Raw genomic sequence first — 55892 nt, forward strand, 5'->3', positions numbered from 1 at the left:
GGCCTGCGCCGCGCGCGGGGCCCGACGCCGGACGGTCTGCGCGGGCCGCCGGGCCGGCGGGCCGGCGGGCCGGCGGGCCGGCGGGCTGGCGGGCCGGCGGTCGCCCCCGGCGGGTCTGCCTACGATGGGTCCATGTCTGAGCGCGTAGATCCCCCGGCCGCGTCCCGTCCGCACGGGCGGACCCCCGGAGCGCTCGAACTCTCGGCGGCGGCGGAGGTGTTCGGGCTGCTCTCCGACCCGACCCGGCTCCAGCTGGTGTGGCTGCTGACCCGGGGCGAGGCCGATGTGAGCGCCCTGACGGAGGCGTGCGGCGCGGCGCGCCCGGCGGTCAGCCAGCATCTGGCCAAGCTGCGCCTCGCCGGGCTCGTCCAGTCCCGCAAGGACGGCCGCCGGGTCGTGTACGCGATGCCGGACGGGCACCTGAAGCGGCTGGTGGTCGAGGCGATCAGCCGGGCCGACCACCAGGTCAGCGGGGAGCCCTGGCACGACTGAACCCGGCACCCGGCACGCCCGCAAATCGTCATGTGCGCACCCATGCACATGTCCGCTAGGGTGAGGACGTCCGCAGTCCACCGGGCCGACCGGGGGCGTCCTCATGCTGTCCGTACTGCGCAACCCCACCTACCGCCGCCTGTTCGGCGCGCAGGTCGTCGCCCTCACCGGCACAGGCCTGGCGACCGTGGCGCTGAGCCTCCTCGCGTACGACCTGGCGGGGGCGGACGCCGCCGCCGTGCTCGGCACCGCCCTCGCGATCAAGATGGCCGCGTACGTCCTGATCGCCCCGCTCGTCGGCGCCCTCGCCGGCCGGATACCCCGGCGGGCCCTGCTCGTCTCCATGGACCTGGCGCGGGCGACGGTCGTCCTCGCCCTGCCCTTCGTCAGCCGGATCTGGCAGGTCTACGTGCTGATCCTGCTGCTCCAGGCCGCGTCGGCCGCCTTCACCCCGGCCTTCCAGGCGACCGTCCCCCAGGTCCTGCCCGAGGAACGCGACTACACGGAGGCCCTCTCCCTCGCCCGCCTCGCCTACGACCTGGAGAGTCTGGCGAGCCCGCTGCTCGCCGCCGCGCTGCTGACCGTCGTCCCGTACAGCTGGCTCTTCGCCGCCACCGCCGCCGGCTTCCTCGGCTCCGGCCTCCTCGTCCGCTCGACCACCCTGCCGGACGCGGACCCGGACGACGACGTGGGGAGGGCCGGGCGCGGTCCCGGGGCGCGTACGTACGCCAAGGCGGCCGCCGGGATCCGGCTCGTGCTCGCAGCCCCGCGCCTGCGGGCGCTCCTCGCCCTGGACCTGGCCGTCGCGGCGGCCGGGGCCGTGGTCCTGGTCGAGACCGTGCTCCTGGTCCGCGGCACCCTCGGCCGCCCCGCCGGAGACGTACCGCTCGCCCTCGGCGCGTACGGGGCCGGCTCGATGGCGGTGGCCCTGCTGCTCCCGCGCCTCCTGGAGCGGGGCGGCGACCGGGCGGTCATGCTGTGGGCCGTCCGGGTGCTCCCCGTGGCCCTGGGCCTGCTCGCCCTCGGACTCGCCGTCCCGCCGGGCCCCTGGTCCTGGCCCGCCCTGCTCGCGGTCTGGCTGGTCACCGGCGCCGCCGGCTCGGCGGTCCTCACCCCGGGCGGCCGGGTGGTGCGCGGCTCGGTCCGGAGCGGGGACCTGCCCGCCGCCTTCGCGGCCCGCTTCTCCCTCTCGCACGCCTGCTGGCTGCTCGCCTATCCGCTCGCCGGCTGGCTCGCCGCGACGGCGGGCCCGGCCGCATCGGCGGCCGTACTCACCGTCGTGGCCCTCGTCGGAGCCGCGACCGCGGCACGCCTGTGGCCCGCGAAGGACCACGAACCGGAGAGGGACCACGAACCGGGGAGGGACCGGGAGCCGAAGAAGACGGACCAGGAGCCGAAGACGGACCGGGACCGGGGAACGGACCCCGCACCCCTCCCCGAGCGGTCGCCGCGCTCCGGCGTGCGCCGGAGCGCCGGGCCGTCCAGGAGCGCGTCACGGCCGTGACGGACCTTTGTCACTCACCCGGCGCCGGGGCGAGCGCGTCCATGAACGAGCTGACCGAGAACACCGCGCGCCCCGGCCCCGCGGGCCCGTACCCGGGCGGCGCCGCGAGCCCGTACTCCTCCAGCGTCGCCGTGTACGCCTCAAGGAGCCGCAGGTGGTACTCCAGCGGCGCCCCGTCCGGGTTCTCACGGCCGAGCGGGGTCGTCGGCTCAGGGCACCACGTGGTGAAACGGGGGGTGATCCCGCGCGACATGAAGAACCGCAGGCCCTCCCGGGTGGAGGCGATCGCCTCGTCCACGGTCAGGAAGCCGGAGGGGCGGGCCATCTCGACGCCGGCGACGAAGTTGGGGATGACGTTGCGCGGCCCGAAGACCTCCGCCGAGTCGAGGATGCGGCGGTGCCACTCGTCCCGGCCGATGTACCGCTCCTTGCCGGGGCAGTACAGCTCGAAGAGCCGGCGGTCCCACACCTCGTAGTTCGGGTGGTAGATCCGGATGCCGTAGTCGTGGAAGCGCTGGACGTCCTCCTTCGGCAGGGCCTGCGCGACGACCTTGCCGATCCAGCGGCCGGGGAAGCGCTCCTCGATCGCCCGCGCGTACTGCCCGTAGAAGTCGGCTTCGTCCTTCCCGCCGACCTGGGACGTGACCGCCCCGCCCGTGAGGGTGTACGCGGTCGAGGTGCGGGCCGTGTCGTGGCGGTCGATGATCTCCAGGGCCTCCAGGACCTCGTCGACCGGCTTCACCCCGGTGTACGGGCGGCCCGCCGCCTTGTGCTGGCGCCAGTTGTGGTTGATGTCGCAGTACTGGCACTCCTCCTTGGCGCCGAAGTACTGGCAGACCCGGAACACCGTGAGGTAGATCAGATAACCCCACTGGATCGTCGGCGCGACCTCCATCACGGACTTGCCGTTCGCCAGCGGGTGCCGGTAGTACTCCGGCATCGGCGGCAGTCCGACGTCGGCGATCCGGACGCCGTCGAGGAACAGCGCGAGCGTCCCGTCGGCGTCGGGCGCCACCCGGTACGGGGACAAGGGGTTGACCCGTACCGACACCACCGTGCGACGCAGTCCGTACGGCCCGCCGGTGAGCACGATCTCCTCCGGCGGGCGGTTCAGCGCCGCCTCACCGAGCTCCGGCAGGGTGCGGTGGTCGAACGAGAAGATGAAGTACGACTTCGGCTTCACCTCGCCCCCCTCGTTCTCGCTCAGCGCCGAGGGGTCGAAGGCGAGCCCGCCGCGCAGCAGGTCCTCCTTGAACACGGCCTCCGGAGGGATCCCGGGGAAGCGTTCCATGAGGGATTCCACGACAGCGGTACGGGTCGGGGCAGCGCTGGACACAGGCGGATCTCCAGTGTGAGAGACGACGGAGCCGACGCCTTCACGCTACGCGCGCGTGCCTCCGGCGCGGCGACCGGGACCCCGGTGCGCCCGGGCGCGGCGCGTCCCGCCGTCAAGGGCGCGGGAGGGATCCTGATGCTTCCACGGAACCCGTCCCACTCACCTCACCGGAGAGCACACATGAGGATCAACCTGGCCAGCCTCCTCGTCGACGACCAGGAAAGGGCGCTGCGCTTCTACACCGACGTACTGGGCTTCCTGAAGAAGACGGAGGTGCCCCTCGGCGAGTACCGCTGGCTGACGGTGGTCTCGCCGGAGCACCCCGACGGCGTCGAGCTGGTCCTGGAGCCCGACACCGCCCTCCCCGCCGCCAGGACGTACAAGAAGGCGCTGGTCGAGGCCGGCATCCCGCTCACGTCCTTCGCCGTGGACGACGTGCGCGCGGAGTACGAGCGGCTGCGGGGACTCGGGGTCCGCTTCACCCAGGAGCCGGTGGAGATGGGCCCGGTCACCGTCGCGATCCTGGACGACACCTGCGGCAACCTCATCCAGATCGCCCAGTACGCGGAGTGACCGTCGGCCGGCCCGGCGGGGGCCGGGCCCGGTCCCACGCCGCGGCGTGAGTCCGGGCCCGAGCTGGCCGCGGACCGCACGCCCCGCGGTCCCCCGCGTCCGGGAGCGGCGTCAGGCGCCCACCGGCACCGGGGCCCGGCCCGGGATCCCGGCGCCGGGCTCGCGGACGTGCCGGAGCCCGAGCCGCAGGTACGCGGCGAGGTCCGCGCGCGGGGCCTTGCGGACGAGGTGACGGATCGCCTGCATGGCCTCCCAGGCGGAGGCATGCGCCAGGGACGTGCCCCAGCTCTCACCGAGACCGTCCCAGAGATACGCGCTGAAGCCGAGCTGGAGCGCCTCCGCCCGGCGTCGTTCCTCCTCGTGCGCGTCGAGGGCTCGTACGAAGAATCGTTCCGCCTCCCTGGGCGGCAGTGCCGAACGGATGATGCGCAGGTACGGCGCGACGAGCGACGCGACCTCGGGGCACTCCCCACCGGGGACGACGGGGTCGCCGGGAACAGGTGCCGTGATGGGCTCGCACATGTGAGTCATGAACCCATCGATACGTCATCTGATCGCAGGATCGGCCGTGGCGCGCCCACGCGCGGCGCCGGTTCGCCCCACGGAGTCAGACCCCGGGCCCTCAGGAGCTCCTGAGCACGACGAGCCGGCGGGTCGCGCGGGTCATGGCGACATAGCGGTCGACCGCTCCTTCGATCCCCTCGCCGAACGACTCCGGATCGACGAGGACGACCAGGTCGAACTCGAGGCCCTTCGACAGCGAAGGCGTCAGCGACCGGACGCGGTCACCCGGCCGGAACCACGGGGCGCCGATCACACAGGCCGTGCCCTCGGCGTGGGTGGCGAGCCAGTCGTCGAGGAGCGGGTCGAGTTCGTCGACGGATCCGTGGACGACCGGGACGCCGCTGCTGCGGACGGACGTCGGCACGTTGGCGTCCGGGAGCGCGGCCCGGATGGCCGGCTCGGCCTCCGCCATGACCTCTTCCGGCGTGCGGTAGTTGATACTCAGGGACGCCACCGTGATCCGGTCGAGACCGACCCGTTCGAGCCGCTCCTGCCAGGACTCCGTGAACCCCTGCCGGGCCTGGGCACGGTCCCCGACGATGGTGAAGCTCCGGGACGGGCAGCGCAGCAGCAGCATCTGCCACTCGGCGTCCGTCAGTTCCTGCGCCTCGTCCACGACGATGTGCGCGAACGGTCCGGCGAGCAGGTCGGGCTCGGTACCCGGCAGCGCGGCCTCGTCGACCAGACTGTCCTTGAGGTCCTGCCCGCGCAGCATCGTCACCGCGCCCTCACCGTCGTCGTCGGCCGCCAGCACGTTGTCGATGACGTCGGCCATGCGCGCCCGTTCGGCGGCGACGGTCGCCTGCTGCCGCCGCTTGCGCCGCGCCGCCTCGGGGTCGCCGAGCCGCTGCCGCGCCGCGTCCAGGAGCGGCAGGTCGGACACCGTCCAGGCCTGGGCGTCCTCGCGCTGGAGCTTCCGCACGTCCTCGCGGCTCAGCCAGGGAGCGCACTTCCGCAGGTAGGCGGGGACCGACCACAGGTCGCCGACGAGATCGGCCGCGTCGAGCAGCGGCCAGGCGCCGTGCAGGGCGTCGGACAGTTCCTCGTCCTGCCGCAGGGCCCTGCGGAACTGGTCCTCGGGGACCTCGCCGTCGAGCTTGGCCAGCAGGAGGGTGGCCAGCTCCTCCCAGATCTGCTCCCGCGCCTCGTTGTGCGGAGTGCCGGCCTCCGGCGCCTCGAAGGCCTCGGCCCAGTCGTCGGCGGTCAGCCGGACGTCGGCCCAGTCGGTCGAGACGGTCATTCCCTTGGCGGGCGGCTCCTCGTAGAACCTGACGGCCGCCTCGATCGCCCGCACCATGTCGGCGGACGACTTCAGGAGGGCCACCTCCGGGTCGCGCTCGGCGGCCGCCTTCGCGCCCTCCGCGACGAGGTCCCGCACGGTGCAGGTCCGCACCCCCTCCTCGCCGAGGCTGGGCAGGACGTCGGCGACGTACGCCAGATAGGGCTGGTGCGGACCGACGAACAGCACGCCGCCCCGGCGGTGACCGAGGCGCGGGTCCGCGTAGAGGAGGTGCGCGGAGCGGTGCAGTGCGACGACGGTCTTTCCCGTACCCGGGCCGCCGTCCACGACGAGGGTGCCGCGCGAGCCCGCCCGGATGATGGCGTCCTGGTCGGCCTGGATGGTGGAGAGCACATCGCGCATCCGGGCCGACCGGCTGCCGCCGAGGCTGGCGATGAACGCGGACTGGTCGTCGAGGGCCGCGTGCTCCTCAAGCCCCTCGGCGGTGAACACCTCGTCCCAGTAGTCACTGATCCGGCCGCCGCTCCAGCGGTACCTGCGGCGGCTCGCCAGGCCCATCGGGTTGGCGTGGGTGGCCGCGAAGAACGGTTCGGCGGCCGGGGAGCGCCAGTCGATGAGCAGCCGGCGTCCCGTGCTGTCGGTGAGGCCGAGGCGCCCGACGTAGACGGGTTCCGAGCCGTCCTCGCCGACGACGCGTCCGAGGCACAGATCCAGGCCGAAGCGGCGCAGGGTGCGGAGCCGGCCGGTCAGCCGGTGGATCTCCGCGTCCCGGTCCATCGCCTCCCGGCCGGCGCCGCCGGGCGCCTTCCGTGCGGCGTCGAGACGTTCCGAGAGGTCGGCGATCGCCTCCCGGAGGCTCTCCGCGATCGCCGCGAAGTGCCGCTCGTCACCGGCGATGAGCGCCGGGTCGGCCTTGGGGGAGAGGCGGTCGGGAAGGTCGAACGCGCTGGTGTCGTACGACTGGTCCACCGACGAAAGCACACGCACGGAGAAGGACTCCCATTTCTGCAGGGGCTGGCTGAGACCAGTGATTCTGCGGGACGACCGGGGCCTTGCCGCAAGCCCCCCTGTGCGCTATAAGTTGAGAGTGGCAAGAGGTGAGTGTTCCCCTTGCCACTTTTTCGTACGGGGCCTCACCGGATCTCGCGGTGCCTTCTCCGCGCGTCGATCCGGGGTCAGCGCGGCATGACCGCGCCGGCGTAGACGTGGTCCGGGGTGGCGACCGCGGTGACCGCCCGGGCGAGGAGCGTGGACGGTTCCTGACCGCCGCTGTCGACATCCGTGTTGATCATGATGACGAGGGTGGCCTTCCGCTCGGGCAGATGGACGGTCACGGTCTCGTATCCCGGGATCGAGCCGTTGTGCCCGATCCATCCGTTGGTCTCGAAGATCCCCAGGCCGTAACGCGTACCGGGGAAGCCGGTCGGCAGCGTCTTGAGCCGCTGCGCCTGGGTCTCCGGGCTGAGGAGCTCTCCGGTCGCGAGGATCTCGGCCCAGCGACGCAGATCGTGCAGGTTCGAGATCATCGCCCCGGCCGCCCAGGCCCAGCTGGGGTTCCAGTCCGTGACGTCCTCGACCGCGCCGCTGAGCGTCTGGTCGGTGTATCCGCGCGCGTGCGGCTCGGGGAACTCGGCGCCCTTCGGGAAGAGCGTGTCGTGCAGGCGGGCGGGGCGGAGCACCCGCTCGTGGATGAACCCGGCGAGCCGCTTGCCGCTGACCTTCTCGATGACCAGGCCGAGCAGGATGAGGTTGGAGTTGGAGTACTGGAACTGCGTGCCCGGCGCGAAGGTGTTCGGGTGCCGGTAGCCGTACGAGAGCACCTCCCACGGGTTGAAGGCGCGCTCCGGCTGGGTCTGCAGGTCGCGGATGAACTCGGGGTCGGACGTGTACGGGAAGAGGCCGCTGCGCATCTCCGCGAGATGGCGCAGGGTGATCCGGTCGCCGTCGGGGACCCCGCGGATGTAGTCGGAGATCGGGTCGTCGAGCCGGATCTTTCCCTCGTCGACGAGTTCGAGCAGCGCGGTGACCGTGAAGGTCTTGGTCTCGCTGCCGATCCTGACGAAGGTGTCGACGGGCATCGGCTTCCGGGTGACGGTGTCGGCGACACCGGTCGCGCGGACGTAGCACCCCTTGCCGGGCATCCACAGGCCGACCACGACACCCGGGATGGCCGCCTGCTCGCGGACGTCCTCGATCGTCTTGTCCAGCTTCGCCGTGAGCCCGGGACCGAGACCGTCCGGTCGGCAGTCGCCCTCGCCGTGCGGGCCGGCACTGGCGGCGTGTACGGGAGCGCCGGGGACGAACGCGGTCGGCGCGAGCACGGACGCCACGAGCAGCGTCGCGGCGAGCAGTCTTCGGCAGGGGGTACGTCGCATGGGGGTGACGCCTCTTCCAGGTCAGGGATCGGACGGCCACATCACCACCGGCGCACCGCGGCGGAGGTCCCCGGCACGGCACTCCGTCCGGCGAGTCCACTCGTTCGGCGCCACCGGGTCACCGGGGCGGCCCCGGACCGCGGCGTCTCACGGGTCAGGAAAGCGGCGCCGTCTCAAGGGTCGGGAAAGGGAAGAGCGGAACCGGGCCGGACGGTGCCGTGGCTGCGACCACCGTCCGGCCCGGAGTGCGTCGGGCCCGCTGTCAGGCCGCCGGTTCGTGCGCGCAGGCCTCCTCGATGCCGTACGTCTCCCACGCGGGGAAGTCGTCGTCGGCGGGTACGGCTTCGCCCGGCACGAGCAGGCAGGCGTCGAGGGCCGCGCGCAGGGCGTCGGCGCGGAGCCCGGTGCCGATGAAGACCAGTTCCTGGCCCTGCGCGGTGTCCGGGCCGTGGGCGCCGGACGGCTCGAACCGGGCGACGGCGCCGGCCTGCGACCACAGCCCGGTCACCCGGGGCCGGCTGGCCAGCCGGAAGAAGCCCTTGGAGCGCAGCACCCGTCCGAAGGTCCCGCTGTCCATCCCCTTGGTGACGAAGTTCCAGAGCCGCCCGGGGTGGAACGGCAGGTCGGAGCGGAACACCAGGGAGGAGATGCCGTACTCCTCGGTCTCCGGTACGTGGTCGCCGTTGAGCTCCTTGACCCACCCGGGGGCCTGCTGGGCCCGCTCGACGTCGAACAGGCCGGTTCCCAGGACGAGTTCGAGCGGCACCTGCCCGCGGACGGCCGGGACGACGCGCGCCTCCGGGTTGAGCCGGGAGAGGGTGGCCCGCAGCCGGCGGGCCTCCTCGGGCCCGACCAGGTCGAGCTTGTTGAGGACGATGACGTCCGCGAACTCCACCTGGTCGACGAGGAGGTCGCTGACCGTACGCTCGTCGTCCTCGTACGGGGCGAGGCCGCGCTCGGCGAGTTCGTCGCCGCCGTCGAGTTCCGGCAGGAAGTTCGCGGCGTCGACGACGGTCACCATCGTGTCCAGGCGGGCGAGGTCGCCGAGGGTGGCCCCGTCGTCCCGGGGGAAGGAGAACGTCGCGGCTACCGGCAGGGGTTCGGAGATGCCGCTGGACTCGATGAGCAGGTGGTCGAACCGGCCTTCGCGCGCGAGCCGGTCGACCTCCTCCAGGAGGTCGTCGCGGAGGGTGCAGCAGATGCACCCGTTGGTCATCTCGACCAGCCGTTCCTCGGTGCGGGACAGGGCCGCCTCGCCGCCGCGCACGAGCGCGGCGTCGATGTTGACCTCGCTCATGTCGTTGACGATGACCGCGACCCGCAGTCCCCGGCGATTGCCGAGGACGTGGTTGAGGAGGGTGGTCTTCCCGGCGCCCAGGAACCCGGACAGGACGGTCACGGGCAGCCGGTCGGTGGGCGTCATGAGGGCTCAGCCCTCCGGGCGGAGCAGGCCGCGCTCGTACGCCTTCACCAGGCGCTGCGGCACCAGGTACGCCGAGCCGTCCACGGTGAGGGGGACGAGCTGCGGGGTGCTCGCCTTCCACTGCGCGCGGCGGTGACGGGTGTTGCTGCGGGACATCTTCCGCTTGGGAACGGCCATCAGGGGTCTCCTCGGTGGGGTGGGTGGGCGCGCCAGAGGCTATATGAAAATGGATCCCATTATCAATCCAGCCCCCTGGCAATCGTTAATGAAAACCATTGCCATATAGTGGGGCTCCCGGGTCCGGCTCCGGGCTCCCGTGACGACCGGAGTGCTGCCCGAGCCCGCCCTCGCGCCCTTTCCCTCGTCCCCGCCCCGCGCCCGACCACGCCCGACCACCGAAAGGCCCTGCCATGAAGCCCGGAATCCACCCCGCCTACGGGCCCGTCGTCTTCCGCGACTCCGCCTCCGGCACCGCGTTCCTCACCCGCTCCACGATGACCAGCGACAAGACCGTCGAGTGGGAGGACGGCAACACCTACCCGCTCGTCGACGTGGAGATCTCCTCCGCGAGCCACCCCTTCTACACGGGCACCGCCCGCGTGCTCGACACCGCGGGCCGCGTCGAACGCTTCGAGCGCCGCTACGGAGCCCGCTGATGGACCGCGACCGCGAACTCCCCGTCGTGATCGTCGCCGGCCTCCACGCCGACGCCAGGAGACAGGTCGTCGAGCGCCTGCTGCAGACGGTGCCGGGGAGCGTGGCCCTCCACCACGACCTCGCCGGAGCCCCCGAAGGCACCGTGGTCCGGCTGATCCACGACGCCTCCGGCACCCTCTCCCGCGGCGAGACGCCCCTGGTCAACGACTGCGCGTGCTGCGCCCTCCGCGAGGACCTCGTCCCGGAACTGTGGCGCCTCGCGGACAGCGGCCTGACCCGGCTCGCCGTGGTCGAGCTGTGGGACTCGGTGGAACCGAAGGCCATGGCGGAGGTGGTGGCCGGGCACGGCGGCGACCGCCTCGCCCTGACGGGCGTGATCACCGCCGTGGACCCCGCGCTCGTCCTGCCCTACCTCGCCAACGGCGACGACCTGGCCGAGGCCGGACTCGCGGCGGCGCCCACCGACCGCCGGACCGTCGGTGACACCTGGGCACGCCAGCTGGAGTACGCGCCCGTCCTCGCCGTCGTCGACAACGAGGAGGCCGACGACGAGGACCGCGCGCTCCTCGCGCAGCTCCACCCCACCGCGCGCCGCGTACCGGTCGATTCCGAGGAACTCGCCCTGGCCGCGTTCGCCGGCGTCGACGTCGAGGCCGCCGCGGCGGCGCAGCACCCCGCGTGCGCGCTCCTGCCGCAGGAGGCCGACGAGGCCGGCGTCTCCACGTTCGTCTGGCACCGCCGCCGGCCGTTCCACCCCGAGCGGCTCTACCAGGCGCTCGAGGACCTGTGCTGCGCCGCAGCCCGCAGCCGCGGCCGTTTCTGGCTCGCCGACCGCCCCGACACCCTGCTCGCGTGGGACGCGGCGGGCGGAGCGCTGTGCGTGGAGAGTGTCGGCCCGTGGCTGGTGTCGTTGCCGGACGCGGCCTGGGAGATGGTCCCTCCCGTACGCCGGGCGGCGGCCGCGCTCGACTGGCATCCCGACCACGGCGACTGCTGCCAGCACCTCGTCTTCACCTCGCCCGGCCTGGACCGGGACGGTCTGGAACAGCTCCTGGACTCCTGCCTGTTGACGGACGCGGAGTACGGATCGGGCCGCGAGGCGTGGAAGCACCTGCCCGCCGTCTTCGACTCCCTCCTCGACGCCGCCTGACCCGCACCGCCCGACGCGTACCGCACGAACCACGCCGACCGAAGAGCCCGTACAAGGAGACACGACCATGGCCCGACGCACCGACCCCCACAAGCCCGCCAAGCCCCGCCCCAACCCGCTCGACGCGGCCGGCATCACCTACGTCGACTACAAGGACACCGACCTGCTCCGGAAGTTCATCTCCGACCGGGGCAAGATCCGCAGCCGGCGCGTCACCCGCGTGACCGTCCAGCAGCAGCGGGCGCTCGCCGCCGCGATCAAGAACGCCCGGGAGATGGCCCTCCTGCCGTACGCGTCCCGCTGACGCACCACCGCGGAAGGGCCGGGAACGGGCCGGAGGCCGGACGGCCAGCGACGAGACCCGGCCGTCCGGCCCCGGCGCGCGGCTCACTCCGGGAGGAAGACGTCCTCACGCGCGTCGGCCAGGACGAACCCGTTGTCGAGGCGGACGCGGACCGTCGCCCGCGGCTGCTCCCGCCCGTACGCGGTCCACGCGGGTTCGAGCGACGCCACCTGCTCCACGAGTCGCTGCCTGCTCGCCGGTGGCATCTGGTGACCGAAGTCGGCGAGGAGCGACGTGAGCCGTTCGTACTCCCGTACCTCCGGGGTGGGGATCCTCTCCGGGCGGTCGACCCGCTCGACGGTGCCTCCGGTCCCCGCCGCCAGGAACAGCGTCCCGGCGGAGACGTCCGCCTCGGCCGGGGAGCCCTCGGCCGGAGTGACGGCACCGCCCACCCTGAGGTCCGCCGCCAGCGTCACCCGCCGGCCCTCTTTCCACGTCATCGGCCCTTCATAGCACGAGGGGCGATCACCGGGGGCCGCCGGACGGCCGGCAGCTCAGCTGTCGGCGTCCTGCGGGTACCAGCGCAGTTCCACCGTGTTGCCGTCCGGGTCCCTGACGTAGACGGACTGCGCCGAGCCGCGCGCACCCCAGCGGGGGACGGGTCCCTCGATGACGTCGAACGTCCCGGAGCCGATGACCTCCTGCCAGTCGAGGGGGTCGACGACCAGACAGATGTGGTCGACGTTGGACTCCCCGCGCGGGCGGGAGAAGAGGTCGATCACGGTGCTGTCGTCGATGCGCACGGACGGGAACGGCACCGTGCCGGCCCGCCACTCGTCGACCCGCTCGGGCGCGAGGCCCAGGGGGCCGGTGTAGAACTCGAGCGCCTTGTCGACATCGGTGACGTTGAGCACCAGGTGGTCGAAGGCTTTGACACGCATGGTCGGTTCTCCGGTCTTCTCGGGGACGTGGCCCGGCGCGCGGCGCGCACCGGTGATCATGGCTGGAACCCTACGCCCGCCCGTACGGGCGCCCAGAAGGAAATTCGCATCTTCGTGGCTTCCGTCAGTACGAAGGCCCGCCGGGACACGGCAAGACTGCCCGCAAGAGGGCGCGGCGTGCCCCGGGAGCGGCCCGGGGCCCCGGCCCGACGCGGTACAGGGGAGGACGACACGGTGGGCGTACAGCAGTACGACGAGATCGGTGAGGCGTACGAGGGGTTCAAGTCCCTGCCGCTGGAGCAGTACGCGGTGGTGCCCAGCTTCCTGGCCATGGTGGGGGACGTGCGGGGCAGGTCGATCCTCGACCTGGCCTCCGGAACCGGCTTCTACAGCAGGGAGTTCAAACGGCGCGGTGCCACGGACGTCGTCGGCGTCGACATCTCCGGTGAAATGATCTCCGTGGCACAGCAGTTGGAGGCGAAGGACCCCCTGGGGGTGCGCTATGAGGTGGGGGACGTGGCCGAACTGCGTTCCTTCGACGAGCCGTTCGACATCGCCCTCGCGGTGCAGCTCTTCGGCTACGCGGGGGAGCTCGCCACCGCCGAGCGGATGTGCCGCGCGATCCACCGGAGCCTGAAGCCCGGCGGCGACCTCTACGTGCTCAACCAGTCGCCCGACTTCCGCTTCGACGGACCGCCCCCGGACAAGTACGGCTTCCGCAGCGAACTCACCGGCGGGGAGTCCGAGACCGGCCCCCAGGTCCGGATCACGGCGCTCCTCGACCCGCCGGTCACGTTCGTCGCCGACCGCCCGCGCCGCGAGGTCTACGAGACGTCGCTTCGGGCAGCCGGATTCAGCGAGCTGACCTGGGTGCCGCTGACGGTGTCGGAAGCCGGCGTACGGGAGTTCGGCGCGGACCACTGGGCGGACTTCCACGCCAACCCGCCCCTGGAGATGCTCCACTGCCGAGCCTGACGACCACGTCCGGGGCGCGGAGCCGGTCCGCCGTCCTGGCCCTCACCGGGCGGCCGGCGGCTACGGCGCCGCCGGCCGCCCGGCCTGTGCGCGGCCGCGAACAGCGGCCGCGTCCGGCGGACATGAGGGCTCAGGCCGGGTGCCAGTCGGGCCGGCGGCCGCTGAGGCCGATCACGCGGTCCAGGAGGGGTGCGCCGGCCGGTACCGGGACCACGGGGCCGAAGAACGCCTCTCCGGAGGCGTCGTCGGCCGGAGTCAGCAGGGCCTCGGAGACCAGCAGCTCCTCCTCGCTCACCTCGTACTCCTGGCCGGTCGCCCGCGCCAGGTCCCAGCCGTGGATCAGCAGCTCGTCGAGGGCGATCCGGCCCATGACGGCGGCGGGGGCGTCGACCCCGCCCGCCTGTGTGTCCCCCTCCCAGGCGCCCGGCTCCCGCCAGGCGGCGGCCAGTTCGCGCAGCGCCTTCGGCAGGGCCGTCCGCCAGTCGTCCGCCAGTACGGGACGGGACGAGCCGGGCGGCGTTCCGGTCGTCGGCCCGAACTCCTTGCGGGCCGCGTCGCGGAAGGCGACGCTGAGCCCGGCGACATGAGCGAGCAGCTCCCGTACCGCGTACTCCGGGCAGGGCGTCGGGGCGCCGAGCCGCTCGTCGTCGATACCCTCCGCGAGCCGGGCGACGCGCTCCGCGGCCGCCCCCAGGTCGATCGGCTTCATGTGTGACGTGGTGTCCATACGGGGGAGACCGCCGGGCTCCTCGAAACTCATCGCCGCGCGGATCCGCCGAGTCGTTCAGGCGGCCGGGAGGCGGTCGATGATCCCGCCCAGGTCGGTGCGGGCGGGCAGCGTGCCGAAGGCCAGACCGCGGTCGCCGGCCAGCCGGGAGGAGCAGAAGGCGTCGGCGACGGCGTGCGGCGCGTGCCGTACGAGGAGCGAACCCTGCAGGACGAGCGCCATGCGCTCCACCAGGCGGCGTGCACGCAGCTGGGCGTCCTCGGTGAGGACCAGTTCGCCGCGCAGCTCCCGCCAGGCGGCGTCGAGACGGGCATCGGCTCCGGACGCGCTCTCGACCTCCGCACGGAAGGCCTCCAGGGACTCCGGCTCGCGGGTCAGGGCGCGCAGGACGTCGAGGGCGTTCACATTGCCCGAACCCTCCCAGATGCCGTTCAGGGGCGCCTCACGGTACAGGCGGGGCATGCCGGAGGCCTCGTCGTAGCCGTTGCCACCCAGGCATTCGAGCGCTTCGGCGACGGCGGCGGGCTGGCGCTTGCAGACCCAGTACTTGCCGACCGCGGTGGCCAGCCGCAGGAACGCCCGCTCACCGCTGTCCCCCCGCTGGGCGCGGTCGGCCGCACCGGCGATGCGCAGGGCCAGGGTGGTCGCGGCCTCCGACTCCACGCCGAGGTCGGCGATGACGTTCCGCATGAGTGGCTGGTCGATGAGCCTGGCACCGAGGACCGAGCGGTGGCGGATGTGGTGGGCGGCCTGCGCGAGCGCGGCGCGGGTGCCGGACGCGGAGCCGAGGACGCAGTCGAGGCGGGTCATGGTGACCATCTCGATGATGGTCCGCACACCCTGGCCCTCGGTGCCGACCAGCCAGGCGACGGTGTCGTCGAACTCCGGCTCGCTGCTGGCGTTGCTGCGGTTGCCGAGCTTGTCCTTCAGCCGCTGGATACGGAAGGTGTTGCGGCCGCCGTCGGGGAGCACGCGCGGGACCAGGAAGCAGGACAGCCCTCCGGGCGCCTGGGCCAGGACGAGGAAGAGGTCGTTCATCGGGGCACTGGTGAACCACTTGTGGCCGCGCAGCCGCCAGGTGCCGTCCGCCATCTCCACCGCCGTGGTGGTGTTGGCGCGGACGTCGGTGCCGCCCTGCTTCTCCGTCATGCCCATCCCGGCCAGCAGGCCCCGCTTGCCGGCGGGGGCACGCAGCCCCGGGTCGTACACCCGGCTGGTGAGCAGGGGCTCGTACTCCTTGGCCAGCTCGGGGGTGGAGCGCAGGGCGGGGACGACGGCGTACGTCATGGAGACCGGGCAACCGTGACCGGCCTCCGTGGTGCTCCACACCATGAACCCGGCGGCGCGCGCCACATGGGCGCCGGGCCGGTCGTCGGCCCAGGGGGCGCCGCCGAGGCCTTCCCGGATCGCGACGTCCATCAGGGAGTGGTAGGCGGGGTGGAAGTCGACCTCGTCGACACGGTTGCCGTAGCGGTCGTGGGTGCGGAGCACGGGCTCGTACCGGTTGGCCTCCTCGGCCCAGCGCTGGGTCTCCTCGCTGCCGGCGAGGCGGCCGACGCGGTGCAGGTCGTCGAGGTACCAGCCGGCGCCCTCGCGGCGCACGCCCTCCAGGAGGACGGGGTCGTCGGCGATGTCGTGCCCGACGAGGGGCGGGACCTGGTTGATCACGTCGTGGGTGTGCGCGGTCGGGTTGCTCCGCGGCGGCGGGACGTCGGCGGTGGCGGTCATGGACGGGTCCTCCGGGATCGGTGGTCGTGGTGGCCGGCCCTCCGGCGGCCCGGCGGCCATGCCCTCGCGTCGAAGAAGTGAACCAGGATTCAGTGCTTCTCGCCAGACCTGGACGCCGGCGGTTCCGGCCGCGCGGGGCCGGAGCCCGTGGGGGCGGGCCCCGCGGCGCCGGGCGGCGGCCTTGCCGTGCTGGTCACGTCCCGCGTCCTGCTCGGCACGGCGTGGACCACGTCGAGACCGAGGGGTTCGCCCGCGACCGCGCCGCCCCTGCGGCGCGATGCCGGGCGCCGCCCCTCTCGCCCTGTGACCCACGTCACATGCCGTTCCTGTCAGGAATCGGGGCGCTGTTCCGCTCAAGTCACCGGAAGCAAGCGAACCGACGGGAGCAACTCATGAAGCACCGCATCGTCGTCCTCGGCGCCGGGTATGCAGGGGCCTACATGGCCGGCACCCTGGCGCGCCGGCTGTCCTCGGCGGACACCGAGATCACCGTGGTCAACGCCGTGCCGGACTTCGTCCAACGGCTGCGGCTGCACCAGCTCGCGGCCGGCCAGGAGATCGACGCTCCGCAGCTCGCCGACGTCTTCGCGGGAACGGGGATACGGCTGCGCCTGGCCCGTGTCACCACCGTGGACCCCGAGCGCCGGGTCGTCACCGTGGCCGACGACGGCGGCGGCGACGAGCTCGGCTACGACACGCTCCTCTACGCGCTCGGCAGCCACGGCGCCGACGGTGGCGTCCCCGGCGTGGCCGAGCACGCCTTCGACGTCGCCGCCCGCCCCTCCGCGCTGCGCCTGCGCACGCGCCTGGACAGCCTGAGCACGCGGGACGACGGCGGGAGTGTGCTGATCGTCGGCGACGGGCTGACCGGCATCGAGACCGCCACCGAGATCGCCGAATCCCGGCCCGGACTGTCGGTGACGCTGATCGCCCGCGGCGAGCTGGGCGCCCAGCTCACGGCCGGAGCCCGCAGCCACCTGCGCCAGGCCTGCGACCGCCTCGCCATCACCGTCCTGGAGCACACCAGCGTCGAAGCCGTGGAAGCCACGCGGGTGCTGTGCGCCGACGGCACCGCCCTGGCGTCCGACGCGACCGTGTGGACGGCCGGGTTCGCGGTCAGCGGCATCGCCGCCGCGAGCGGGCTCGAGGTCACCGAGAACGGTCGGATCGTCGTCGACCGCACCATGCGGTCGGTCTCGCACCCGAACGTCTACGCCGCGGGCGACAGCGCCTACGCCCTCGGCGACAACGGCCGGCCGCTGCCGATGTCCTGCGCCTCGGCCGGCTACACCGGCCGGCAGGCCGTGGACACGATCGTGGGACACCTGACCGGCCGTGAGATCGCGAACACCAAGCTGGAGTACGTGGGCAACCACATCAGCCTCGGCCGACGGGACGGGATCCTGCAGATGGTCGACGACGAAGGACAGGCGAAGCCGAAGTACCTCGGCGGCCGGAAGGCCGCGCGGATCAAGGCGGGCATCCTCAGGATGTCACTGTGGGCCACCGAGCACCCGACCTTCGGCCTGCCCAAGCGCAGGCACCGCCTGACGGCCACGCGGAACGTGCCCGCGGAGCAGGTGGTCCGTGCCGAGAATCCCGCGTCAGCGGCCACCGCCATGTCCGCGATCCGGAAGGGCTGACCGGCGTCGAGTCCGAGACCCCGCCCACCTGGGCCAAGGTCGCAACTCCCCGCCCGTACAGGCAAAATGGCCCCGAACGGAGTCTTCCGGAGCACCGTCTAGGGTGGCACGCATGGACAGCACCGCCACTGATCGCTTCGACACCAGCCGGTTCGAGGCCGGCCGGAGCCGGCTGGCCTCGCTGGCCTACCGGCTGCTCGGCTCCGCCACCGATGCCGAGGACGCGGTGCAGGACGCGTTCCTGCACTGGCAGGCCGCGGACCGGCAGCGGATCAAGGTGCCGGAGGCCTGGCTGACCAAGGTCGTCACCAACCTGTGCCTGGACCGGCTCCGCTCGGCACAGGCCCGCCGCGAACGCACCGCAGGCGCCTGGCTGCCCGAGCCGCTCCTCGACGGCGACGCGATGCTCGGCCCGGCCGACACCTTCGAGCAGCGCGAATCGGTCTCCCTGGCGGTGCTGATGCTCATGGAGCGGCTGTCACCCCTGGAGCGGGCCGTCTACGTCCTGCGTGAAGCCTTCTCCTACAGCCATGCCGAGATCGCCGAGATCCTCGACATCACCGAGTCCGCGAGCCAACAGCACCTGCACCGGGCCCGGCGCCGCATCACCGCCGGGCGCCGAGGCGGCGGCGAAGTCGACCCGGCATCGGCCCGCAGGATCGTCGAGGAGTTCCTCGCCGCCGCCTCCTCGGGCCGCACCGAACGCCTCGTCGCGCTGCTCACCGACGACGCGACCGCGATCTCCGACGGTGTCGCCGGCCTGGCCGAGAAGCTTCTGCGGTACGACACCCCGCGGCGCATCGCCGCCGTGGTACGGGCCGGCTTCAAGCCCACTCCCGCGAAGCGGCGACTGGCCGGCGGCTCGCCCGCGGTCCACTACGCGCTCGTCAACGGCGCCCCGGCCATCCTCTTCGTGCTCGGCGACCAGATCATCGGAGCCGTGACGTTCGACATCGCAGACGGCAAGATCGCGACCATCCGCGGCATCGCCGCTCCCACCCGCCTCCTCCGCCTCACCGAAGCCTGGCGGCAGCACGGACCGGACACGCCCCTCATCACCCAGTGGTGACCTGACACCGGCCGCGACCGGCGGGGCCTCCGCGCGTGGCCGGAGTCACCCACCGCGATCGGCCCTCCGTCGCATGGCTCTCGCCCTGACCGGTTGTGCGCTGTCGTGCCAACCCCTGGGCGCAGGAGGTCAATGCGGTCGCTCGGGTCGCTCGTAGCGTCAAGAAGTGCCGAGCCGCGGGACGCGGCCGGCGCGCTACCGACTGCTTCGAAAGGGCCCCTCATGTTCGACATCAACAAGGTGCAGGCCGCTCCGAGCAAGGACCTGCTCACGCCCGACAACTCGGTCATGCTCTTCGTCGACCACCAGCCGCAGATGTTCTTCGGCACCGGCAGCGGCGACCGTGCCGCGATCATCAACAGCACCGTGGGTCTCGCCAAGGCCGCCCAGGCGTTCGACGTGCCGGCCGTCCTGACCACCGTCGCCGCCGAGTCCTTCTCGGGCCCCCTGCTGCCGCAGCTCGCCGAGGTGTTCCCCAAGAACGAGATCATCGATCGCACCAGCATGAACGCCTGGGAGGACGAGGCACTCGTCGCGGCGGTCAAGGCGACCGGACGCAAGAAGATCATCCTGTCGGGTCTGTGGACCGAGGTCTGCCTGGTGCTGCCCGCCCTCTCCGCGCTGGAGCAGGGATACGAGGTGTACGTCGTCACCGACGCCTCCGGCGGCGTCAGCCCGACCGCCCACGAGCACGCGATCCAGCGGATGATCGCCGCCGGTGCCGTGCCGGTGACCTGGGTGCAGGTGCTCCTGGAGCTCCAGCGCGACTGGGCGCGCCAGGAGACGTACCCCGCGGTCATGGAGATCGTCAAGGCCCACGCGGGCGCCTACGGCCTGGGCGTCGTGTACGCGCAGTCGGTCATCGGCGCGCACGCGGCCGGCTGACCCCTGTGGACACCGGCATTCTGATCCTGCGTCTGCTGGTGGGACTGCTCGTCGCCGGCCACGGTGTGCAGAAGGTCAGTTCGCACCTGGGCGGCAAGGGACTCGAAGGCGGTACCGAGGAGTTTCGTCGTGACGGCTTCCGCGGCGGCGCCCTCACCGCCCTGGCCGCGGGCGGAGGACAGATCGGTTCTGGCCTGCTGCTCGCCGCCGGCCTCCTGACCCCGCTCGCCGCCACCGGCGCCATCGGGGTCATGACCGTCGCTCTCACCGTGAAGTGGCGTCACGGCCTCTGGGTGCAGAACGACGGATACGAGTACCCGCTCGTCCTCATCGGCACCGCCGTCGCCCTCGCCGCCACCGGCCCCGGTGCCTGGTCCCTCGACGCGGTCCTCGGCCTCACGCCGTACCCGCTGTGGTGGGCGGCCCTCGCGCTCGCGGCCGGTCTCGGCAGCGGGCTGCTCACCCGGCTCCTCCTGCACCGGCCCCCTGCCCCGGCGAGCGCCGAGCGCTGAGCGCGGCCACGCAGACCGGGTCCGGCCGCCCGCGTACCCCCGAACCGGCGGCCGGGCCCTTTCCACCCGTCTCCCCGAACAGGAGCACCCGATGGACACCCTCACGACCCCGCACGGCGGCGGCCAGCCGCTGCTGCACCAGAAGGGCGCCGAGACCCAGACGTTCGGCACGCTCAAGCGGCTGCCGATCGGCCTCGGCCACGACACCCGCATGTACGCGTGCCGGCGGCTGAACCGCGTACTCGCCGACACGCAGATCCTGCACTCCCTCTACAAGAAGCACCACTGGCTCATGCGAGGGGCGACCTTCTACTCGCTCCACCTCATGCTGGACAAGCACGCGGAGGCCCAACTGGCCATCGTGGACGCGCTGGCCGAGCGGATCCAGAGCCTCGGCGGCGTCACGGTCGGAGACCCGCGCCACGTCGCGGAACTGACCGCCATTCCCCGGCCGCCGGACGGCGTGGAGCCGGTCCCCGTCATGCTGTCGCGGCTCCTCGACGCGCACGAGCGGATCCTGATCGACGCCCGGGACGCCGCCGCCCGGATCTCGGCGGAGGGCGACGAAGGCAGCACCGACCTGCTCGTCTCCGATGTCATCCGCACCGGCGAGGCGCAGGTGTGGTTCCTGGCCGAGCACCTGGTGGACACCCCCCTGGTGCGCGGCTGATGGAGGAGACGTACGACGTCGTCGTGGTCGGTGGCGGTCCTGGCGGCGAAGTCACCGCCGACCGGGTCGTGCGGTCGGGGCTGACCGCCGTCGTCGTCGAGGCCGAGGCGGTCGGCGGCGAGTGTTCCTACCGGGCGTGCGTGCCGAGCAAGGTACTGCTGCGTCCCGGCGCCGCCCGGGAGGCCGCACGGTCGGTCGACGGGGCACGGCAGGCGGTGACCGGGGCGCTCGACCCGGCGCGAGTTCTGGCCCGCCGCGACCGGTTCACCGGCCGCGGCGACGACACCGGCCAGGCCGACTGGCTGAACAGCGCCGGCATCCCCCTCGTACGGGGGCACGGCCGGCTCGCCGGAGAGCGCCGCGTGGAGGTGACCGGGGCCGACGGTACGGTCCGTACCCTGCGGGCCCGGCTCGCGGTCGTGCTCAGTCCCGGCACGGACCCCGCGGTCCCGCCGGTCGAGGGGATCGACCGGATCGGTGTGTGGACCAGCCGGCAGGCCACCACGGCCGACGCGGTGCCCGAGCGGCTCGTCGTCATCGGCGGCGGAGTGGTGGCCTGCGAGATGGCCACCGCGTGGCACTCGCTCGGCTCCTCCGTCACTCTGCTGGTCCGCGACCAGGCCCTGCTGACCGGCTGGGAACCATGTGCCGGCGAAGAGGTCACCCGTGGGCTGAGCGATCTGGGCGTCACGATCCGCTTCGGGGTGTCGGCCGTCCGGGTCGCCCGTGACGCCGACACCCGCACCGTGACCGTGAACACCGACGACGGCACCGCCCTCGTCTGCGACGAGGTCCTCGCCGCCGTAGGCAGGCGCCCGCGCACCGCGGACCTCGGCCTGGACTCCGTCGGGCTGCCGGCCGGCGGCTGGCTCCCGGTCGACGACACCTGCCGGGTCACCGCGGTGGACGGCGAATGGCTCTATGCCGTCGGCGACGTGAATCACCGTGCGCCGCTGACACACATGGCCAAGTACCAGGCCCGCGCCTGCGCGGCGGCGATCGCCGAGCGAGCCGCGGGGCGCCCCGCCGTCACCGGCGGCCGGCAGCCATGGAGCGCGGAGGCCGGCCACGCCGCCGTCCCGCAGGCCGTCTTCACCCTTCCCGAGGTCGCGAGCGTCGGTCTCACGGAACGCGCGGCGCGCGAAGCGGGGTTCGCGGTGCGCACGGTGGAGTACCGCATCGACGACGTCGCGGGGGCCGCGCTCCACGCGGACGACTACCGCGGCCTCGCCAAGCTCGTCGTCGATGAGACCCGAGGGGTCGTCGTCGGCTGCACGCTCACCGGCCCGATGGCGACCGAGCTCATCCACACGGCCACCGTCGCCATCGTGGGCGAGGTCCCTCTGGAGCGCCTGTGGCACGCCGTGCCCGCCTTCCCGACGGTGAGCGAGGTCTGGCTCCGGCTTCTGGAGGCGTACGGCCTCTGAGGCCCCGTCCCCCTCTCCCGAGCCCGCCCGGCCGGCGCACCCTCCCGCTCGACGGAGCACATCCCCACGCCTCACCACCCGACAAGGACACACCCACCCATGCCACTCACGAGGCGTACCCTCGCCCTCGCCATGCCCGCGACGCTCGCCGCCCTGATCGGCGCCGCACCCGCGAGCCGCCCCGCCGCCGAGAACACCGACCGGCACGATCCCAAGCCCACGATCGTCCTCGTCCACGGAGCGTTCGCGGACGCCTCCAGCTGGAGCGGCACGATCAGGCGACTGCAGCACGCCGGCCACCCCGTCCTGGCCCCCGCCAACCCGCTGCGCGGTCTCGCCGCGGACACCGCCTACCTGCGCAGCGTGCTGGCCGCCGTCGAAGGACCCGTCATTCTGGTCGGCCACTCCTACGGCGGCGCCGTCATCAGTGGCGCCGCCGTGGGCAACAGCCGGGTGAAGGCCCTCGTCTACATCGCCGCGTTCACCCCGGACAAGGGCGAGAGCGCGGCCGAGCTCGCCGCCAAGTTCCCCGGCTCCACCCTCGGCGACACCGTGAACCCGCGGTCGTACCCGCTGCCCGGCGGTGGCACCGGCACCGAGCTCGTCATCGAACAGGCCAGGTTCCACCAGCAGTTCGCCGCCGACGTCCCCCGCGCGGACGCGGCCGTCATGGCCGCCACCCAGCGCCCGGTCGCCACCGCCGCGCTGGAGGAGAAGGCCGGGGAAGCGGCCTGGAGGACGATCCCGTCCTGGGCGCTGATCGCCACCGCCGACAAGAACATCCCGCCGGCCGCCGAACGGTGGATGGCCCGGCGCGCCGGTTCGCAGATCACCGAAGTGGACGCGTCCCACGCAGTGGCCGTCTCCCGCCCGGCCGTGGTCACCCACGTGATCCTCGCCGCCGCGCGCTCGACCCGCTGACGCCCCACCCGCCCCGCACATCCCCGAAGGAGAACCCCTCATGAAGAACCGTCCGGTCCTCGAACCCGCCGCTCAGGCTTTCGCCGACGCCACCGCCCAGCCGCCGTACCTCTACCAGATCCCCGTCGCCGAAGGCCGTAAGGCCGTGGACGACGTACAGATCGGTGAGGGCGTCCCCCTGCCGGACGTCGACGAGGAGTGGATCACCGTCCACGGCGGCCCCACCGGCGACGTCCGCGCCCGGATCGTCCGCCCCCGTGGCGCGACCGGCCCGCTCCCCGTCATCCTCTACATCCACGGCGCGGGCTGGGTCTTCGGCAACGCCCACACCCACGACCGGCTCGTCCGCGAACTCGCCGTCGGCACCCGGGCGGCCGTGGTCTTTCCCGAGTACGACCTCTCGCCCGAGGCCCGCTACCCCGTCGCCATCGAGCAGAACTACAGCGTCGCCCAGTGGGTCGCCCGGGAGGGACACCACAAGGACCTCGACGGCACCCGGATCGCCGTCGCGGGCGACTCCGTCGGCGGCAACATGAGTGCCGCCCTCACCCTCATGGCCAAGCAGCGCGGCGATGTGACGCTCGTCCAGCAGGTCCTCTTCTACCCGGTCACGGACGCGAGCTTCGACACCGGCTCGTACCACCGGTTCGGTGAGGGCTACTTCCTGCGCCGCGACGCCATGAAGTGGTTCTGGGACCAGTACACGACCGACGAGGCCGAGCGCGCCCAGATCACCGCTTCCCCGCTGCGCGCCTCCACCGAGCAGCTCGCCGGCCTGCCGCCGGCCCTGGTCATCACGGCCGAGGCGGACGTCCTGCGCGACGAGGGCGAGACGTACGCGGCGAAGCTCCGTGCCGCCGGCGTCCCCGTCACCGCTCTGCGCGTCCAGGGCGTCATCCACGACTTCGTGATGCTGAACGCACTGCGCGAGACCCGGGGCGCGGAGCTCGCCATCGGCGTCGCCACCGACATCCTCCGCAAGGCCCTCGCGTGACGGGGCCCTCTACCAGCATGCCCGTGGCGGGCCTCGTCCCCGCCGCGCGCCGGGAACACGAGCACGCCGACCTCCTCGTCCGCAACGCCAAGGTGTTCACGGGTGACCCCGCCCGCCCCGAGGCCCGCGCCGTCGCCATCCGCGACGGCCGGGTCGCGGCCCTCGGCGACGATCACGACCTCGCCCGCCTCGTCGGGCCGGGAACCAGGGTCGTCGACGCGCTGGGCCGCCGGGTGATCCCCGGTCTGAACGACTCGCACCTGCACGTCATCCGGGGCGGCCTGAACTACGTCCTGGAGCTGCGCTGGGACGGGGTACGCAGCCTCCGCCAGGCCCTGGCCATGCTGCGCGAGCAGGCCGGCCGCACCCCGAAGGGGCAGTGGATCCGGGTGGTGGGCGGCTGGACCGCCGAGCAGTTCGCCGAGCGCCGGATGCCGACCGTCGCCGAGCTGAACGCCGCCGCCCCCGACACCCCGGTCTTCGTCCTGCACCTGTACCAGTCGGCCCTGATGAACCGGGCCGCGGTGCGAGCGGCCGGGTTCACCCGCGACACCCCCGATCCTCGCGGCGGCCAGATCGTCCGGGGCCGGGACGGCGAACCCAACGGAGTCCTCCTCGCCGCCCCGAGCGCGCTCATCCTCTACTCGACCCTGGCCAAGGCGCCGGCTCTCGACGAGGCCGACAGGCGGACGTCGACACGACACTTTCTGCGCGAGCTGAACCGCTTCGGCCTGACCTCCGCGGTCGACGCCGCCGGCGGCTTCCAGAACTTCCCCGACAACTACGCGACCGTCGTCGACCTCGCGAGGTCGGGGGAGCTGACCCTCCGCATCGCCTACCACCTCTTCCCGCAGACGGCGGGGCAGGAACTCGCCGACCTGAAGCGCTGGACCGAGGTGGTCAAGCCGGGGGACGGGGACGAGTGGCTCCGGCTGAACGGCGCCGGCGAGAACCTGACCTGGGCCGCCGCCGACTTCGAGAACTTCTCGGAACCCCGGCCCGAGCTCGCCGCGGGCTACGAGACCGAGTTCGAGAGCGCCGTACGGCTCCTGCTCGAGAACGGCTGGGGCTTCCGCCTCCACGCGACGTACGACGAGACGATCCGCCGCGACCTGGCCGTCTTCGAGAAGCTCGCCTCGGAGGGACTCTTCCCCGGCGGCAACCGGTGGCTCTTCGACCACGCGGAGACCGTCTCGGCCGGCAGCCTCGACCGGATCGCCGCCCTCGGCGGAGCCGTCTCCGTCCAGAACCGCATGTCCTTCCAGGGCGCCGCGTTCCTCGACCGCTACGGCGCCGAGGCAGCCACCCACACCCCGCCGGTCCGGGCCATGCTCGACCGCGGCCTGACGGTCGCCGCCGGAACCGACGCCACCCGCGTCTCCTCGTACAACCCCTGGGTCGCGCTCCACTGGCTGGTGACCGGGCGCACCGTCGGCGGCACGTCCCTCTGCCCGGCGGGGAACCTGATCGACCGGGAGACCGCCCTCGGCCTCTACACCCGGGGCGGGGCGCGGCTCACCGGCGAGCAGGACGTCAAGGGAACCCTGCGAGAGGGCTCGTACGGCGACCTGGCGATCCTCTCCGACGACTACCTGACCGTGCCCGAGGACGTCATCCCCGACATCGAGTCCGTCCTCACCGTCGTCGGCGGCCGCATCGTCTACGCGACCGCGGAGTACGACGGGCTCGACGAGGCCCTTCCGCCGGTGAGCCCCGAGTGGAGCCCTGTGGCCCGCTTCGGCGGCTACCAGAGCGGTGCCCGTCAGGCGTCGCTCGTCGCCGAGGCCGTCGCCGAGTCCGAGCGGCACCGCCGGTGGCGCACCGCGCGCGACTCCGTCCCCGAGCCGACGCCGTCCTTCGTCGACCCCTGCTTCGACCACTGAAAGAGAGGCATCGGATGACTGCCGCCTCCCCGGCCGCCGACGGCGGCGAACCGGACCCGGCCGCCCCGCCCGGACGCCGTTTCGAGCCGGACCTCCGGTCGATGACACGGATCAACCTGCGCCCCATCGCCTCACCCATGCCGCTCGGCTTCTTCACCATCGCCATCGCGTCCGTGATGACGGGCTGCCTCCAGCTCGGGCTCTTCGACGAGACGGCCCGCAGCGCCGTCGCCTTCACCGTGCTGCCGGCCTTCGTCCTGCAACTCCTGGTGAGCTTCCTGGCCTTCGGGGCCCGTGACGTGATCGCGGCGACGCTGATGGCGGTCTTCGCCGGCAGCTGGCTGCCCTACGCGCTCATCATGCTCAGTGGCGCGCCCGACGGCCTTCAGGTCCTCGGCGTGTTCAACCTGGCGCTCCTCTGCTTCGGGGCCCTGATGACCGCCGTGACCCGGCCCAAGCGGGCGCTGTGGCTCGTCCTCGCGGTCTCCCTGCCCCGCTGGGCGGCCACCGGCCTCGGCGGCGTCACCGGCGCCGAATGGCTGACGCGCACGTCCGGTGTGCTCGGCCTCGTGGTGGCGCTCGTCGCGATGTACACGGCGTTCGCCCTGATGCTCGAGGACATGCGCAGCGAGCAGGTCCTCCCCATCGGCCGCAGTGGCCCCGCCCACCTCGCCGTCGAAGGCGACCTGGCCGTCCAGCTCCGCAACCTGGAACGCCAGGCGGGCGTGCGCCGCACGCTCTGACCGCCCCACCATCCCGTCACACCACGACCGCACAGGAGCACGCATGGAACCGCAGGTGACGGACCGGCCCGAGAAGTCCCGGTACGAGATCCTCGCCGGCGACGACGGCACCGAGACCGCGGGCTTCGCCGAGTACCACCTCTCGGAGGGCGAGATCGCCTTCATCCACACCGAGATCGATCCCCGCTTCGGCGGCCGGGGCCTGGGCGGGCTGCTCGCACGCGGCGCCCTCGACGACACCCGGACCCGCGGGCTGGGCGTCCTGCCGTACTGCCCCTTCATCCGGGGCTGGATCGGCAAGCACCCCGAGTACGCCGACCTGGTGCCCGAGGCGCGCCGTGCCCGCTTCGGTCTCTGAAACACCCCGACATCCACCTCCTGCCCCCAGCCGCACACCGAGGAGTTCTCCCATGTCCCGACACGCCCGTCCCACCGTCGTCCTGGTCCACGGCGCCTTCGCCGACGCCTCCAGCTTCGCCCGTGTCATCCCCGAGCTGACCGCCGCCGGCCTGGAGGTGACAGCCCCTGCGGTACCCAACCGGAGCCTCGTCGACGACGCCGCGTACATCGCCTCCGTGATCCGTGCGGTCGAAGGCCCCGTGATCCTGGTGGGGCACTCCTACGGCGGCGCCGTCATCACTCTCGCCGGTACGGAGGACAACGTCCGCGCCCTGGTGTATCTCGCGGGATACGCCCTGGAGGAGGGGGAAAGCCTGGGCGAGCTGCAGGGCGGCTTCCCCGACTCCGGTCTCACCGACGCGCTGGTCTACACCCCGTTCCCGGTGGCCGGCTCCACGGAGACCGGCACCGACGTCTCGGTGGCGGTCGACCGTTTCCCCGAACTGTTCGCGGCCGACGTCGAGCCCGAGCTCGCCGCGGTGCTCGCCGTCTCCCAGCGCCCCCTGGCCGCGCGGGCCTTCTCCGAGGCGGCGCCGGTCGCGGCGTGGAAGACCAAGCCCTCGTGGGGCCTGGTGGCCTCCGCCGACCGCACGATCAACCCCGATGTGGAGCGATTCGGCTACGAGCGGGCCGGCATGACCACCGTCGAGGTCGACTCCTCGCACCTGGTCATGCTCGCCCGGCCCAAGGCCGTGGCGGAGCTGATCCTGGACGCGGCCCGGTCCACGGGGCACTGATCCGACGCTTGGACATCGAACGATTGGTCTCTGTCGTTCGAACGCTGTAGCTTCCGACACGCCCGCCGAGTACACCCCGGCGGGCGATCGGAGGAAGTACACCCATGAGGTTCGGCGTGAGGCTCGCACTCGCCGTCATCACCCTCGCTGTCACCGCCACCGCCTGCGGCACCCCGCAGAAGAGCGATTCGCGGTCGCACACCAGCGCGGACTGCGGACCGTACGCCCGGTACGGCAAGCACCCCGGCACCGAGGTCACCGTCTACGCGGAGAACCGGGACCGGGAGGCCGATCTGTTCGAAGAGACCTGGGCGGACTTCGCGGACTGCACGGGAATCGACGTCCAGTACGAGGGGGACGGAGAGTTCGAGACCCAGATCCAGGTCCGGGTGGAGGGCGGGAACGCGCCCGACGTGGCGTTCTTCCCCCAGCCCGGTCTCCTGGAACGCTTCGCGCGGGACGGGAGGCTCAAGCCCGTGAGCGCCGGCGTCGCCGCTCTCGCGAAGCAGGGCTGGTCGGCCGACTGGAACAGTTACGCGACCGTGGACGGCACCCTCTACGGCACGCCGCTCGTCGCGAACGTGAAGTCGTTCGTGTGGTACTCCCCCACGTTCTTCCGCGACAGGGGACTGAACGTTCCCCGCACGTGGTCCGAGCTGATGGCCGTGACCGAGAAGGTCGCGGCGTCGGGAGTCAAGCCGTGGTGCGCGGGCATCGAGTCCGCCGAGGCGACCGGCTGGCCCGTGACGGACTGGATCGAGGACGTCCTGCTGCGCCAGCAGGGCACGCACGTCTACGACCAGTGGGTCGCCCACGAGATCCCGTTCAACGACCCGCGGGTGATCAAGGCCATGGACACCGTGGGGTCCCTCCTCAAGAACGACCGGTACGCCAACGGCGGCTTCGGCCCGGCCCGGTCCATGGCGTCGATCTCCTTCCAGGAGGCCGGCACGCCGGTTCTCTCCGGCGAGTGCGCGATGCACCGCCAGGCCTCGTTCTACGCCGACATGTGGCCCAAGGGCACGCAGATCGGACCGGACAAGGACGTCCACGCCTTCCTCCTGCCGGGGGCCGACCCGGCGAGCCATCCCGTACTGGGCGGTGGGGTGTTCACCGCGGCGTTCGCCGACCGCCCCGAAGTGCGGGCGTTCCAGGAGTACCTGGCCTCCGCGGACTTCGCGAACGCGCGGATGAAGAAGGGCCCGTTCGTCTCGGCGAACAGGGGCGTGGATTCGGCGAACGCCGCGACGCCGGTCGACAGGCTCTCGATCCAGCTGCTCCAGGAGCCCCGGACACAGTTCAGGTTCGACGGTTCGGACCTGATGCCGGCGTCGGTCGGCGCCGGGACGTTCTGGAAGGGAGCCGTCGACTGGATCGGCGGCGCGAGCACCCGGCAGGTCGCCGACTCCGTCGAACGGTCCTGGCCGAGCCACTGATGTCGTTCGACGCCGTCGCCCAGCTGCCCAAGCTGATGTACCTGCTCCAGGGCGTCGCCGCCTTCGCGGCGGTGGTCGCCCTGGTCCTGCTCGCGCTGCACCGGGGGCCGGTACGGAGGAGGGCCGCGGCCCTGATCCTGCTGGCCCCCGCGCTGCTGCTGCTCACGGTCGGCCTCCTCCTGCCCGGTCTGCGCACCCTGGTGCTGTCGTTCACCGACGGCGGGGGAGACGCGTGGGCCGGCTTCGACAACTACGTGTGGATGTTCACCGACCACCGGGCGCTGGTGGCGCTGCGCAACACGGTGGCGTGGGTGGTGCTCGTGCCGCTGACGTCGACCGCGGTCGGTCTGCTCTACGCGGCGGCCGTCGCACGGTCGCGGTTCAGAGCGTCGGCGCTGTCCCTCGTCCTGATGCCGATGGCGATCTCCTTCGTCGGCGCGGGTGTCGTCTGGAAGTTCGTCTACGCCTACCGTCCCGCGGAAGCCGGGCAGATCGGGCTGCTGAACCAGCTCGTCGTCGCGTTCGGCGGCGAACCGCGGCAATGGCTCGTGGACTCCCCCTGGAACGTCCTGTTCCTCATCGGGGTGATGGTGTGGACCCAGGCGGGCTTCGCGGCCGTCCTGCTGGCCGGCGCGATCAGAGCCGTACCCACGGAGCTCACCGAGGCCGCCCGGCTCGACGGCGCGTCCCCCCGGCAGATCTTCCGGCGGATCACCCTGCCGTCGATCAGGCCCACGCTGCTCGTCGTGCTCCTCGCCCAGGCGATCGGCACCTTCAAGGCCTTCGACATCGTCAGGACCATGACCGGCGGACAGTTCGACACGGGCGTCATCGCCCACGAGATGTACGACCAGGCCTTCCGCTACGGCGAGACGGGCCGCGGCGCCGCGCTCGCCGTGCTCCTCTTCCTCCTCGTCACCCCCTTCGTCGCCCACCAGGTCAGGGCGCAGCGGAGGACGAGGTGAACGGCGTCCGGGAGCGTCTGGCCTCCCGCGCCTCCACGTCGGTCGCCGTGGCGATCGCGGTCCTCTGGACGACACCGACCCTCGGTCTCCTGCTCTCCTCGTTCCGCCCCGAGGAGGAGATCAAGACGACGGGCTGGTGGACCGTGTTCGGTACTCCGCACCTCACGCTCGACAACTACGGCGAGGTGCTGTCCGGCGGCGGGAACGGGTCGGGGCGGCTCGCGGAGTACCTCGTCAACTCCGTCGTCATCACCGTTCCCTCGGTGCTGTTCCCGCTCGTCCTGGCCTTCTTCGCAGCGTACGCCCTGGCCTGGATCGACTTCAGGGGGCGCGACGCGCTCGTCGTCGGCATCTTCGCGCTCCAGGTCGTGCCGCTCCAGATGGCCCTGGTCCCTCTCCTGAAGCTCTTCTCCCAGGGCTGGTTGTTCCTGCCCGCGTGGCAGCTCACCGGACCCGCGCGGTTCGGCCAGGTCTGGTTCGCCCACACGGCCTTCGCGCTGCCGTTCGCGGTGTTCCTCCTGCACAACTTCCTGGCGGGGCTGCCCCGGGACCTGATCGAGGCCGCCCGCGTCGACGGCGCGTCGCACGGGACGCTGCTGCTCCGGATCGTGCTGCCACTGGCCCGCCCGGCCCTGGTCAGCTTCGCCGTCATCCAGTTCATCTGGGTGTGGAACGACCTCCTCGTGGCACTGACTCTGTCAGGCGGAACGGCCGAGACCGCGCCGATGACGGTCAGACTCGCGAGCATGGCCGGGACCTACGGCAACGAGTGGCAGCGGCTCACCTCGGGAGCCTTCGTGGCGGCGCTCGTCCCGCTGCTCGTCTTCTTCGCCTTCCGGCGGCACATCGCACGGGGACTGCTCGCCGGATCGGTCAAGGGATGATCCCCGGCCGGCCCGCGGAACGAGCTGTGGCGACGGGGCTGAGCCGGCCCGGACTGCGGGGCCGCGAAGCCGAGCTGGAGCGGCTGCGCGCCCTGGTCGAGGCGGTGCGCGACGGCGAGGGAGGAGCGATCGCGCTGCTCCTGGGCGAGCCCGGGATCGGGAAGACCGCGCTGCTCCAGGAGGCCGTCTCGCTGGCACGGGCCCACGGATTCCTCGTCAGCCACGGACGCGCCGAGGAGCTGCACGAGCTGGCCCCCCTCGCCTCACTGGCCTCGGGCCTCCTGCACGGAGACCCGCCGCTGCTGGCCGCCACGGACTTCGCGGACCTCGCCGGCCACCACGACCAGCGCATCTGGCTCGTCGAACGGCTGGCCCAGCTGATCGAGGAACGCTCGGCGGGCGCGCCCGTACTGATCGCTGTCGACGACGTCCAATGGGCCGACCCGTTGAGCCGCTTCGCCCTCAGCGTCATGCCGGCCCGGCTGCTCAGCTCCCCGGTCCTCTGGCTGCTCACGAGCAGGGAGAATCCGGAACCGTACGGGCAGGGGCCGCGGACGACGACCCTCCCGCTGCGGCCGCTGTCCGGGACGGCCCTGGCCGAGCTGGCCCGCGACGTTCTCGGCGGGGACGTGCCGGCACGGGTCGAGGGGCTCCTCGACGGGGCGGGCGGCAACCCCTTCCTCGCGGCCGAGATGCTCGCGGGGATCGCGGCCTCGGGCGTGGACGGACCGGAACCGCCCGAGCGGCTGGTCCTCGGTGTACGCGGCCGACTGGCCGACCTCCGGCCGGACACCCTGCACTTCCTGCGGATCGGCTCGGTCCTCGGCCGCGCGTTCTCGCTCGCCGACGCCGCCGCCCTGTGCGGCCGGCCCGCCTCCGCACTCAGCGCCGAAGTGGACGAGGCGATCGCCGCCGCCCTCCTCCACGACGACGGCGAACGCCTCCTGTTCCGCCACGACCTGCTCCGCCAGGCGGTGTACGCCGACCTCGCCCCCTCCGTACGCCGGGCGCTGCACCGGGAGGCCGCGAGCCTGCTCGTCGCGGCGGGCCGGAGCTCCGTCGACGCGGTCCCGCATCTGCTGAAGAGCGCCGAGCCCGGCGACATGGAGGCGATCGGACTGCTCGGCGAGGCCGCCGCGGACGTGAGCGCCGTGATGCCCGACCTCGCCGCCGATCTGGCCGTACGCGCCCTGGAACTTGTACCTCCCCGTGCGCCCATGGCGTACGACGTGGGGGAACGGGCCATCGTCGCGCTGACCCGCGCGGGCCGGTACACCCAGGCACGGGACACCGGCGACGCGCTGCTCTCCCGGCAGCCGCCCCTCGACGTCTTCGCCCGTCTGCAGTGCGTACTCGGCGACACGCTGTGGCACCTCGACGACGTCCACGAGCTGACCCGCCGCTCTACGGCGGCGCTGGCGATCGTCACCGACCCGGCGGTCCGCGCCCGCCTGACCGCCCGGCAGGCCCTGGCCCGCTCCCGCGGCAGCGACCTCGCGGCCGCACGCGAGACCGGTGAACGGGCGCTCGCCGAGGCGGAGCGGGCCGGTGACCGGGAGGCCCGCGTCCTCGCGCTGTGGGGCCTCGGCGAGATCGCCCTCAACGCGGGCGACTGCGCCGCCGCCCTCGCACACCACACGGCCCTGGGCGTGTTCGACGCGGCCTTCCTTCCCGAGGAGGCCATCGCCCTGATCCACATGGACGACCTCGACACCGTACGGCGACTGCTCCAGACGGCGAGCGACGCTCCCCTGCGCCCCGCGATGCTGATCTGGGCCCAGGGAACCCTCAACATGGGGCTCGGCCGGCTCGACGACGCGGACGCCGACTTCGTCACGGCCGAGCGGCTCGAAGGGGACCTCCACGTGCCCGGCAACCTGGTCAACATCCGCGTCAACCGCGGCCTCCTGGCGTTGCTGCGCGGCGCACGCGAGGCCGCCGGGGAACACCTGGACGCCGTGCGGGCCAGTGTGGCCGACCGGCCGAACACGGGCAACCACGCCTCACACCAGTACTTCGAGGCCGTGGTCGCCGACGCCGACGGCGACCACGCGGCAGCGGCCGAACTCGTCCGGTCCGTGCAGCGCGACCACCCCTTCCTCCGGTGGCGGCTGCTGCGCCCCCATGTCGTCCACGCCGTGCGGATCGCCCTGCGCGGCGGGGACCGGAACCTGGCCGAGGATCTCGCGGCCCAGGCCGCCGCACACGCCGCCCGGAACCCCGCCGTGCCGACCGCACAGGGGACGGCCGCCCACGCGTCCGCCCTGCTGAACGGCGACCACGGACTCCTGGAGCGGGCGGTCCGCACCCTCCTCACCGGCCCCCGGCCGCTGCCCCTCGCCGCCGCGTCCGCCGACCTCGGACGCGCGCTGCTGACCTCGGGCGACACCGCCGCCGCGACACCCGCCCTGACCAGGGCGCACGACATCTACGCCCAGGCCGGTGCCGACGCGGCGGCCGACCGGGTCCGGGCCGATCTGGAACGGGCCACAAGCCGCGCCGGCCGACGTACCGGACGCCTGCGGCCACGCGCCGACCAGGGCTGGGAAGCGCTGACCGCCTCGGAACGCAAGGTGGCCCGGCTGATCGCCGCGGGTCACACCAACCGGTCGGCCGCGGAGGCGCTCGTCGTCTCCCCGCACACGGTCAACACCCATCTGGCGTCGATCTTCCGCAAGCTCGCGGTGCGCTCGCGGGTCCAGCTGGCCCGGATCGTCCTGGCGGAGGACGACGCCGGAACGGCCACCCGCGACTGAGCGACCTCTGCGCCCCCGTGCCAGGTGCGGTGCGCGGGACGGCAACAGGAGGCGCGGGACCGGTCCTAGCGTGACGGGCATGCCGCGCCGCTTCTCCGCGCGGACCAGTCCACCCGAAACGAGGGAACCCCCATGCCGTACATCACCGTGGGCCAGGAGAACACCACCCCCGTCGAGCTGTACTTCGAGGACCAGGGCGCGGGGCAGCCCGTCGTCCTCATCCACGGCTTCCCGCTCGACGGCCACTCCTGGGAGCGCCAGAGCGCCGCGCTGCTCGACGCCGGCTACCGCGTGATCACGTACGACCGCCGCGGCTTCGGCCAGTCCTCGCAGCCGACCACCGGCTACGACTACGGCACCTTCGCCGCCGACCTGAACACCGTGATGGAGACCCTCGACCTGAACGACGCCGTCCTCGTCGGTTTCTCCATGGGCACCGGCGAGGTCGCCCGCTACGTCTCCGCGTACGGCTCCGGCCGCGTCTCCAAGGTCGCCTTCCTGGCCTCGCTCGAGCCCTGCCTGCTCAAGACCGGCGACAACCCGGACGGCGTCGCCCCGCAGGAGTTCTTCGACGGCGTCGTCGCCGCCGTCAAGGCCGACCGGTACGCCTACTACACGGCCTTCTTCAACGACTTCTACAACCTCGACGAGAACCTGGGCACCCGCATCAGCGAGGAGGCCGTCCGCAACAGCTGGGACACCGCCGCCCGCGGTGGCTCCTTCGCCGCGTCCGCCGCGCCGGCGACCTGGTACACCGACTTCCGCGCCGACATCCCCGCCGTCGATGTGCCGGCCCTGATCCTGCACGGCACCGCCGACCGCATCCTCCCTGCCGAGGGCACCGCGCGCCCCTTCCACAAGGCCCTTCCGTCGGCCGACTACGTCGAGATCGAGGGCGCTCCGCACGGCCTGCTGTGGACCCACGCCGAGGAGGTCAACACCGCCCTCCTCGCCTTCCTGGCGAAGTGACACCGCACTGTCGACCCGCCGGGTGACGCCGGAGGAGCCCACGGCGTCACCCCGGCCCCCCGGTTCCCGGCGCGGGAACCGGACGAGCTCAGGAGAGCAGACACCCCATGCAGTTCGGCATCTTCACCGTCGGGGACGTGACCCCCGACCCCACCACCGGCCGCACCCCGACCGAACGCGAGCGCATCAAGGCGATGGTCGCCATCGCGCTCAAGGCCGAGGAGGTCGGCCTGGACGTCTTCGCGACCGGCGAGCACCACAACCCGCCGTTCGTCCCGTCGTCGCCGACCACCATGCTCGGCTACATCGCGGCCCGCACCGAGAAACTGATCCTGTCCACGTCCACGACGCTGATCACCACCAACGACCCGGTGAAGATCGCCGAGGACTACGCGATGCTCCAGCACCTGGCCGACGGCCGGGTCGACCTGATGATGGGCCGCGGCAACACCGGTCCCGTCTACCCGTGGTTCGGGCAGGACATCCGCCAGGGCATCAACCTCGCCAAGGAGAACTACGCCCTGCTGCGCTGGCTGTGGCGCGAGGACGTCGTGGACTGGGAGGGCACGTTCCGCACGCCGCTCCAGGCCTTCACCTCGACACCGCGGCCCCTGGACGGCATCGCGCCCTTCGTCTGGCACGGATCCATCAGGTCCCCCGAGATCGCGGAGCAGGCCGCCTTCTACGGCGACGGCTTCTTCCACAACAACATCTTCTGGCCGGCCGACCACACCAGGCGCATGGTGCGGCTGTACCGGCGCCGGTTCGCGCACCACGGCCACGGCCGCCCGGAGGACGCGATCGTCGGCCTGGGCGGACAGGTCTTCATGCGGAAGAACTCCCAGGACGCCGTACGGGAGTTCCGGCCCTACTTCGACAACGCGCCGGTGTACGGCCATGGCCCGTCCCTCGAGGACTTCACCGAGCAGACCCCGCTGACGGTGGGCTCTCCCCAGCAGGTCATCGAGCGGACCCTGTCATTCCGGGAGACCGTCGGCGACTACCAGCGCCAGCTGTTCCTGATGGACCACGCGGGCCTGCCCCTGAAGACCGTCCTCGAACAGCTCGACATCCTCGGCGAAGAGGTCGTGCCCGTACTGCGGAGGGAATTCGCCGAGGGGCGTCCGGCCGACGTGCCGGAGGCACCCACCCACGCGTCCCTCCGAGCCGCCCGGGAGGTGCCCGCCGCGTGAAGCTGACCATCGTCTCCGCAGGGCTGAGCACCCCCTCCTCCACCCGCCTGCTCGCGGACCGGCTGACCGAATCGGCCCGCGACGGACTCGCCGGCCGGGGCCACGAGGCGTCCACCGACGTCGTGGAACTGCGCGAACTCGCCGGCGACATCGCCAACCACCTCGTGACCGGATTTCCCCCGCCGCGACTGAGCGCCGCGATCGACGCCGTGACGGCGGCCGACGGCCTGATCGTCGTGACTCCCGTGTTCGCGGCGTCCTACAGCGGTCTCTTCAAGTCCTTCTTCGACGTGATCGACCCGGACGCCCTCACCGGAAAGCCGGTCCTGATCGCGGCGACCGGCGGCACCGCCCGCCACTCCCTGGCCCTGGAGCACGCCGTACGCCCGCTCTTCGCCTACCTCCGCACCGTCGTCGTCCCCACCGCCGTGTTCGCGGCCTCCGAGGACTGGGGCTCGGGTGGGGACGAGTACACCGACGGCCTGCCCGGCCGAGTCCGCCGGGCGGGCGCCGAACTCGCCGCGCTCATGGCGGCGCGCCCGGTCGGGGAGGAGCCCGAGGACGACGTCACCGCCCTCGAACGGCAACTCGCCGACCTGCGCTTCGACTGAGACGGGCCCGTGGACCGGGCGACGGCGGGGCGGTGCGCGTGGTTCATACTGTTCCGCCGTATGAGCGTGAACCGAGTGACGACCAGGACCGTGCCCGAGGAGCTCGACGGCGCACGGACACCCCTCCGCGGCAGGGACGCCGAACTGGCCTTCATCGAGGCGCGGCTCGACGCGCTCGACCGGGGCGAAGGCGGGATCGTCCGCGTCGAGGGCCCCGCCGGCATCGGCAGGTCCAGGATCCTCGCGGAGGCCGCGGCGGCTGCGAGGCGGCGCGGGACGAGGGTCTTCGAGGGGGCGGCGGACCCCGACGAGCACGTCGTGCCGATCGGCCCGTTCCTCGACGGAGTGCTCGCCGGCAAGGGGCCGCTGTCGGGATTCGTCCGTCTCCGGGACCTCGCCACGACACCCGGGCAGCGGTTCTGGCTGCTCCAGGAACTGGGCGACCGCCTGCGGGAGACCGCGCGGAACGGCCCTCTGCTCGTCGTCCTCGACGACCTCCAGTGGTGCGACGACCTGACCCTCCTCACCTTTCACACCCTCGCGGCCGGACTCTCGTCGCACGCCATCCTGTGGCTGGCCGCCGTGCGCGGCGGCAGTGTGCCGTCGGGAGTGCGCACGACCCTGGACAGGATCCGGCAGGCAGGCGCACACGAGCTGGCACTGGGAGCGCTGGGGGACCGGGCGACCGCACAGATCACCGAGGACGTCCTGGGCGCCGCTCCCGCCCCGGACGTCCTGGGCGTCGCCCGCCGCGCCGAAGGGGTGCCACAGCTGCTGGTCGAACTGCTCGGCCCACTGCGCCAGGACGGGACGGTGACGATCGAGAAAGGCATGGCCAGGCTGTCCGCCGGACCCCCGGCCCCACGGGTGCTTCCCTCCGTCGTGCGCCGCCTCGACCAGCTGTCCGACGAGGCCCGGGAGCTGGTGCGGACGGCAGCCGGCGTGGGCGGCCCGGTCACCGTCGGACAACTCGCCGAACTGCTCGGCAGGCCCCCGGCGGCGCTCATCACGGCAGTACAGGAATCCCTCGACGCCGATCTGCTCGCCGAGAGCGGCGACCGCCTCGCCTTCCGCCACGACCTGATCCGCGAGGCGGTGGGAGCCGGCCTTCCCCTGCCGCTTCGAGCTGCCGAGGCGCTGCCGGGGAGCGCGGCCTCCTCCGTCGAGCGTCCCGGGCCCTCGGCGGGAACATCGGGCCGAGACGCCGCGGAGGCCGACCGGCTGCGCACCGCCGCGGCGGAACTCGCGTCCACCGCCCCCGGACTTGCCGCGGAGCGCAGCCTCAAGGCCCTGGAGCTCACCTCGACGGATGCTCCGGAGCGGCCTCGGGTCGTCGCCGAGACGATCCCGCTGCTCTGGCAGACCGGCCGGGCCGCACAAGCGCGTGAGCTGGGGGCCTCCGCCCTGGCGGCCGGCGGTCTCGGACCCGAGGACGAGGCCCTCATACGCCTTGCCCTGGCACGCCTCGCCGTGCAGTTCGACTTCTCCGAGGCGGTCCGCCAGGCCCGCGCCGGGGCGGAACTGCCCGGAATATCCGTGACCGCGAGGGGGCGACTGCTCGCCATGCTCGCCGTCGGCCTGTCGATGTCGGGCGAGCACGCCGCGGCCGAGCAGGTCGCAGCGGACGCCTGGGAGACTGCGGCGGCAGCGGGGGACCGCACCGCCGAGGCCACGCTGACGACGGTCCGCTCGGCCGTCAGTTTCCACCGCATGGACCTGACCGAGGCGTTCCGGCAGGCCGAGCGGTCCGCCGCGCTGGCCGACGCCCTGGGCGTCAGCACCTCGCTGTGGGTGCCGGAGGCCTTGTGGCACGCTCTCCTGTCGAACACCACAGGGCGCACCGCGGAGGCACTCGCCGTCGCGGAGGAGGGCATCCGGATCACCAGGGAGCAGGGCCGCACGGCCGCCACCCGCATGTGGCTCATGACCCGCACCCGCGTCCTGCTGGAAACCGGACGGCTGTCGGACGCCCGGGCCGACGCCGAAGCCGCGTCCCCGGCGACCGGCGATCCCGGCCCGGGCAACCTCGCCGACGTCACCCTCCGGTACGTGATGCTGCGCGTCGCCCTCCACACCGACGACCGGCGGACCGCCGAAACGTACGCGGCGGAGGCGAGGCGCATGCGGAGCGACGGCGCACCCGTCGTCCGGCACTTCGGCACCTGGATGCTGGCCCTTATGGCCGACTTCGAAGGCCGGCCCGACCGTGCCATGGCCGAACTCGACGAGGTGATGACGTCGCCCGCCGGGGACCGGCCCGCCTACGCCGGACTGATCGACCCCGCCGACGCCCCGGTGCTCGTCCGTATGGCGCTGCGCGCGGGCAGGCACGAACGGGCCGCGCAGGCGGTCGCCCTGGCCGAGAAGCGAGCCGAGCTCAATCCCGGCCTCACGTTCCTCGCCGCCACCGCCGCGCACGCCCGGGGGCTCCTCGACAACGACCTCACCCCTCTCGTACGCGCCGTCCGGCTGTACGAGGACTGCCCTCGGGTGCTGGCCCGGGCGTCGGCGCTGGAGGACGCCGGACGCAAGCTCGCGGCCACCCGCAGGTCCGAGGCGGTGCCGTACTTCGAGACGGCCCTCGCGCTCTACGCGCGATCCGGTGCCGAGAGGGACGCCGCACGCGTCCGCCGGCGCCTGCGGGCCGCCGGCGTCCGCCGTCGGCCCTCGGCCGCCGGACTCTCGGACACATGGCCCGAGTTGACGGCCGCAGAGCTTCGGGTGGTACGGCTCGTGGCCCGAGGGCTGACCAACCAGCAGGTGGCCGAACACCTCTCCCTCTCACCGCACACGGTGAGTTCACACCTGCGCCGGGCCTTCACCAAGCTGGACGTCACCTCGCGCGCCGAGCTGACCCGGCTGGCCAAGCACCGTGACAGCGGAGAGTAGTCGGTTCGTATCCCACGCGGGTGTCGTGGCAATGGACGATTCACGCGATGTGCCGGCGTCGTCGTTTCCTCAGACTGATCAAGAACCGCGGAATGCAGAGGTCCGCGGGGAAGAGTGGATCGAGAGAGGAACAGCGCATGACCGTAAGGCTCCAGCGAGCCCGCTCCGGCAGCCCCGAGCTCCAGGCACTCGTCGACGAGCTCGCGGAGCGGCTCGGCCGTTCCGTCGCCGTCGACGACCCGCTGGTCCGCATGGTCTGCACGAGCCGCCACTTCGGCGACGAGGACCCGGTACGCATCGGCACCCTGCTCCAGGGCCGCGCCGACAACGCGACCATCCGCTACGTCCTCGCCCAGGGCGTCACCCAGTGGTCCAGGCCCGGATTCATCGACGGCCGGGACGACCTCGGACTGCTGCCCCGTTACATCGCGCCGCTGCGCCGGCGCGGGCATCTCCTGGGGCTGCTCGTGGTGGTCGTGCCCGAGAAGACGCTGGGGGATCAGGAGACCGCGGCCGTCGCCCGTGCCGCGGACGCCATGGCCGCCCAGATGTACGGGGAGCACATCGCCGCCGACACCCGGAGGACCGACGAACGGGACCTGGCCCTCGAACTCGTCGGTGCCGACGTCGCCGCACGCACCACCGCGCGCCGGCGCGGCAAGGAACTCGGGCTGCTCGGGGCGGCGGAGCACGTCCTGGTCACCGTCGTCCAGCTGAGCTGCGGGACGGAGCTCGTACGGCAGTCCGAGGCCGCCCTGTGGGCGGCGCTGGAGGGGTTCCGGCAGACGCGCTCCGCCCAGGGCCTCATCGCGATCGGCAAGGAGCGGGCGATGCTGCTCCAGCTCCGCGACCGGCCGCCGGGCCCGGATGAGGTCGCCGCCCAGTCCGCTCGCATCCTCGACGAACTCCGCACCTTCCTGGACCCGTCGGCGGACCCAGTGATCGGCGTCGGTGGCCGGCACGCCGGCCTGGACGAGGCATGGACGTCGTACGAACAGGCGCTCGTGGCGGCCCGCGCGGCACGCCGGCTGCCCACCCTGAAGAACATCGGCGACTGGGAGTCGCTCGGGGAACTCGCCGTGCTGCTCCAGCTCCCCGAGCACGCCCTGAACACGTCCCTGGTCCCGAAGCCGCTCCGTACCCTGAGCGAGGCTCATGGCGGCGACCGCCTGCGGGGCACCCTGCGCTGCTTCCTCGAACGCGCGGGATCGATTCCCAGGACCGCGGCCGCCCTGGGCATCCACCGCACCTCGCTCTACTACCGCCTGCGCCAGATCCAGGAGATCACCGGACTCGACCTCGACGACGGCGCCCACCGGCTCAGTCTGCACCTCGGCCTCAGGATCGAGGAACTCCTCGCCCCGGGCGACGACGGCGCCGTCTGACCGCGGACTCGATTCGACAGAGCGAGGAGGATCCACGGCCCGATTCCTACAGCTCGCGGTGGTGCGGGCGACGGGCCCCATTCGATGATGTCCGGGACGGGCGGGGACGGCGTACCGCCTTTGACCAGGGGAGAGGTCATGAAGGAACTGATCACGACGGACGGCGCACGGCTCGCGTACCAGGACACCGGCGGCGAGGGCGTTCCGCTGGTGATGCTGCACGGCTGGGGGCAGACGCAGGCGATGTTCCGCCACCAGATCGAGGGTCTCGCGCCCGGTCGTCGCGTCGTCACCGTCGATCTCCGCGGCCACGGGAAGTCCGGCAAACCGCGTCACGGCTACCGCATCGCCCGGCTCTCCCGCGACGTGCTCGAACTCGTCGACCATCTCGGACTGGCCCGTTTCGACGCACTCGGCTGGTCCATGGGCGTCTCCGTGTGGTGGAGCTTCGTCGACCAGTACGGGACCGGACGGATCCGGCGCTTCGTCGCCGTCGACCAGCCCGCGGCCGTCGCCGCCGTGCCCTGGATGACCGAGCGGGAACAGCGGGAATCCGGCGCCATCTTCGAGGTGTCGGGGCTGCTGTACCTGGCCGCGGCACTCGCGGGGCAGGAGGGCGACACGGTCCTCACCGACTTCGTGCGCGGCATGTTCACCGGCGAGCCCGACCCCGAGGTACTGGCCTTCGTCGCCGAGGAGATCAGGTCGACACCCGCCTACGCGGGCGTACCGCTGCTGTTCGACCACTGCGCGCAGGACTGGCGCGACGTGCTTCCCCGGATCGATGTGCCGACCCTGGTGATCGGCTGTGAGGGAAGCCATGTGCACCCGGATTCGCAGCGCTTCATCGCCGAGCAGATTCCCGGCGCCCGCCTGCACGTCTTCGCCTCCGACGTGGCGAGCTCGCACTTCCCCTTCCTGGAGAATCCGCCGGCCTTCAACGCCGTGGTGGAGAAGTTCCTGGCCGAGGAGCGGGCGATGGGGGCGTGAATCCGCCCCCTCCGCCCGCACGAACCTACGGCTAGGAATCCCCATGACTCGCACACTGCCGTCACGTGCGTCCGAACGGGTGCCCCGGCAGCCGTCCGATCCGACCTCGCTCCCCTCCCGCTCGGGGTGGCTGGTCCAGATGCTCTCCGAGATGCCGGGCACGAACGACCGGAACGACGTCTACCTCGCTGTCCATGTCCGCGGGCCCGTCACCGTCCTCCATGAGCGTGCCAAGACCCCGTTGGAGCCGAACGACCTGGTCTTCTGCGACCCGGCCCGACGGCACCTGCTGCGGTTCGGCGAGGACTGCCAGATGATCTTCTTCAGGGTGCCCCGCTGCTATCTGGGCGTCACGGAGTCGGAACTGGACCAGGTGCTCGGCGTCCCCGTACGCGGCGGGGAGGGGATCGGGGCCCTGGTGTCCGACTTCCTGACCGCGCTCGCCGCCAAGGCGGAGTTCCGCCGGTCCACGATCGGGGACCGGCGTGCCCGGACGGCCGTACACCTCCTCTCCGTGCTGGTCATGGAGCTCCTCGCAGCGGCCACGACGGACGAGACCGACGACGCGTCCGGGACCGGCAACGCGATGCTGTCCCGCATCCGCGCCTACATCGAGCAACACCTGATGGACCCCGACCTGTCACCGGATTCGATCGCACGTGCCCACCACATCTCCGTCCGGTACCTGCAGAAGCTCTTCCAGAACGACGGCAGCACCGTGAGCCAGTGGGTGCGGCGGCGCAGGCTCGAGTTCTGCCGGTTCGAGCTGGGCCGCTCCCACCGCAGAATCACCATGGCCGCGGTGGCGCACCGCTGGGGCTTCAGCAGCCCCTCGCACTTCAGCCGCACGTTCCGCGGCGCCTACGGCATGAGCCCCAGCGAATGGCAGGCGCTGGCGACCTCGGCCTGCGCCCCGACGCATGCCGGAGCCGAGGAAGGACGAAGGCGCTGAGACGCGTGTGCGCCGTCATGACAACGTGGTTGCGCACAGAGACAAGAGGCTCCGTTTCCCCCTCTCTACCGTGAGTAACAGTCGCACGGACCTCTGTCGGATTCCGGACCGCACCCTGACTGTCGTCGTGTCGACGCCCCCATGTGGCCCGACTCCGAGAAGAGAACTCGCATGACCGACCCCACCGTCGTCCTGGTGCACGGTGCCTTCGCGGACGCGACAGGCTGGATAGGCGTGATCTCGGAACTGCGGAGGAGCGGGATCCGGGTGATCGCTCCGTCGAACCCGCTCCGGGGCCTGACTTCGGACGCCGCCTACCTCGCCTCCGTCCTGGCGCAGATCGAGGGCCCGGCCGTGCTCGTCGGCCACTCGTACGGCGGTGCGCTGATCACCGTGTCCGGCGCCGCGGAGAACGTCGTGGGGCTCGTCTACGTGGCCGCCTACGTGCCCCACGAGGGCGAGAGCCTCGGCCAGCTCCAGGGAAGCTTCCCCGAACCCCCGCTGTCGGGAAGCTTGAAGGAGTGGACGTACCCGCTCCTCGACGGCGACTCCGCGGTCGAGGTCACGATAGAGGAGACGGCCTTTCCCTCCGTCTTCGCGGCGGACGTTCCCGAGGGCGTCGCTGCCGTCCTGGCGGCGACCCAACGCCCGCTCGCCACGGCCGCGTTCACCGAGAGCGCGTCGGCGGCGGCGTGGCGGACGAAACCGTCCTGGGCCCTGGTGGCCGGGGCGGACCGCACCATCAGCCCCGAGGTCCAGCGCTTCGGCGCCGCACGGGCCGGAGCCGTCGTCGTCGAACTCCCGGACGCCTCCCACGCGGTCGTCCTGTCGGAACCCACCAGGGTCGCCGACCTGATCAGAGAAGCCGTACGGGCGACGAGCTGACCGAGCGTCCCGAGTGACGCGGCGCCACTCGGCCGGGGTGGAGGGCGCCGAGGACGTTCCCGGTGGTGCCCGCCCGGCAGGTCAGTGGTGCCCGTGGTGCCCGTGGTGGTGGTCGCCGTGCGCGGGCGCGGCCTTGGTGGTGTGCACCGTGAACTCGGCGGTCCGGACGACGCCGTCGTGCTGGAAGTCCAGGTACAGGCGGTAGGTGCCGGCCGAGGGTGCGACCGCCATGAAGCTGATCCCGGGCCCGGGTGCGGTGACGCCGTCGCCGGGGTGGCCCTCCGGGTGGACGTGGAGGTAGCCCAGGTCGCCGACGCGCAGGGCCACGAGGTGTCCGTAGGCGGCCAGATAGGGCTCCAGGTCGGTGACAGGCCGGTCGTTCCGGCTGACGGTGAGGGTCAGCTCGCTCGCCTCACCGGGCACGAGCGCGCCGTCGAGGGCGACGCTGTACTCGCCGATCCGCGCGGTACGGGTGGCCTCGGGAAGCGGTCGCGGGTCGTACGGCCCGGCGACCGCGACGTCGATCCCCAGCGTCAGGGTTCCGTCATGGCCGACCGGGTGGATGTCGGTGAAGAACCGCCAGTCCCCGGGTTCCAGGTTCAGCTCGGTGCTCCAGCCGCCCTTCTCGTCCCGCACCGGGTGCACGTGCTGGAACCCGGCCGTGTCCCGCCGGACGGCGATGAAGTGCAGGTCCTTCTCGTGTTCGGCGACGAACTCGGTCACCGGCTGCCCTTCGGGGCCGATCACCCTGAACCCGACGTGCTGCCGCGTGCCCGCGGTGAGGATCGTGGAGTCGACGTCGAGGGTGTATCCGTCCGCCGAGACCGACAGTCCACCGGGCTGGCCTCCGCCGTGGCTGCCGTGGGCACCGTGGCTGTCATGGCCGGTGTGGTTCTTCATGGCGTGTCTCCCCGGGGTGATGCGCTGCGGCGTCGTCCGCTCTGGACGATGATCACAACCATATACCCCCCTGGGGTATTCCGGGGAACGCCCGACGGCCTCCGACGACAGCGGGCGCCTTCCACAAGCCGGTGGCGACCCGCGAGCAGGCCGAAGCCGAGGCCGAGGGATGGGCTCGACTCGCCTCCCGTATCGCGGTCCCGGCCCTCCACGGGCAGGTCGCGTTACCGGACAGGAAGTTCCTCGTCTACGAAGACGTCTTCGCCACCAGTCGGTGCGAGCTGCTGATGGGCGACGTGATCGCCCTCGCCGACCGTGATCCGGCCGTCCTGCCCCGCCTGGAGCGCCTCGTGGACGGTGCCTGCACCGACCTGCGGGTGGTGGCTGAGGAGACCGGGGAGCGCGTGCCGCTGGCCGAGTCCGTCCCGGACCTCTACCTCGACCGCATCCGTCCCGGTGGCCGGCTCGACCACTGGTACATGCGGCGCGACCTGCCGCTGGCCCTGCCCCACACCGAGACAACCCTCACCCTCCGGGAACTGGTCGACTTCACCCTTACCGCCAACGGCAGGCAGCTGACGCTGAACGTCGCCGACATCATCGACAGCCTCCGCCACACCTTGGCCCCCGACAGCAGTCGGCTCGCCGGTCTGACGCAGGGCGATCCCACGGAACCGAACATCGCCGGCCCGCTGTGCTGGCTCGACTTCGAGTTCGCCGGCCGCAACACCGTGGCGGGCGAGGCCGCCAACCTGCTCTGGTACCTGATGGCACTGGGCGGCTGGCTCGTCCCCCGCTACCAGCCCGACGTGTACGCCCGCACCCTCCGCCTCGCCCTGTGGAGCGACCGTCGCGATCAACCACCTGGGCCAGGACCCCGACGCTCGCGTCCTCCTCGCCGCCTTTGAACGCGCGGGCAGCCCGGGGATCGCGGTCAACGCCGACCTGACCAACCCGGGTTCCGTCCGGACCACGGCCGACCTCGTCCGCACCGAGATCGGGCCCGTCGACATCCTGGTCAACAACGCCGGCTCCTACCCCCGCGTCGCCTGGCAGGACACGGACGAGGACGCCTGGAACTACTCCCTCGGAGTGAACCTGACTGCGCACTACCGCACCTGCCACGCGTTCACACCCGGCATGGTCGAGCGCAGCTGGGGCCGGATCGTGAACATCGGCAGCGTCAACGCCCGTGCCGGCCGGACGAACCTCGTCGCCTACAGCACCGCGAAGGCCGGGCTGCTGGGCCTGACGCGCTCCCTTGCCCGGGAACGGGGCCCCTACAGGGTCTGCGCCAACGGGGCAGTCCGTCCACGTCGACGGCGGCTGGCTGCTCCACTGAGACCGTCAACAAGTAAGGAGACGAACCGAAATGATCGAACGAGTCCGCGCCGTCCTCGTCACCGTCGACGACACGATGCTGGTCATCCGCCGCACCAGGCCCGGCATCCCCGAGTACTGGGTCCTGCCCGGGGGCGGCGTCGAGCCCAGCGACGAGTCCCGGGAGGCCGCCCTCCACCGGGAGATCCACGAGGAGATCGCGGGGAAGGCCGACATCGTCCGCCTCCTCCACACGATGGAGTCCGGCGACGAGCGCCAGCTCTTCTACCTCGCCCGGATCGCGACCTGGTCCTTCGACGACCGTACCGGCCCCGAGTTCAGTGCCGAAGGCCGCGGCGAGTACGCGCTGGAGGAGGTCCCGCTGACCCTGGAGGGGCTCGACGGCATCGACCTCAAGCCCGAGGAGATCGCCCACGTGCTGAGGGGGGCCGTCGGCGACGGAAGCATCGGAGTCGAGGCGTCGCTCTGAGCCGGCGTGTACGTCGTCCTGCCGCAGGGACCGGCTCTGAGATGAGCCGGTCCCTGCGGCCTTCCGAGGTCAGCGCGGGGAGCCCGGACGCGGCTCCTCGTCCTGCCCCGGCAGCAGCCGCAGGGCGAGGACCGATCCGTCGGCGTGGACGGAGACGGGGCCGCCCCAGTCCTTGTCGAAGGTGAGGCGGGGGCGGACGTGGCGGCTCGCGTGGACGAGGGCGCGGTATTCCTCGATGTCGCCCCTGGCGAGGAGTCGGAAGACCTCTTCGTCCACGCCGGAGAACGCCTCGACGCGAGGCCCGTTCAGGCGGAAGACGTGGTCAGTGCCGACGTACTCGTTGCCGAAGAGGGTGTGGGCGGCGTCCTGGATGCTCATGCTGGCCGCGTGCTCGAGGCCGGTGAACCGTTTGCGGCCCTGCCGATCGGTCAGGTGCCGGGCGGTCGCGTGGCCGGATCCCGTGAAGGCCATGAGCCCGGCCGCCGTGGTGTGGGCCAGTGACTCCTGGAACCAGGCGTAGTCCTTCGCCTGCACGTGGCAGCCCCGAACGGGTTCCGGTGCCACCAGACCCTCGGCCGGCGGGTGGATGTCAGGCATCACGTTCGCCTGGGACGGCGGGGCGTTCAGGTTCGGCTCACGGCCTTCCGCCGGGGACAGCCGACCTCCGCTGCCGAGTGCCTGGAGGGCGTGGACGGTCATCGTGCCGCCGTCCGTCGGGAGCTGCGTGCTGAACAGCAGGCCGGGGGTCTCGTTCCACGCTCCGATGTGGACTGCCTCAGCGTGGGCCGAGGCGGAGGCCAGCTGCTCGGCGGAGGTGGCGGCGTCGCTGTGGTTGCCCTTGCACGCGAGGGGGATGACGAGGGACGGCTCTTCCGGCCGCCAAACCTCGGCAAAGTACTGAGGGCGGTAGCGGTATTTCACCTTTTCGCCCCTGTCCCTGGTGGTGAGGGCCCAGCCCGCGCGTAACGCCGTGTCGGCGGGGACGATCGTCACCGAGTGGTCGGGGAAGCGGCTGCCCAGCATGTGCTCGGTGAGCGTGAGCGCGAAGCCGATGCCGAGTTCGCCGGACTGCAGCGACTTGTAGTGGTCCGCGATGCGGTGGCCCTCGTCGGTGAGGCCGAGGAAGGAGTTGCGACCGCCCGCCAGGGCCTGGGTGTACTTGAGCGCGCCCCAGTGTTCCGCCAGCCCTCGACCTGCACCACGCCACGACAGAGCGGTGGCTCGGGCGAGGGTGTGGAGGACGTCCCAGAGGGTCGCTTCGAACTGCCGGGGTAGCTCCGTCTGCGGGATCGAGGCGAGGTCGGGCTTCCTGCGGAGCGGCTCGTCCTCGTTCTCCTTCCGCTTCTTGTCGTCCGCCGCGACGGCGGCCTTCACCTTGCCGACGAGTGCGTCGTCGGAGTGGATGGAGATGTTCGACGGCTGGGTCAGTTCCTGGAGCACTTCCTCGGTCGGCTTCAACAGCTCTCCTCACGGCGTGCGCGGGTGGTTCACCATCGGTCGGACCGTACGGAAGGGAGGAGCGGCGCACGCAAGTGCGCAGGGGCGCGTGACCTGGATCTCGGTCCGGGCGGCGGAGAGCGCGCGGCCGGTGGCGGTGTTCCACCATCGGCCGCGCTGTTCTGTATGGAGCTGCGGCCCTTGCCCTCAATGCTCGTGAAAGTCTGAGCGGGAGAGGCGGGCGAACATCTTCAACGTCGAGGTGTGGAAGCCCGCGCTCGCGAAAGCCGGCGTCATCCCCATGCGGGAGAAGGGCGGGAGCTGGAAGGCGTCCCGCAAGGACGGCTTCCACATCCTCCGGCACAGGTACGCCTCGATCGTCCTCGAAGCGGGAGAGTCCGTGGTCACTCTCGCCCGATGGCTCGGCCATCATCCTCGACCACTACGTCCACTTCATGCCCGAGGCCGGCGGCAAGGGCAGGGCAGCCGTCGACGCGCTGCTCGGCGTGGTCCCCGGGTGCGTCCCGGAGAACCAGACCTTGGCGTGAGCGAGCGGGGGCACAGCACACGCTGTGCCCCCGTTGTCGTTGGGATGCCTGCCGTGTTCAGCCGGTGAGGCTCTTGCGGCGGACCCGCACTCCGTACTTCGTCCCCTCAGGCCCACCACTGCTGCCCCAGCCGACGGTGGTGGCGACGTCCCATCCTCTCTGAGCCTTCATCTGGGCCGCGAAGGTACGGAGGTTGTGGATCGCGCAGCCGCAGTCCAGCGACACGTCGATGCTCAGGTAAGGGCTGCGGGGATTGTCGTTCCCGTACGAGGTCTCCTCCCACCGCACCTCGTGGACGTGCTCCTTGAGGCCGGTCCGCTCCTCGTCGTACTTGATGCCATGGGCCTTGGCGTACTCGTCCAGGTCGTCGATCACGAACAGGTGGCTGGACCACTCGCCGGGCCAGACCGCGAAGAGCCGTGAGCCGCCGGCCAGGGCTCGTTCGTAGGCGGCACGGTCAGCCCCGTGGGTCACCTCGCCGTCTTCGTGGACCTCGATGTAACACGTCGTACGTGCGGTGTACGGGAAGTCCCTTCCCACAGCCGCTGCACTCCTCGGTTCCAACCGGCCCTCCCTGTGTGCGATGCCCCGCGTGGAAGTCAACAGCATCCAGGGAGCGGTCCGCAGGGCTTCGCCCGACACCCTCGGTGACCGCCGACCATCAACCTTGCTCGTGGGGTCGTTCCCATGGTGGCCACAGAGCTGCGGGCAGGGGCAACAGGTGCCCGCTGTTCCCGAGCGCCGCGCATTCTCCCCAAGGCCAGGGGACAGCCCTCTCGGGCACTCGCGTTCGTGAAGTCGATCAGGTGATCTGGGGGCTCTGCTACAACCAGTCTTTCTTCTTGAAGACCACGTACAGACTCGTGCACACCACCGCCATCAGCACCACCGCGAACGGATACCCGCCCGCCCAGTGCAGCTCCGGCATGTGGTCGAAGTTCATCCCGTAGATCGTTCCCACCAACGTGGGTGCAAAGAGGATGGCCGCCCAGGACGAGATCTTCTTGATCTCCTCGTTCTGTTCGAAGCCCGCCTCCGCCAGTGCCCGCATCTCCGCGTTCTGCTGTTGGGTGACCAGGGTCGCGTTGACCGTGAGGATGTCCGTGAGGGCCTGGCGGAAGCCGTCGACGCGTTCGCTGGTGTGGGTGACGTGGTCGGCGACGTCGCGGAGGTAGCGCTGGAGTTCCTCGTCCGTGCCGTACTTGGCGAAGCCGGCCATCAGGCCGTGCAGCATGCCCACCAGGGGGCGGGTCGCGCGCTGGAACTCGACCATCTCCCGGGAGAGTTCGTAGATGCGGCGGGAGACCGCCGGGTCGCCGCCGAAGACCTCCGTCTCGATCTCGTCGATGTCGTTCTGGACGCCCGCCACCACCGGCGCGTAGCCGTCGACCACCGCGTCGAGGATCGCGTACAGGACCGCCTCCGGTCCCAGGGCGAGGAGCCCGGGGTCCTTCTCCATGCGGCGACGGACCGCGGAGAGGTCAGGGGCGGCGCCGTGGCGGACCGTGATCAGGAAGTCCGGGCCCACGAAGACGTGGAGTTCGCCGAAGTCGACCTCCTCCTGGGCGTCAAGATAGCGGGCGGCGCGAAGGACGACGAAGAGGGTGTCGCCGTACCGCTCCAGTTTGGGGCGCTGATGGGCCTCCATCGCGTCCTCGACGGCCAGTTCGTGCAGATCGAACTCGGCCGCCAGGGAATGGAGTTCCTCCTCGGTGGGCCCCTTGAGTCCGATCCACGCCATGCCGTCCGGGTGCTCCCGCAGCTGCCGGAAGGTCTCCGCGAGCGTCAGAGGGGAGGAGACCCGGTGGCCGTCGCGGTACAGGCCGGCCTGCACCATGCTCGGGCGGGCCGGTTCCGGGGAGGCGGCCGCGGGCCGCTCCGTCTGAGGACGGCGCCATGCCGAGCGGGGGCGGCGGTCGGACATCGTCGTACACCTCCTGGGTTCCTCCAGGCAGGATATAGGGGACGAACAGCCTGAGACCGGCATTCCCTACCACTTCGCCCGGCTCTTGCGGACCGTACCTGTCCTCAGGCCCGAGTAGCGTGCCCGCCATGGCCCTCAAGACGCCCCACCCCGTGCTCGGTCCTCGTGCCCTGAACCGCGCCACGGTCGCCCGGCAACTCCTCCTGAGCCTCGCCCCGACAGGAGTCACGGAGGCCATCGGCCACCTCCTCGGCCTCCAGGCGCAGAACCCCAAGCCCCCGTACTACGCGCTCGCCGCCCGCCTCGACGGGTTCCGGCCCGAGCAGCTGTCCGCGCTGATGGAGTCCCGGGCCGTCGCCCGCATCGTGACCATGCGCTCCACCGTCCACACCCACACCGCGGGGGACGCGGTCGCCCTGCGCGGGCTCGTACAGGCCGGGGCCATCGACCGCGAACTCGCCCTCTTCGTCTCGCGCGGCGGGCTCGACGGCGTCGACCTCGACCGGCTCGCCTCCCTTTCCCGCGCACTCGTCGAGGAGCGGCCCCGTACCCCCAAGGAGCTGCGCGAGGAGCTGCTCAAGGAGTGGCCCGAAGCCGACCCGCAGTCCCTTTCCGTCGCAGCCCGCTGCCTCCTGCCCCTCGTCCAGGTCACCCCGCGCGGACTCTGGGGCCGAGGCGGCCAGGTCGCGCTGACCACCACCGACGCCTGGTTCGAGGACGCCGCAGACGCCGACCCCACCGCAGACGGCGTGGACCGGGCCGCCGACCTCGACGAGACCGTGCTGCGCTACCTCGGCGCCTTCGGGCCCGCCTCCGTCAAGGACATGCAGACCTGGTGCGGTCTCACGCGGCTCGCCGAGGCGTTCAAGCGGCTGCGGCCCGGGCTCCTCGTCTTCCAGGACGAGCGCGGCACCGAGCTCTTCGACCTCCCCGGCGCGCCCCGGCCCGACGAGGACACCCCAGCCCCGCCCCGCTTCCTCCCCGAGTTCGACAACCTGCTCCTCTCGCACGCCGACCGCACCCGTGTCGTCCCCGCCGCGTACCGCTCCCGCACCTGGAGCGGCAATCAGGCACACCGCGTCTTCCTCCTCGACGGCTTCCTCGCCGGGATCTGGCGCCTCGACGAGGCGAAGGACCGCACCACGCTCACCGTCGAGCCCTTCGGGCGTGTGACACGGGGTCAGCGGACCGCGCTCACCGCCGAGGCGGAGCGGACCCTCCGGCTCATGTCGCCGGCGGGCATCCCGTACGACATCGTCCACGTGGAGGAGTGAACGACGGAGGCAGCTGGGGCCGGGTCCGGGAGCCTCGGGCGGCGGGGGGGGCGATTCCCTTGCCAGTGCCGGGTGTTTACACTTGCGTTCTGCGAACGTCCGTATGCACGGGGGGATTACGGATCATGGCTGTCACGGTGCCGGACTGGGCGGACACACTCCTTGACCTGGTGGGGGTGAACTGGCCCAACGTCGACGAGGACGCCTACCGCGACATGGCGGACGCGCTCCGTGAGTTCGCGGACGACCTCGCCGACGACGGCCAGCTCGCCAACAACCATGTGCAGCGCCTGCTGTCCTCGGGCCACGGCGAGGCGCTCGACGCGCTCAACGGGCACTGGGGCAAGGTCAAGGACAAGCATCTCAAGGACATGGTGTCCGCGGCCCGCACGATCGCGGACGCACTGGACCTCGCGGCGGGCGCCATCGAGGCCATGAAGTGGAAGGCCGTCGCGGAGCTCGGCATCCTGGCCGGGCAGACCGGTCTCGCGCTCGCCCTCATCCCGGTCACCGGGGGGTTGTCCGCCCTGCTCGGCGCGGGTGCCATCGCCTTCACGAAGAAGCAGCTCCTGAAGCTGATCACGTCCGCGATGGAGGAGGCGGTCGGGCACATCGTCGGGGTGATGACCGAGCCGGTCGTGGCCGCGCTCGAGAACATGGCCGCGGACCTGGTCGTCCAGGTGAGCATGGACGCGCTGGGCGTCCAGGACGGCGTGAACCTCGACCAGACGAAGCAGGCCGGCAAGGACGGCTTCGACGAGGGCGTGCAGGGTGCCAAGGAGGGGCTGAACCTCGCCTCCGCCGGCGGTGGCGGCGGAGGAGGCGGTGGTGGTGCCAAGGGCAAGGGCTTCCACATCGAGCACGACGAGCACGACCAGGCCAGTACCAAGCTGAACGGCGTCAGCCTCGCCATCCACGGGAAGACCGCGGGGAAGCTCGCCAAGGCGAAGGGACACCAGGGCCGCAACAAGGGCCGGGACGACATCGCCGACGCCCTGGACCCGGTCATCGAGAAGGCCATGGGCGCCCTCGTGAAGTCCGCCAAAACCATGGGGGACCACATCGGCGAGACGCTGCCCAGGGCCGTCAAGCAGATCTCCAAGGACCACAAGAACAACGACGACGACACGGCCGCCCGCATCGCACGCCAGCGCAAGGGCGACGACGACGCCAGGAACGGCTCCGGAGGCGGTACGGGCGGCAAGGGCCCGACCGGTGGGGGAGGCGGCGGCAAGCCGCCCGGCGGAGGCGGCGGCAGCCACTCCGGCGGTGGCAGCGGGAACAGCCCGAAGGGCAACCCGATCAGCCCCCAGCCCGGCTGGCACGGCCAGACCGGCAAGGGCATGAAGAACCACCGCAGGGACGCGCTGGACGTCAGCCACCTCAGCGAGGAGGAGCAGCGGAAGCTGCTCGTCGACGAGGCCGGGCACCTCGCCAACGACGCCAAGAACCAGCCGCCCAGCAATCCGTACCCGGAGGGCAAGCACCGGCTGAAGACGGCCTGCGCCGGAACCCTCCTCCACGACGGCACCCTGACCGCGCACACGAGCAGCTCCACCACCGGCGATTCCTCGATGTCAACCCACCCCGCCCTCAAGCAGATCCTGGACCGGGTGGAGAACGACATGAAGGCCGCCGACCAGAACGCGGGCAACGGCCACGGCAAATGCGCGGAGGTCTCGCTGATCTCCGACCGGTTGCACCAACTCGATCCGAACGGGACGTCGATCGTCACGCCGGAGGACGTACGGAAGGCCATGGACGGGTCACTCGTCCATTCCGTCCAGATCGGCAACATGCGCCCCGGAGACGATCAGTTGCTGCACGGCGAGTACAAACCGCCGTGCAGGTCCTGTGAGAGAATGCTGCCCCTCGCCGGCGTCATCGCGCACCACTGAGCATCACCGAGAGAGAGCACGCAATGCCGAGAATGACAGCGGAGGAAGTCGAGGCGGCCCTCGCCGAGGTGGGCTGGTCCCGGGGGCGGGACATCGGTGCGCGGCTGCCCGGACTGCTCAGCTTCGTGACCGACCGTTTCGCCGAGGAGGGCCACCCGGTCGAGCCCTTCCCGGCCGCCCAGGACTTCGTCAGGGAATTCGGCGAACTGCGCCTGGAGATTCCGGGAACCCCGCCGGACTCCGTCGGATTCACGCCGCACTGGATTTACGAGGAGAGCGGCGAGGACGTGGCCGAACTCGCCGCGAATCTGGGCAAGAAGCTCTTTCCCGTCGGCTACGAGTCGTTCGACGGGGCCATGGTCCTCATCGACGAGACCGGGCGTTTCTTCCTCATGCACCACACCGGTCCCTATTTCCTGGGAGCGAACACGTACGAGGCCATCAGCTGTCTGCTGCGCGGCCCCCAGCAGGAAGCGCGGGACTACTTTGTCTGACACCGTTCCGGGAACGGCCGCCTCGCTCCTCGTCCAGGGGACGATCACCAGTCAGACGAACCTGACCGGTGACGGCGAACCCCGGCTCCACCCCGCAGTGCGGGAGTTCTTCGACGGGCTCCCGCCCGGCCTGCGCGAGCCGTTCCTCGGTTACTGCGCCGAGTCCGCGCTCGTCTCCGACCGGCTGTACGCCGTCGACGCCGAGCGCGCGGACGGTACGACCACGAGCCTCGCCGAGGCGCCGGCGCACTTCTCGGGGGCGGCCCTCGTCTCCCGCAAGGTGCGCCCCCACGGCGACCCCGAGCACGGCACACCGGCCCCCCTCTGCCGCTCCTGCGCGGCCCTGGCCGAGGCGCTGGGCATCACCGTCCTCCAGGACTCCTGACGCGGGGGTGGCGATGACGACCGAGCCGGCGACGACCGAACGCGAGACGGCCACCGAGGGCGACGACGTACGCGGGGCCGATGTCGTGCGAGGGGCCGATGACGTACGCGGCGCCGACGACGTACGCGGCGACGCCGATGACGTCCGCGGGGCCGATGACGTACGAGGCGACGCCGATGAGGTCCGCGGGCCCGAGCGCGACGCGGTCCTCACGCAGGCCGGCTGGCATCCCGGGCGGGACGCCGGCGACGCCGCCATGATCGCGGTCCTCAGGACGGCGGGCCTCGGGCCCTGGCCGCTCTTCCCCGCGGCCGAGCGCGCGGTCCGGGAGTTCCACGGCCTCCGGCTCGAAGCCGCCGCCCACGGCGGCCGCGAGGTCGCGGCGACCGGCTGCCGCGTCGACCCCCAGGAAGCCCGGTTCGCGGGCCCGCCCCTGCACCGGCTCGCCGACACCCTCGGCACCCGGCTCTTCCCGCTCGGCCGCACCGACGCGGACACGCCGATGGCCGTGGACGAGGAGGGCCGGCTGTTCTCCCTCGGTGCCGGAGGTGCCTGGCTCCTCGGGGAGACCGTGCGGGACGGGCTCCTCGCGCTGGCGGAGGGGCTGCGGCCCGTACGCCTGCGGGGGCGGGAGTGGCAGTGGCCGCTGCGGCCGGCACCGGCCGACCTCGCCGCCGGCGTGCGGGCGGCGCTCGTCGCCGTCTATGTCCTGCACACCCACGGGGTGTTCGACGCCAGGACCGTCCACCTCCGGGCCACCACGCTGCGGGGGATCGGCGTGACCGTCCTGGACCAGGCGTTCCCGCTGCGCCCCGGCTCCCTGGAGGACAGCGCGCAGCCCCTGGCCGAGGCGATGGAGACGGAACTGTCCGCCCTGTCGCAGCCGGCCTCCGCCTGCGAACTGGTGCTCTCCGTACCCGCCCCGCCCGGCACACCGACCCCCGCGGCGGGCGTCGACTGCCGCGTCACGCTCGGCGGCACCGACGGCTTCGCCCTGTTCCTGTCCGCGGGCCAGGGCGCCTCGATCGGCCGCCCGGCAACCCTCGTGGACGCCTGCGTCTCCGCCTTCGACGCCTGGTCCGCCGCGACCTGACCGCCCCGCGACCGGGCCACCGCCGCCCGGCCGGCTAGGGCAGCGCCCCCGCCCGTCTGGCCGCCACCACGGCCTCCAGGCGGGTGTGGGCGCCCAGTTTGCGCATCGCCGACCGGAGGTAGCCCTTCACCGTCTCCGGGCGGAGGCCCAGGCGTTCGGCCGCCGTGGCGTTCGTCGCGCCGGAGGCGACCGCCGCCAGGACGTCCGTCTCGCGCGGGGTGAGGGAGACGCCGGGGGCGGCGGGGACGGTGCCGGAGGCCGATTCGAGGCGGCCGCAGACGGCGAGGAGGCGCTCCCGGAGCCAGGGGTCGACCACCTTCGGGGCCAGCTCGCGCAGCTCCCCGTACGCCTGGCGGACCTCCT

Annotated in this window: 53 protein-coding genes and 2 pseudogenes (1 of these 55 running past the window's edge); 40 read left to right on the forward strand and 15 right to left on the reverse strand. The window is 72.1% G+C overall.

All coding sequences use genetic code 11. The features are described 5' to 3' along the window. The first annotated feature begins 132 nt into the window (after positions 1-132). Positions 133-492 (forward strand): ArsR/SmtB family transcription factor, encoded by a 360-nt coding sequence (locus ACFVYX_RS02895; RefSeq protein ID WP_389679512.1) that lies wholly within the window; start codon positions 133-135, stop codon positions 490-492. Positions 493-595: 103 nt separating this feature from the next. Then, a complete protein-coding gene (locus tag ACFVYX_RS02900) occupies positions 596-1996 on the forward strand; it encodes an MFS transporter (RefSeq protein WP_389679513.1) in 1401 nt (466 codons plus the stop codon). Positions 1997-2006: 10 nt separating this feature from the next. Here the strand turns inward: ACFVYX_RS02900 and ACFVYX_RS02905 are convergent, their stop codons facing one another. Continuing rightward, positions 2007-3287 (reverse strand): radical SAM protein, encoded by a 1281-nt coding sequence (locus tag ACFVYX_RS02905; protein WP_389679514.1) that lies wholly within the window; start codon positions 3285-3287, stop codon positions 2007-2009. Positions 3288-3512: 225 nt separating this feature from the next. On the opposite strand from ACFVYX_RS02905, the gene ACFVYX_RS02910 reads away from it, so the two are divergent. After that, complete coding sequence (locus tag ACFVYX_RS02910; RefSeq protein WP_389679515.1) at positions 3513-3905, forward strand: VOC family protein; 393 nt, start codon at positions 3513-3515, stop codon at positions 3903-3905. Between the two features lie 111 nt (positions 3906-4016). Here ACFVYX_RS02910 and ACFVYX_RS02915 read toward each other — a convergent pair whose 3' ends face one another. From ACFVYX_RS02915 to rpmF, 5 genes are all read right to left on the reverse strand, one after another. Then, entirely contained in the window at positions 4017-4436 is a 420-nt protein-coding gene (locus ACFVYX_RS02915; RefSeq protein WP_389679516.1) for a hypothetical protein, read from the reverse strand. Between the two features lie 91 nt (positions 4437-4527). Beyond that, positions 4528-6696 (reverse strand): RNA polymerase recycling motor ATPase HelR, encoded by a 2169-nt coding sequence (gene helR / locus ACFVYX_RS02920; protein WP_389679517.1) that lies wholly within the window; start codon positions 6694-6696, stop codon positions 4528-4530. A gap of 188 nt (positions 6697-6884) precedes the next feature. Then, the gene (locus ACFVYX_RS02925) at positions 6885-8084 is read right to left on the reverse strand and encodes a serine hydrolase domain-containing protein (protein ID WP_389679518.1); all 1200 of its coding nucleotides are present in this window, start codon (positions 8082-8084) and stop codon (positions 6885-6887) included. A 262-nt stretch (positions 8085-8346) separates the two neighbouring features. Beyond that, on the reverse strand, positions 8347-9507 hold the full coding sequence (locus tag ACFVYX_RS02930) for a GTP-binding protein (RefSeq protein WP_389679519.1): 1161 nt from the start codon (positions 9505-9507) through the stop codon (positions 8347-8349). Between the two features lie 6 nt (positions 9508-9513). Next, the gene (gene rpmF / locus ACFVYX_RS02935; protein ID WP_389679520.1) at positions 9514-9684 is read right to left on the reverse strand and encodes a 50S ribosomal protein L32; all 171 of its coding nucleotides are present in this window, start codon (positions 9682-9684) and stop codon (positions 9514-9516) included. Positions 9685-9917: 233 nt separating this feature from the next. Here rpmF and ACFVYX_RS02940 point away from each other — a divergent pair, with 233 nt between their 5' ends. From ACFVYX_RS02940 to rpsR, 3 genes are all read left to right on the forward strand, one after another. Further along, positions 9918-10163 (forward strand): type B 50S ribosomal protein L31, encoded by a 246-nt coding sequence (locus tag ACFVYX_RS02940; RefSeq protein WP_389679521.1) that lies wholly within the window; start codon positions 9918-9920, stop codon positions 10161-10163. After that, positions 10163-11314: a CobW family GTP-binding protein gene (locus tag ACFVYX_RS02945; RefSeq protein ID WP_389679522.1), complete on the forward strand. Its 1152-nt coding sequence runs from the start codon at positions 10163-10165 to the stop codon at positions 11312-11314. Before ACFVYX_RS02940 ends, ACFVYX_RS02945 begins: the two co-directional genes overlap by 1 nt. 67 nt (positions 11315-11381) lie before the next feature. Continuing rightward, positions 11382-11618 (forward strand): 30S ribosomal protein S18, encoded by a 237-nt coding sequence (gene rpsR, locus ACFVYX_RS02950; RefSeq protein WP_389679523.1) that lies wholly within the window; start codon positions 11382-11384, stop codon positions 11616-11618. 83 nt (positions 11619-11701) lie between these two features. Here the strand turns inward: rpsR and ACFVYX_RS02955 are convergent, their stop codons facing one another. Continuing rightward, positions 11702-12097 carry a hypothetical protein gene (locus ACFVYX_RS02955; RefSeq protein WP_389679524.1) on the reverse strand — a complete coding sequence of 132 codons (396 nt, stop codon included), beginning with the start codon at positions 12095-12097 and terminating at the stop codon, positions 11702-11704. Between the two features lie 54 nt (positions 12098-12151). Further along, positions 12152-12538: a VOC family protein gene (locus ACFVYX_RS02960; RefSeq protein ID WP_389680023.1), complete on the reverse strand. Its 387-nt coding sequence runs from the start codon at positions 12536-12538 to the stop codon at positions 12152-12154. A 234-nt stretch (positions 12539-12772) separates the two neighbouring features. Here ACFVYX_RS02960 and ACFVYX_RS02965 point away from each other — a divergent pair, with 234 nt between their 5' ends. Continuing rightward, positions 12773-13513 carry a class I SAM-dependent methyltransferase gene (locus tag ACFVYX_RS02965; protein ID WP_389679525.1) on the forward strand — a complete coding sequence of 247 codons (741 nt, stop codon included), beginning with the start codon at positions 12773-12775 and terminating at the stop codon, positions 13511-13513. Positions 13514-13643: 130 nt separating this feature from the next. Here ACFVYX_RS02965 and ACFVYX_RS02970 read toward each other — a convergent pair whose 3' ends face one another. Both ACFVYX_RS02970 and ACFVYX_RS02975 read right to left on the reverse strand, forming a co-directional pair. Next, positions 13644-14222, reverse strand: coding sequence for a TIGR03086 family metal-binding protein (locus tag ACFVYX_RS02970; RefSeq protein ID WP_389679526.1), 579 nt, complete (start codon positions 14220-14222; stop codon positions 13644-13646). A gap of 75 nt (positions 14223-14297) precedes the next feature. Then, the gene (locus ACFVYX_RS02975; RefSeq protein ID WP_389679527.1) at positions 14298-15968 is read right to left on the reverse strand and encodes an acyl-CoA dehydrogenase family protein; all 1671 of its coding nucleotides are present in this window, start codon (positions 15966-15968) and stop codon (positions 14298-14300) included. Between the two features lie 392 nt (positions 15969-16360). On the opposite strand from ACFVYX_RS02975, the gene ACFVYX_RS02980 reads away from it, so the two are divergent. The 24 genes from ACFVYX_RS02980 (at position 16361) to ACFVYX_RS03095 (ending at position 43766) form a co-directional block, all read left to right on the forward strand. Next, a complete protein-coding gene (locus ACFVYX_RS02980; RefSeq protein WP_389679528.1) occupies positions 16361-17611 on the forward strand; it encodes an NAD(P)/FAD-dependent oxidoreductase in 1251 nt (416 codons plus the stop codon). 112 nt (positions 17612-17723) lie between these two features. Beyond that, a complete protein-coding gene (locus ACFVYX_RS02985) occupies positions 17724-18680 on the forward strand; it encodes a sigma-70 family RNA polymerase sigma factor (RefSeq protein ID WP_389679529.1) in 957 nt (318 codons plus the stop codon). A 222-nt stretch (positions 18681-18902) separates the two neighbouring features. Then, a complete protein-coding gene (locus tag ACFVYX_RS02990; protein ID WP_389679530.1) occupies positions 18903-19565 on the forward strand; it encodes a hydrolase in 663 nt (220 codons plus the stop codon). 5 nt (positions 19566-19570) lie between these two features. Next, positions 19571-20077: a DoxX family protein gene (locus tag ACFVYX_RS02995; RefSeq protein WP_389679531.1), complete on the forward strand. Its 507-nt coding sequence runs from the start codon at positions 19571-19573 to the stop codon at positions 20075-20077. A gap of 91 nt (positions 20078-20168) precedes the next feature. Then, positions 20169-20747: a Dps family protein gene (locus tag ACFVYX_RS03000; protein ID WP_389679532.1), complete on the forward strand. Its 579-nt coding sequence runs from the start codon at positions 20169-20171 to the stop codon at positions 20745-20747. After that, positions 20747-22174, forward strand: coding sequence for a dihydrolipoyl dehydrogenase family protein (locus ACFVYX_RS03005; protein WP_389679533.1), 1428 nt, complete (start codon positions 20747-20749; stop codon positions 22172-22174). Before ACFVYX_RS03000 ends, ACFVYX_RS03005 begins: the two co-directional genes overlap by 1 nt. A gap of 99 nt (positions 22175-22273) precedes the next feature. Further along, complete coding sequence (locus ACFVYX_RS03010) at positions 22274-23095, forward strand: alpha/beta fold hydrolase (RefSeq protein ID WP_389679534.1); 822 nt, start codon at positions 22274-22276, stop codon at positions 23093-23095. Between the two features lie 40 nt (positions 23096-23135). Beyond that, positions 23136-24089: an alpha/beta hydrolase gene (locus ACFVYX_RS03015; protein WP_389679535.1), complete on the forward strand. Its 954-nt coding sequence runs from the start codon at positions 23136-23138 to the stop codon at positions 24087-24089. Between the two features lie 17 nt (positions 24090-24106). Beyond that, positions 24107-25972 (forward strand): amidohydrolase, encoded by a 1866-nt coding sequence (locus ACFVYX_RS03020; protein ID WP_389679536.1) that lies wholly within the window; start codon positions 24107-24109, stop codon positions 25970-25972. Positions 25973-25986: 14 nt separating this feature from the next. After that, positions 25987-26715 carry a GPR1/FUN34/YaaH family transporter gene (locus tag ACFVYX_RS03025; protein WP_389679537.1) on the forward strand — a complete coding sequence of 243 codons (729 nt, stop codon included), beginning with the start codon at positions 25987-25989 and terminating at the stop codon, positions 26713-26715. 43 nt (positions 26716-26758) lie between these two features. Then, a complete protein-coding gene (locus ACFVYX_RS03030) occupies positions 26759-27073 on the forward strand; it encodes a GNAT family N-acetyltransferase (RefSeq protein WP_389679538.1) in 315 nt (104 codons plus the stop codon). A gap of 52 nt (positions 27074-27125) precedes the next feature. Continuing rightward, positions 27126-27851 (forward strand): alpha/beta fold hydrolase, encoded by a 726-nt coding sequence (locus tag ACFVYX_RS03035; RefSeq protein ID WP_389679539.1) that lies wholly within the window; start codon positions 27126-27128, stop codon positions 27849-27851. A gap of 104 nt (positions 27852-27955) precedes the next feature. Further along, positions 27956-29287 carry an ABC transporter substrate-binding protein gene (locus ACFVYX_RS03040; RefSeq protein ID WP_389679540.1) on the forward strand — a complete coding sequence of 444 codons (1332 nt, stop codon included), beginning with the start codon at positions 27956-27958 and terminating at the stop codon, positions 29285-29287. Further along, a complete protein-coding gene (locus ACFVYX_RS03045) occupies positions 29287-30252 on the forward strand; it encodes a carbohydrate ABC transporter permease (protein ID WP_389679541.1) in 966 nt (321 codons plus the stop codon). The genes ACFVYX_RS03040 and ACFVYX_RS03045 overlap by 1 nt, the downstream gene beginning before the upstream one ends. Continuing rightward, on the forward strand, positions 30249-31136 hold the full coding sequence (locus ACFVYX_RS03050; RefSeq protein ID WP_389679542.1) for a carbohydrate ABC transporter permease: 888 nt from the start codon (positions 30249-30251) through the stop codon (positions 31134-31136). Before ACFVYX_RS03045 ends, ACFVYX_RS03050 begins: the two co-directional genes overlap by 4 nt. Then, complete coding sequence (locus tag ACFVYX_RS03055) at positions 31133-33892, forward strand: helix-turn-helix transcriptional regulator (protein ID WP_389679543.1); 2760 nt, start codon at positions 31133-31135, stop codon at positions 33890-33892. Before ACFVYX_RS03050 ends, ACFVYX_RS03055 begins: the two co-directional genes overlap by 4 nt. Before the next feature lie 132 nt (positions 33893-34024). Beyond that, on the forward strand, positions 34025-34861 hold the full coding sequence (locus ACFVYX_RS03060; RefSeq protein WP_389679544.1) for an alpha/beta fold hydrolase: 837 nt from the start codon (positions 34025-34027) through the stop codon (positions 34859-34861). Positions 34862-34968: 107 nt separating this feature from the next. Then, positions 34969-36054: an LLM class flavin-dependent oxidoreductase gene (locus tag ACFVYX_RS03065; protein WP_389679545.1), complete on the forward strand. Its 1086-nt coding sequence runs from the start codon at positions 34969-34971 to the stop codon at positions 36052-36054. Then, complete coding sequence (locus ACFVYX_RS03070; protein ID WP_389679546.1) at positions 36051-36665, forward strand: FMN reductase; 615 nt, start codon at positions 36051-36053, stop codon at positions 36663-36665. Before ACFVYX_RS03065 ends, ACFVYX_RS03070 begins: the two co-directional genes overlap by 4 nt. A gap of 60 nt (positions 36666-36725) precedes the next feature. Further along, on the forward strand, positions 36726-39554 hold the full coding sequence (locus tag ACFVYX_RS03075; protein ID WP_389679547.1) for an AAA family ATPase: 2829 nt from the start codon (positions 36726-36728) through the stop codon (positions 39552-39554). A 137-nt stretch (positions 39555-39691) separates the two neighbouring features. Continuing rightward, positions 39692-40939 carry a PucR family transcriptional regulator gene (locus ACFVYX_RS03080; RefSeq protein WP_389679548.1) on the forward strand — a complete coding sequence of 416 codons (1248 nt, stop codon included), beginning with the start codon at positions 39692-39694 and terminating at the stop codon, positions 40937-40939. A gap of 138 nt (positions 40940-41077) precedes the next feature. Further along, complete coding sequence (locus tag ACFVYX_RS03085) at positions 41078-41929, forward strand: alpha/beta fold hydrolase (protein ID WP_389679549.1); 852 nt, start codon at positions 41078-41080, stop codon at positions 41927-41929. A 43-nt stretch (positions 41930-41972) separates the two neighbouring features. After that, positions 41973-42881, forward strand: coding sequence for a helix-turn-helix domain-containing protein (locus ACFVYX_RS03090; protein WP_389679550.1), 909 nt, complete (start codon positions 41973-41975; stop codon positions 42879-42881). 171 nt (positions 42882-43052) lie between these two features. Then, positions 43053-43766 carry an alpha/beta fold hydrolase gene (locus ACFVYX_RS03095; RefSeq protein WP_389679551.1) on the forward strand — a complete coding sequence of 238 codons (714 nt, stop codon included), beginning with the start codon at positions 43053-43055 and terminating at the stop codon, positions 43764-43766. A gap of 81 nt (positions 43767-43847) precedes the next feature. Here ACFVYX_RS03095 and ACFVYX_RS03100 read toward each other — a convergent pair whose 3' ends face one another. Further along, positions 43848-44666 carry a hypothetical protein gene (locus tag ACFVYX_RS03100; RefSeq protein ID WP_389679552.1) on the reverse strand — a complete coding sequence of 273 codons (819 nt, stop codon included), beginning with the start codon at positions 44664-44666 and terminating at the stop codon, positions 43848-43850. Positions 44667-44797: 131 nt separating this feature from the next. On the opposite strand from ACFVYX_RS03100, the gene ACFVYX_RS03105 reads away from it, so the two are divergent. From ACFVYX_RS03105 to ACFVYX_RS03115, 3 genes and pseudogenes are all read left to right on the forward strand, one after another. Continuing rightward, entirely contained in the window at positions 44798-45574 is a 777-nt protein-coding gene (locus ACFVYX_RS03105) for a hypothetical protein (protein ID WP_389679553.1), read from the forward strand. Further along, positions 45531-45908: pseudogene (locus ACFVYX_RS03110) on the forward strand (SDR family NAD(P)-dependent oxidoreductase); the annotation flags it as partial. The gene ACFVYX_RS03105 and the pseudogene ACFVYX_RS03110, both read left to right, overlap by 44 nt. 130 nt (positions 45909-46038) lie before the next feature. After that, positions 46039-46476 (forward strand): NUDIX domain-containing protein, encoded by a 438-nt coding sequence (locus ACFVYX_RS03115; RefSeq protein WP_389679554.1) that lies wholly within the window; start codon positions 46039-46041, stop codon positions 46474-46476. 69 nt (positions 46477-46545) lie between these two features. Here ACFVYX_RS03115 and ACFVYX_RS03120 read toward each other — a convergent pair whose 3' ends face one another. The 3 genes from ACFVYX_RS03120 to ACFVYX_RS03130 form a co-directional block, all read right to left on the reverse strand. Continuing rightward, a complete protein-coding gene (locus tag ACFVYX_RS03120) occupies positions 46546-47934 on the reverse strand; it encodes a hypothetical protein (protein ID WP_389679555.1) in 1389 nt (462 codons plus the stop codon). Positions 47935-48518: 584 nt separating this feature from the next. Then, entirely contained in the window at positions 48519-49001 is a 483-nt protein-coding gene (locus tag ACFVYX_RS03125; protein ID WP_389679556.1) for a hypothetical protein, read from the reverse strand. A 283-nt stretch (positions 49002-49284) separates the two neighbouring features. Beyond that, a complete protein-coding gene (locus ACFVYX_RS03130) occupies positions 49285-50385 on the reverse strand; it encodes a magnesium and cobalt transport protein CorA (protein WP_389679557.1) in 1101 nt (366 codons plus the stop codon). 128 nt (positions 50386-50513) lie between these two features. On the opposite strand from ACFVYX_RS03130, the gene ACFVYX_RS03135 reads away from it, so the two are divergent. The 6 genes and pseudogenes from ACFVYX_RS03135 (at position 50514) to ACFVYX_RS03160 (ending at position 55529) form a co-directional block, all read left to right on the forward strand. Further along, entirely contained in the window at positions 50514-51659 is a 1146-nt protein-coding gene (locus ACFVYX_RS03135; protein ID WP_389679558.1) for a winged helix DNA-binding domain-containing protein, read from the forward strand. A gap of 125 nt (positions 51660-51784) precedes the next feature. Then, positions 51785-52885: pseudogene (locus tag ACFVYX_RS03140) on the forward strand (type IV secretion protein Rhs); the annotation flags it as partial. A 117-nt stretch (positions 52886-53002) separates the two neighbouring features. Continuing rightward, positions 53003-53557 carry a YwqJ-related putative deaminase gene (locus ACFVYX_RS03145; protein ID WP_389680024.1) on the forward strand — a complete coding sequence of 185 codons (555 nt, stop codon included), beginning with the start codon at positions 53003-53005 and terminating at the stop codon, positions 53555-53557. Positions 53558-53589: 32 nt separating this feature from the next. After that, entirely contained in the window at positions 53590-54051 is a 462-nt protein-coding gene (locus ACFVYX_RS03150; RefSeq protein ID WP_389679559.1) for an SUKH-3 domain-containing protein, read from the forward strand. Continuing rightward, positions 54044-54436, forward strand: coding sequence for a YwqJ-related putative deaminase (locus ACFVYX_RS03155; protein WP_389679560.1), 393 nt, complete (start codon positions 54044-54046; stop codon positions 54434-54436). Before ACFVYX_RS03150 ends, ACFVYX_RS03155 begins: the two co-directional genes overlap by 8 nt. A 13-nt stretch (positions 54437-54449) precedes the next feature. Then, positions 54450-55529, forward strand: a complete 1080-nt coding sequence (locus tag ACFVYX_RS03160) for an SUKH-3 domain-containing protein (RefSeq protein WP_389679561.1) — start codon at positions 54450-54452, stop codon at positions 55527-55529. Positions 55530-55563: 34 nt separating this feature from the next. Here the strand turns inward: ACFVYX_RS03160 and ACFVYX_RS03165 are convergent, their stop codons facing one another. Beyond that, positions 55564-55892: the 3' end of a LuxR C-terminal-related transcriptional regulator gene (locus tag ACFVYX_RS03165; protein ID WP_389680026.1), read on the reverse strand. It continues 475 nt past the right edge of the window; the window shows 329 of its 804 coding nt (coding positions 476-804); its start codon lies beyond the right edge, outside the window; the stop codon is at positions 55564-55566.

The organism is Streptomyces sp. NPDC058326, from assembly GCF_042879855.1.
Lineage (GTDB): Bacteria > Actinomycetota > Actinomycetes > Streptomycetales > Streptomycetaceae > Streptomyces.

Coding starts and splice junctions, on each gene's coding strand:
- ACFVYX_RS03060 (WP_389679544.1), top strand. CDS start 34,025: ATGCCGTACATCACCGTGGGCCAGGAGAACACCACCCCCGTCGAGCTG.
- ACFVYX_RS02925 (WP_389679518.1), bottom strand. CDS start 8,084: ATGCGACGTACCCCCTGCCGAAGACTGCTCGCCGCGACGCTGCTCGTG.
- ACFVYX_RS03005 (WP_389679533.1), top strand. CDS start 20,747: ATGGAGGAGACGTACGACGTCGTCGTGGTCGGTGGCGGTCCTGGCGGC.
- ACFVYX_RS03000 (WP_389679532.1), top strand. CDS start 20,169: ATGGACACCCTCACGACCCCGCACGGCGGCGGCCAGCCGCTGCTGCAC.
- ACFVYX_RS03130 (WP_389679557.1), bottom strand. CDS start 50,385: ATGTCCGACCGCCGCCCCCGCTCGGCATGGCGCCGTCCTCAGACGGAG.
- ACFVYX_RS03075 (WP_389679547.1), top strand. CDS start 36,726: ATGAGCGTGAACCGAGTGACGACCAGGACCGTGCCCGAGGAGCTCGAC.
- ACFVYX_RS02990 (WP_389679530.1), top strand. CDS start 18,903: ATGTTCGACATCAACAAGGTGCAGGCCGCTCCGAGCAAGGACCTGCTC.
- rpsR (WP_389679523.1), top strand. CDS start 11,382: ATGGCCCGACGCACCGACCCCCACAAGCCCGCCAAGCCCCGCCCCAAC.
- ACFVYX_RS03095 (WP_389679551.1), top strand. CDS start 43,053: ATGACCGACCCCACCGTCGTCCTGGTGCACGGTGCCTTCGCGGACGCG.
- ACFVYX_RS03025 (WP_389679537.1), top strand. CDS start 25,987: ATGACTGCCGCCTCCCCGGCCGCCGACGGCGGCGAACCGGACCCGGCC.
- ACFVYX_RS02900 (WP_389679513.1), top strand. CDS start 596: ATGCTGTCCGTACTGCGCAACCCCACCTACCGCCGCCTGTTCGGCGCG.
- ACFVYX_RS02975 (WP_389679527.1), bottom strand. CDS start 15,968: ATGACCGCCACCGCCGACGTCCCGCCGCCGCGGAGCAACCCGACCGCG.
- ACFVYX_RS03015 (WP_389679535.1), top strand. CDS start 23,136: ATGAAGAACCGTCCGGTCCTCGAACCCGCCGCTCAGGCTTTCGCCGAC.
- ACFVYX_RS02895 (WP_389679512.1), top strand. CDS start 133: ATGTCTGAGCGCGTAGATCCCCCGGCCGCGTCCCGTCCGCACGGGCGG.
- ACFVYX_RS03135 (WP_389679558.1), top strand. CDS start 50,514: ATGGCCCTCAAGACGCCCCACCCCGTGCTCGGTCCTCGTGCCCTGAAC.
- ACFVYX_RS02905 (WP_389679514.1), bottom strand. CDS start 3,287: ATGGAACGCTTCCCCGGGATCCCTCCGGAGGCCGTGTTCAAGGAGGAC.
- ACFVYX_RS03150 (WP_389679559.1), top strand. CDS start 53,590: ATGACAGCGGAGGAAGTCGAGGCGGCCCTCGCCGAGGTGGGCTGGTCC.
- rpmF (WP_389679520.1), bottom strand. CDS start 9,684: ATGGCCGTTCCCAAGCGGAAGATGTCCCGCAGCAACACCCGTCACCGC.
- ACFVYX_RS02940 (WP_389679521.1), top strand. CDS start 9,918: ATGAAGCCCGGAATCCACCCCGCCTACGGGCCCGTCGTCTTCCGCGAC.
- ACFVYX_RS02910 (WP_389679515.1), top strand. CDS start 3,513: ATGAGGATCAACCTGGCCAGCCTCCTCGTCGACGACCAGGAAAGGGCG.
- ACFVYX_RS03045 (WP_389679541.1), top strand. CDS start 29,287: ATGTCGTTCGACGCCGTCGCCCAGCTGCCCAAGCTGATGTACCTGCTC.
- ACFVYX_RS03100 (WP_389679552.1), bottom strand. CDS start 44,666: ATGAAGAACCACACCGGCCATGACAGCCACGGTGCCCACGGCAGCCAC.
- ACFVYX_RS02930 (WP_389679519.1), bottom strand. CDS start 9,507: ATGACGCCCACCGACCGGCTGCCCGTGACCGTCCTGTCCGGGTTCCTG.
- ACFVYX_RS03035 (WP_389679539.1), top strand. CDS start 27,126: ATGTCCCGACACGCCCGTCCCACCGTCGTCCTGGTCCACGGCGCCTTC.
- ACFVYX_RS03055 (WP_389679543.1), top strand. CDS start 31,133: ATGATCCCCGGCCGGCCCGCGGAACGAGCTGTGGCGACGGGGCTGAGC.
- ACFVYX_RS02980 (WP_389679528.1), top strand. CDS start 16,361: ATGAAGCACCGCATCGTCGTCCTCGGCGCCGGGTATGCAGGGGCCTAC.
- ACFVYX_RS03030 (WP_389679538.1), top strand. CDS start 26,759: ATGGAACCGCAGGTGACGGACCGGCCCGAGAAGTCCCGGTACGAGATC.
- ACFVYX_RS03115 (WP_389679554.1), top strand. CDS start 46,039: ATGATCGAACGAGTCCGCGCCGTCCTCGTCACCGTCGACGACACGATG.
- ACFVYX_RS03010 (WP_389679534.1), top strand. CDS start 22,274: ATGCCACTCACGAGGCGTACCCTCGCCCTCGCCATGCCCGCGACGCTC.
- ACFVYX_RS02970 (WP_389679526.1), bottom strand. CDS start 14,222: ATGAAGCCGATCGACCTGGGGGCGGCCGCGGAGCGCGTCGCCCGGCTC.
- ACFVYX_RS02960 (WP_389680023.1), bottom strand. CDS start 12,538: ATGCGTGTCAAAGCCTTCGACCACCTGGTGCTCAACGTCACCGATGTC.
- ACFVYX_RS02945 (WP_389679522.1), top strand. CDS start 10,163: ATGGACCGCGACCGCGAACTCCCCGTCGTGATCGTCGCCGGCCTCCAC.
- ACFVYX_RS02915 (WP_389679516.1), bottom strand. CDS start 4,436: ATGACTCACATGTGCGAGCCCATCACGGCACCTGTTCCCGGCGACCCC.
- ACFVYX_RS03020 (WP_389679536.1), top strand. CDS start 24,107: ATGCCCGTGGCGGGCCTCGTCCCCGCCGCGCGCCGGGAACACGAGCAC.
- ACFVYX_RS02955 (WP_389679524.1), bottom strand. CDS start 12,097: ATGACGTGGAAAGAGGGCCGGCGGGTGACGCTGGCGGCGGACCTCAGG.
- ACFVYX_RS02985 (WP_389679529.1), top strand. CDS start 17,724: ATGGACAGCACCGCCACTGATCGCTTCGACACCAGCCGGTTCGAGGCC.
- ACFVYX_RS03085 (WP_389679549.1), top strand. CDS start 41,078: ATGAAGGAACTGATCACGACGGACGGCGCACGGCTCGCGTACCAGGAC.
- ACFVYX_RS03080 (WP_389679548.1), top strand. CDS start 39,692: ATGACCGTAAGGCTCCAGCGAGCCCGCTCCGGCAGCCCCGAGCTCCAG.
- ACFVYX_RS03160 (WP_389679561.1), top strand. CDS start 54,450: ATGACGACCGAGCCGGCGACGACCGAACGCGAGACGGCCACCGAGGGC.
- ACFVYX_RS03145 (WP_389680024.1), top strand. CDS start 53,003: ATGAAGAACCACCGCAGGGACGCGCTGGACGTCAGCCACCTCAGCGAG.
- ACFVYX_RS03065 (WP_389679545.1), top strand. CDS start 34,969: ATGCAGTTCGGCATCTTCACCGTCGGGGACGTGACCCCCGACCCCACC.
- ACFVYX_RS03040 (WP_389679540.1), top strand. CDS start 27,956: ATGAGGTTCGGCGTGAGGCTCGCACTCGCCGTCATCACCCTCGCTGTC.
- ACFVYX_RS03090 (WP_389679550.1), top strand. CDS start 41,973: ATGACTCGCACACTGCCGTCACGTGCGTCCGAACGGGTGCCCCGGCAG.